At 39.3% G+C, this 43839-nt stretch carries 48 protein-coding genes, 1 tRNA gene and 1 pseudogene; 17 read left to right on the top strand and 33 right to left on the bottom strand.

Features of this window, described 5'->3' with window-relative positions; translation table 11 throughout:
• Positions 1-458: 458 nt before the first annotated feature.
• A pseudogene (locus BMW38_RS17925) lies at positions 459-1029 on the bottom strand (TetR/AcrR family transcriptional regulator).
• Positions 1030-1117: 88 nt separating this feature from the next.
• Here BMW38_RS17925 and BMW38_RS17920 point away from each other — a divergent pair.
• The gene (locus BMW38_RS17920) at positions 1118-2332 is read left to right on the top strand and encodes an oxygenase MpaB family protein (RefSeq protein WP_092710605.1); all 1215 of its coding nucleotides are present in this window, start codon (positions 1118-1120) and stop codon (positions 2330-2332) included.
• Between the two features lie 67 nt (positions 2333-2399).
• Here the strand turns inward: BMW38_RS17920 and BMW38_RS17915 are convergent, their stop codons facing one another.
• The 4 genes from BMW38_RS17915 to def all read right to left on the bottom strand — a co-directional run bounded on the left by BMW38_RS17915 (position 2400) and on the right by def (position 5848).
• On the bottom strand, positions 2400-2606 hold the full coding sequence (locus BMW38_RS17915) for a hypothetical protein (protein ID WP_092710602.1): 207 nt from the start codon (positions 2604-2606) through the stop codon (positions 2400-2402).
• Between the two features lie 54 nt (positions 2607-2660).
• Complete coding sequence (locus BMW38_RS17910; protein ID WP_092710599.1) at positions 2661-4775, bottom strand: TonB-dependent copper receptor; 2115 nt, start codon at positions 4773-4775, stop codon at positions 2661-2663.
• A 73-nt stretch (positions 4776-4848) separates the two neighbouring features.
• Entirely contained in the window at positions 4849-5274 is a 426-nt protein-coding gene (locus BMW38_RS17905) for a DUF2946 family protein (RefSeq protein WP_092710596.1), read from the bottom strand.
• Positions 5275-5317: 43 nt separating this feature from the next.
• Positions 5318-5848, bottom strand: coding sequence for a peptide deformylase (def, locus tag BMW38_RS17900; protein WP_004640571.1), 531 nt, complete (start codon positions 5846-5848; stop codon positions 5318-5320).
• Between the two features lie 122 nt (positions 5849-5970).
• On the opposite strand from def, the gene BMW38_RS17895 reads away from it, so the two are divergent.
• Genes BMW38_RS17895 through BMW38_RS17885 form a run of 3 tightly spaced genes read left to right on the top strand, consistent with a single transcriptional unit; the run spans position 5971 to position 8897 of the window.
• The gene (locus BMW38_RS17895) at positions 5971-7125 is read left to right on the top strand and encodes a LysM peptidoglycan-binding domain-containing protein (RefSeq protein WP_045126185.1); all 1155 of its coding nucleotides are present in this window, start codon (positions 5971-5973) and stop codon (positions 7123-7125) included.
• Between the two features lie 20 nt (positions 7126-7145).
• Positions 7146-8276, top strand: coding sequence for a DNA-processing protein DprA (gene dprA, locus BMW38_RS17890; protein WP_092710592.1), 1131 nt, complete (start codon positions 7146-7148; stop codon positions 8274-8276).
• A gap of 51 nt (positions 8277-8327) precedes the next feature.
• Positions 8328-8897 (top strand): L-threonylcarbamoyladenylate synthase, encoded by a 570-nt coding sequence (locus tag BMW38_RS17885; protein ID WP_003655507.1) that lies wholly within the window; start codon positions 8328-8330, stop codon positions 8895-8897.
• Positions 8898-9285: 388 nt separating this feature from the next.
• Here the strand turns inward: BMW38_RS17885 and BMW38_RS17880 are convergent, their stop codons facing one another.
• Together BMW38_RS17880 and BMW38_RS17875 are read right to left on the bottom strand one after the other, a co-directional pair.
• A complete protein-coding gene (locus tag BMW38_RS17880) occupies positions 9286-10206 on the bottom strand; it encodes a DMT family transporter (RefSeq protein ID WP_092710589.1) in 921 nt (306 codons plus the stop codon).
• Positions 10207-10311: 105 nt separating this feature from the next.
• Complete coding sequence (locus BMW38_RS17875; RefSeq protein ID WP_092710586.1) at positions 10312-10965, bottom strand: TetR/AcrR family transcriptional regulator; 654 nt, start codon at positions 10963-10965, stop codon at positions 10312-10314.
• A 135-nt stretch (positions 10966-11100) separates the two neighbouring features.
• Between BMW38_RS17875 and BMW38_RS17870 the strand changes: the two genes are divergently transcribed.
• The 4 genes from BMW38_RS17870 (at position 11101) to BMW38_RS17855 (ending at position 14506) form a co-directional block, all read left to right on the top strand.
• The gene (locus BMW38_RS17870; protein WP_005037438.1) at positions 11101-12315 is read left to right on the top strand and encodes an MFS transporter; all 1215 of its coding nucleotides are present in this window, start codon (positions 11101-11103) and stop codon (positions 12313-12315) included.
• Positions 12316-12335: 20 nt separating this feature from the next.
• Positions 12336-13100: an AraC family transcriptional regulator gene (locus BMW38_RS17865; protein ID WP_092710583.1), complete on the top strand. Its 765-nt coding sequence runs from the start codon at positions 12336-12338 to the stop codon at positions 13098-13100.
• A gap of 121 nt (positions 13101-13221) precedes the next feature.
• Positions 13222-13767 (top strand): glutathione peroxidase, encoded by a 546-nt coding sequence (locus BMW38_RS17860; RefSeq protein WP_017391516.1) that lies wholly within the window; start codon positions 13222-13224, stop codon positions 13765-13767.
• Between the two features lie 142 nt (positions 13768-13909).
• Positions 13910-14506, top strand: coding sequence for a hypothetical protein (locus BMW38_RS17855; RefSeq protein ID WP_092710608.1), 597 nt, complete (start codon positions 13910-13912; stop codon positions 14504-14506).
• A 61-nt stretch (positions 14507-14567) separates the two neighbouring features.
• On the opposite strand, the gene BMW38_RS17850 is transcribed toward BMW38_RS17855, so the two are convergent.
• The 10 genes from BMW38_RS17850 to BMW38_RS17805 all read right to left on the bottom strand — a co-directional run bounded on the left by BMW38_RS17850 (position 14568) and on the right by BMW38_RS17805 (position 22744).
• Positions 14568-14987 carry a F0F1 ATP synthase subunit epsilon gene (locus BMW38_RS17850; protein WP_003655525.1) on the bottom strand — a complete coding sequence of 140 codons (420 nt, stop codon included), beginning with the start codon at positions 14985-14987 and terminating at the stop codon, positions 14568-14570.
• A gap of 17 nt (positions 14988-15004) precedes the next feature.
• Positions 15005-16399, bottom strand: a complete 1395-nt coding sequence (atpD, locus tag BMW38_RS17845) for a F0F1 ATP synthase subunit beta (RefSeq protein ID WP_003655528.1) — start codon at positions 16397-16399, stop codon at positions 15005-15007.
• Between the two features lie 30 nt (positions 16400-16429).
• Entirely contained in the window at positions 16430-17299 is an 870-nt protein-coding gene (atpG, locus tag BMW38_RS17840) for a F0F1 ATP synthase subunit gamma (protein ID WP_003655530.1), read from the bottom strand.
• A gap of 77 nt (positions 17300-17376) precedes the next feature.
• Positions 17377-18921 carry a F0F1 ATP synthase subunit alpha gene (atpA, locus tag BMW38_RS17835; RefSeq protein WP_005037448.1) on the bottom strand — a complete coding sequence of 515 codons (1545 nt, stop codon included), beginning with the start codon at positions 18919-18921 and terminating at the stop codon, positions 17377-17379.
• 46 nt (positions 18922-18967) lie between these two features.
• Positions 18968-19504, bottom strand: coding sequence for a F0F1 ATP synthase subunit delta (locus tag BMW38_RS17830; RefSeq protein ID WP_003655534.1), 537 nt, complete (start codon positions 19502-19504; stop codon positions 18968-18970).
• 12 nt (positions 19505-19516) lie between these two features.
• Positions 19517-19987: a F0F1 ATP synthase subunit B gene (locus BMW38_RS17825; RefSeq protein ID WP_003655537.1), complete on the bottom strand. Its 471-nt coding sequence runs from the start codon at positions 19985-19987 to the stop codon at positions 19517-19519.
• 38 nt (positions 19988-20025) lie between these two features.
• Positions 20026-20271, bottom strand: coding sequence for a F0F1 ATP synthase subunit C (gene atpE, locus BMW38_RS17820; protein ID WP_000424060.1), 246 nt, complete (start codon positions 20269-20271; stop codon positions 20026-20028).
• A gap of 84 nt (positions 20272-20355) precedes the next feature.
• Positions 20356-21231: a F0F1 ATP synthase subunit A gene (gene atpB, locus BMW38_RS17815; protein WP_005037450.1), complete on the bottom strand. Its 876-nt coding sequence runs from the start codon at positions 21229-21231 to the stop codon at positions 20356-20358.
• 104 nt (positions 21232-21335) lie between these two features.
• Complete coding sequence (locus BMW38_RS17810; protein ID WP_003655545.1) at positions 21336-21734, bottom strand: ATP synthase subunit I; 399 nt, start codon at positions 21732-21734, stop codon at positions 21336-21338.
• 170 nt (positions 21735-21904) lie between these two features.
• Positions 21905-22744, bottom strand: coding sequence for a metal ABC transporter solute-binding protein, Zn/Mn family (locus tag BMW38_RS17805; RefSeq protein WP_005037453.1), 840 nt, complete (start codon positions 22742-22744; stop codon positions 21905-21907).
• A gap of 127 nt (positions 22745-22871) precedes the next feature.
• On the opposite strand from BMW38_RS17805, the gene BMW38_RS17800 reads away from it, so the two are divergent.
• The 3 genes from BMW38_RS17800 to znuB are packed head-to-tail and all read left to right on the top strand — an operon-like array spanning position 22872 to position 24943.
• Positions 22872-23369: a transcriptional repressor gene (locus BMW38_RS17800; protein ID WP_003655556.1), complete on the top strand. Its 498-nt coding sequence runs from the start codon at positions 22872-22874 to the stop codon at positions 23367-23369.
• Positions 23342-24130: a zinc ABC transporter ATP-binding protein ZnuC gene (gene znuC / locus BMW38_RS17795; protein ID WP_092710580.1), complete on the top strand. Its 789-nt coding sequence runs from the start codon at positions 23342-23344 to the stop codon at positions 24128-24130. Before BMW38_RS17800 ends, znuC begins: the two co-directional genes overlap by 28 nt.
• A gap of 3 nt (positions 24131-24133) precedes the next feature.
• The gene (znuB, locus tag BMW38_RS17790; RefSeq protein ID WP_092710577.1) at positions 24134-24943 is read left to right on the top strand and encodes a zinc ABC transporter permease subunit ZnuB; all 810 of its coding nucleotides are present in this window, start codon (positions 24134-24136) and stop codon (positions 24941-24943) included.
• Between the two features lies 1 nt (position 24944).
• Here znuB and BMW38_RS17785 read toward each other — a convergent pair whose 3' ends face one another.
• Positions 24945-25571, bottom strand: a complete 627-nt coding sequence (locus BMW38_RS17785; RefSeq protein WP_092710573.1) for a LysE family transporter — start codon at positions 25569-25571, stop codon at positions 24945-24947.
• Between the two features lie 160 nt (positions 25572-25731).
• Between BMW38_RS17785 and BMW38_RS17780 the strand changes: the two genes are divergently transcribed.
• Positions 25732-26652, top strand: coding sequence for a Dyp-type peroxidase (locus tag BMW38_RS17780; RefSeq protein ID WP_092710570.1), 921 nt, complete (start codon positions 25732-25734; stop codon positions 26650-26652).
• A 44-nt stretch (positions 26653-26696) separates the two neighbouring features.
• Here BMW38_RS17780 and BMW38_RS17775 read toward each other — a convergent pair whose 3' ends face one another.
• Positions 26697-28394, bottom strand: a complete 1698-nt coding sequence (locus BMW38_RS17775; protein WP_004640531.1) for an NAD-dependent malic enzyme — start codon at positions 28392-28394, stop codon at positions 26697-26699.
• Positions 28395-28889: 495 nt separating this feature from the next.
• On the opposite strand from BMW38_RS17775, the gene argS reads away from it, so the two are divergent.
• Both argS and BMW38_RS17765 read left to right on the top strand, forming a co-directional pair.
• Complete coding sequence (gene argS / locus BMW38_RS17770) at positions 28890-30680, top strand: arginine--tRNA ligase (RefSeq protein ID WP_092710567.1); 1791 nt, start codon at positions 28890-28892, stop codon at positions 30678-30680.
• A 156-nt stretch (positions 30681-30836) separates the two neighbouring features.
• Positions 30837-31451, top strand: a complete 615-nt coding sequence (locus BMW38_RS17765; RefSeq protein ID WP_003655571.1) for an SPOR domain-containing protein — start codon at positions 30837-30839, stop codon at positions 31449-31451.
• A 39-nt stretch (positions 31452-31490) separates the two neighbouring features.
• On the opposite strand, the gene BMW38_RS17760 is transcribed toward BMW38_RS17765, so the two are convergent.
• The 8 genes from BMW38_RS17760 to guaA all read right to left on the bottom strand — a co-directional run bounded on the left by BMW38_RS17760 (position 31491) and on the right by guaA (position 37730).
• Positions 31491-32159, bottom strand: coding sequence for a glutathione S-transferase (locus tag BMW38_RS17760; RefSeq protein WP_092710564.1), 669 nt, complete (start codon positions 32157-32159; stop codon positions 31491-31493).
• 113 nt (positions 32160-32272) lie between these two features.
• A complete protein-coding gene (locus tag BMW38_RS17755) occupies positions 32273-32680 on the bottom strand; it encodes an OsmC family protein (RefSeq protein WP_003655574.1) in 408 nt (135 codons plus the stop codon).
• Positions 32677-33624: a pirin family protein gene (locus BMW38_RS17750; RefSeq protein WP_092710562.1), complete on the bottom strand. Its 948-nt coding sequence runs from the start codon at positions 33622-33624 to the stop codon at positions 32677-32679. The genes BMW38_RS17755 and BMW38_RS17750 overlap by 4 nt, the downstream gene beginning before the upstream one ends.
• Positions 33625-33782: 158 nt before the next feature.
• Entirely contained in the window at positions 33783-34088 is a 306-nt protein-coding gene (locus BMW38_RS17745) for a DUF3861 domain-containing protein (RefSeq protein ID WP_092710559.1), read from the bottom strand.
• A 22-nt stretch (positions 34089-34110) separates the two neighbouring features.
• Positions 34111-34500 (bottom strand): Fur family transcriptional regulator, encoded by a 390-nt coding sequence (locus BMW38_RS17740; RefSeq protein WP_092710556.1) that lies wholly within the window; start codon positions 34498-34500, stop codon positions 34111-34113.
• 13 nt (positions 34501-34513) lie between these two features.
• Complete coding sequence (locus BMW38_RS17735; RefSeq protein ID WP_092710552.1) at positions 34514-35041, bottom strand: PadR family transcriptional regulator; 528 nt, start codon at positions 35039-35041, stop codon at positions 34514-34516.
• A 280-nt stretch (positions 35042-35321) separates the two neighbouring features.
• The gene (locus BMW38_RS17730) at positions 35322-35831 is read right to left on the bottom strand and encodes a DinB family protein (RefSeq protein WP_092710549.1); all 510 of its coding nucleotides are present in this window, start codon (positions 35829-35831) and stop codon (positions 35322-35324) included.
• Positions 35832-36161: 330 nt separating this feature from the next.
• The gene (guaA, locus tag BMW38_RS17725; protein ID WP_004640513.1) at positions 36162-37730 is read right to left on the bottom strand and encodes a glutamine-hydrolyzing GMP synthase; all 1569 of its coding nucleotides are present in this window, start codon (positions 37728-37730) and stop codon (positions 36162-36164) included.
• A gap of 385 nt (positions 37731-38115) precedes the next feature.
• Between guaA and BMW38_RS17720 the strand changes: the two genes are divergently transcribed.
• On the top strand, positions 38116-39333 hold the full coding sequence (locus BMW38_RS17720) for a DUF445 domain-containing protein (protein ID WP_170834095.1): 1218 nt from the start codon (positions 38116-38118) through the stop codon (positions 39331-39333).
• Between the two features lie 66 nt (positions 39334-39399).
• On the opposite strand, the gene BMW38_RS17715 is transcribed toward BMW38_RS17720, so the two are convergent.
• Complete coding sequence (locus BMW38_RS17715) at positions 39400-39837, bottom strand: DoxX family protein (RefSeq protein WP_003655588.1); 438 nt, start codon at positions 39835-39837, stop codon at positions 39400-39402.
• Between the two features lie 194 nt (positions 39838-40031).
• On the opposite strand from BMW38_RS17715, the gene BMW38_RS17710 reads away from it, so the two are divergent.
• Positions 40032-40673, top strand: a complete 642-nt coding sequence (locus tag BMW38_RS17710; protein WP_004640509.1) for a DedA family protein — start codon at positions 40032-40034, stop codon at positions 40671-40673.
• 7 nt (positions 40674-40680) lie between these two features.
• On the opposite strand, the gene BMW38_RS17705 is transcribed toward BMW38_RS17710, so the two are convergent.
• The 5 genes from BMW38_RS17705 to BMW38_RS17685 form a co-directional block, all read right to left on the bottom strand.
• A complete protein-coding gene (locus tag BMW38_RS17705; protein WP_005037489.1) occupies positions 40681-41271 on the bottom strand; it encodes a LysE family translocator in 591 nt (196 codons plus the stop codon).
• Between the two features lie 214 nt (positions 41272-41485).
• Positions 41486-41872 carry a hypothetical protein gene (locus tag BMW38_RS17700; RefSeq protein ID WP_092710546.1) on the bottom strand — a complete coding sequence of 129 codons (387 nt, stop codon included), beginning with the start codon at positions 41870-41872 and terminating at the stop codon, positions 41486-41488.
• A 10-nt stretch (positions 41873-41882) separates the two neighbouring features.
• Positions 41883-42725, bottom strand: a complete 843-nt coding sequence (locus BMW38_RS17695; protein WP_003655596.1) for a ParA family protein — start codon at positions 42723-42725, stop codon at positions 41883-41885.
• 76 nt (positions 42726-42801) lie between these two features.
• Positions 42802-43194 (bottom strand): SirB2 family protein, encoded by a 393-nt coding sequence (locus tag BMW38_RS17690; RefSeq protein ID WP_092710543.1) that lies wholly within the window; start codon positions 43192-43194, stop codon positions 42802-42804.
• An 11-nt stretch (positions 43195-43205) separates the two neighbouring features.
• Positions 43206-43514 (bottom strand): BolA family protein, encoded by a 309-nt coding sequence (locus BMW38_RS17685; protein ID WP_004640501.1) that lies wholly within the window; start codon positions 43512-43514, stop codon positions 43206-43208.
• A gap of 230 nt (positions 43515-43744) precedes the next feature.
• Between BMW38_RS17685 and BMW38_RS17680 the strand changes: the two genes are divergently transcribed.
• Positions 43745-43820 (top strand) — tRNA-Gly (locus tag BMW38_RS17680).
• The last annotated feature ends 19 nt before the right edge of the window (positions 43821-43839 follow it).

Below are 43839 nucleotides of genomic sequence, written 5' to 3'. Positions count from 1 at the left end.
AAATTTCGCTCAAATAAACTTCGAGTAATTTAAACCAATCAATCAATGATAATATTTCGATTAATCAATCAGTAAAAATCCACACAAGTTGTTCTTCATAATCTCTTAATGATCTTCTTACTGGTTCGTCACCAGCAAGCTAGGTCGGCTATATTACTCTTAATCTCTTAAAAGTCAACAGGTAATTTCGATATTTTTAAAACTTATTCTCAAAACCAACTTCTCATCAAATTCACTGCCTAAAGCAACTCACCCAATTCCAAGTAACTGTTTTTCAACAAGTTTCTATCTGCATCACCGCCGATGGATGTGCATTATAGAGGATTAAATTACATTGGCAAGCGAAAATTAAAAACTTATGACTTGAGCGTTCATTTTTAAAACAACAACCATATTAACTAATTGTTTTATATCAACAATTATTTTAATTATTTATTTTTGACTTAAATAAGCCAGTATCATGCTCGATAATTCTTGTTTAAGTTGTTGTTCTGATATAAGAAAATTGTTCTGACTAACATATCTCATCATTGTAAAAAGCGTACTATTGATAATTACAAAGGATTTATGCTTCACCTGTTCGAAGTCCCATTGATGGGGATTTCTACTAAATGTATATAGTCCAACTTCAAAAAAATGTTTTTCTAAAATCTGAGCAGCTTGCGAATGACTATAGTCATGCCAATGCTTCAGCACCTCTATAAAAAAACCATGATCGGCTTTTAATGCAGCAAATCCTAGTTCTATTGCTAAGGGGATAAGGATATCCAAAGGAATATTTCCTTGCTGCATAACTAATTCTTTGAGTTGTTGCCCCAATAGTTCGCTTTTACGGCGCAACAGTTCTTCTATGATTTGATCTTTATTCTCAAAGTATTGGTAAATTGAACCCACACTTACTCCAGATCTCTCTGCAATTTTAGGAGTTGTGGTATGGAGCAATCCATATTGGGCAATACAGTGCTGTGTCGCCTCTAAAATATGGTCAACAATAATTTTTGAACGCTGTTGCTGTGGGGCTTTTCTCATTGGTTTTTTATTCGTTAAATGTGAATTGAATGCGAATAATTATTCATATTAGCCTATTTATTATTCAGTTCAATAAGTAAGTGACAATATGCAAACAAGTAGCCCGACTCGACTTGCCTCTTTTAATGACATGCAAGACATTAATTTCTTTACTCAGTTTTTAAATGTCTGTTGCGAAAAACCAGCACAGCCAAACTATGCAGAATATGTGTGTTTACAACATGCTCTTTATGAAGGGGACGTTGAAATGGATAAAGTAATTGATTGGGTTATGCAAAATCCCAAAGATCACCGCATGATTTTTGAGAAGATATTATTTCAAGGCCGCGATGACTTATCTAAATCCATACCTACTGAGTTAGAAAGTTTCTTTAATTACATTGAACAAAAGCCTGAATGGCTAGATCAACATCAAATTGATGAGGCTATTAAATTTACTCATCGTTTAGGAATAAATAATGGTTTTATTCTTAGAGATTTATCTTTAATGGCGGGATATTTATATCCGGGGTTTAATCAACCTTTAATTTTAACTGGCGCATTGAAGAAACAAGCAGGAACACGTTTAGCAGAGACTACCAAATGGTGGGTTGATATTACTGAACCTCAGGGCCTCACTCGTTTGAATTCAGGCTTTACCTCAACCATTTATGTTCGCTTTATTCATGCACTCGTTCGCCGGCAATTGAAAAAGTCTGATCGTTGGAATAGCGAAGTTTGGGGAATTCCTCTTAATCAGTTTGATTTAGCAATGACCAATTTAGCGTTTAGCAGTGTGGTTTTACTCGGTATTAGAGCTTTAGGAATATGGCCGACAAAACAAGAAGCTAAGAATTTTTTACATTTTTGGCGTTATGTTGGCTGGTTGATGGGTATTGATGAAAAATGGCTTATTCAATCTGAAACTCAAGGCTGGCGCTTACTTTACTGGATGCAGTTTGCTCACCCTCGCTCTGATCACAGCAGTGTTGAATTAGGATTGAGCTTATCTAAAGAACCTTTTGAGAGAAAATATCAGCATTTACGTTCTTTGCAGCAGAAGCTTGCTTATCGACAACATTTAGAACTTACCCAATTTTTTATTGGTAAGAAAAGAATGAAACTACTCGGATTGCCTCAACAATCTGCTTCTTGGTTTGCTTATTATCTAATTTTGCGTAATTCATTACTTTATAGTGGTGCAAAGCTTTCACCAAGAATTAAAAACTTCTTATCTAAATCAGGGCGTAATATACAAAAACTTGGTCTAAGTCTTTATCAGAATCAAGGTAAAGCAAAAACCTTAGCGAGTATGCATCAATAATTTTCCAAGCCTAAAAATAAAAAATGGAAGCCCGTTAACCAGACTTCCATTTTTAAATATTAAAGGCTTATTGAGATGATGAACTGTGCATTTCAGCGTGATTCATTTGCTCGTGTGACTCCACCATCTGCTTATTTTTTTGACTTGGCATGTAGTCAGGCTCATTGTTAATCGCCAAGTAAAAAATAATCATAAATAATAAACTCAAAATAGAAGCCACAATAAGTAACTTCCATCCCCACCAAGACTGTTCAGGCGATAATTTATTTGTCATTTGATTTCTCTCGTTAAATTAATATTTTCAGTTCATTTAATTCGCTACAGCTTATTAAAACTTCATGCTCATACGAACCCAGTAGTTTCTTCCGATATTATTGAACTGCTCTTCACTCGCAAATCCAAAGCCTGCACTACCCGCTTTATTTAAGTGTTCGGTATAAGTCTTGTCTAGTACGTTATCGATGCCGACAGAGACATCAATATCCTTACGAAGGTTGTAACTTCCGTTTAAAGAAAGAGTTGAAAAACCTTTACTTGGTTTTAGGTCATATCCCACGATGTTACCTTGATGTAGACTCACGCGGTTTTGCTCAGCAACAGCTCGCCACAACAGACCTAAATTATATTTGTCAGCCACATAGCGAATATTTAGTCGACCTTCTAAAGGTGAAATTTGAGGTAAAGGTTTGTCATCTGTGGTGTTTTTACCCCATGCATACATAGCACTTAAATCAGCCTGAATATGATCGGTAAATTGATAACCAATGCCAGCTTCTGCACCTGCAATGGTTGCATCGACATTTTTGGCTCCAGCGGTAATATCATGGCTCATATCATGCCCACCCATTCCCGTGCTTGGGTGGTGGTGGTAACTCATTAAAATGTAGTCATCTACTAAGCCTGCATAGGCAGAAGCCCATGTATTTAAAGCACCATGTTGTTGCTGAAAGCCCAGATCCAACTGTAGTGTTTTCTCAGGATTCACACCGTTAAAGGTATTCGTTGAGCCAGCATTACCATGTTTAGGCGAAAAAAGTTCCCAATAATCAGGCATACGTTCTACATAGCCTAAACCGATATAGCTCTTTAAGTCATGCTCAGGATGTTGATTTTCCCAGCGGACAAATGCACTTGGTAAAGTCTTTTCAAGTTTAGTATTAAAGCCTTTTGCTTGAGAATCTGCACGTTCATCTTCAACTGTTACTCGATCTAAACGCGCACCTGTAACCAGTTTGTTGAGATCGTTCCATTGATAACCAAGTTCACCAAAAGCACCATATGATTGAAAACGCATATCTTGACGATATGGGATATTCATAGAAGGCATCGTTGGTGATGACATGCTGCCGCCATGTTTATTGAATTGAGAATCTACTCCTGTGATCAGGCTCCATTGATTCCATTCAGATGTCATGGCTAAGCGCGAGTTTAGTGTACGGCGCGTCACTTGCATTGCCATTGGATTCGGCATCAGCATGGTCATACCACCATGATTCATTTCAACTAATGGTGGAGTACGTAAGCTAAAGTTATCCATAATATGGTCGTTATAGCTGTAGTTCACCTGCCCTTCTATTTTCTTGATGACATTAGTGATGTTTTTCTTTTCAAAACGTAGACCTAAGCTTTCACGCGCAAATTGTGAACCATCCATTGAACGTCCAGCATAGAGAGATTCGCCATCAGATTTTCCACCAGTGAGTTCGATCCAAGTGTCTTCATTTGGCGTGAAACCGAGTGCTACATCAGCATTCCACTTTTTCCATGCTGAGGGCACAGTATTTCCATCACCATCTTGATAACTATTGGACTCTGAACGATTAGCATTTAAACGAATATATTTCTTTTCATCACCAATTGCCGCTTCAACATTATGGTCAATACGCCCATATGAACCTAACAATACACTCGCTTGCCCACGATAAGGTTTCTCTGTAGTGAGCTTTTCAGGCTGACGTTCAAAAAGAACAGTCGCTGCTGAACCCGTATTGGCATATTGAACTGTTTGCGGACCTTTAATGACAGAAATACGGTCATAACTTTCTGGTGAAATATAAGAAGTTGGTGCATCCATACGATTTGGACATGCACCTAAGTTTTCGGTTCCATCCGTCAAAATTTTGATGCGTGAGCCAAACATACCTCGGAATGTCACATCACCATTTGTTCCACCGCTTTGTATTGAGTTAAAACCCATAATACTTTGCAGGTAATCTGCACCATCTGTAGCAGGTACTGGCTGAATCGGTTGCTTTGGATCTGCATGAACAATAAGACCGTTTGCATCATTGCCTTGCTGTGCTGTAACAACGATAGGTGCCAATGAATGAAGTGTTTTGGTATCAATATCATTTTTTTGGGAATCAGCAAAAACTAGACCCGAATGAGAAACAGCAAGCATCGCAACCCATAAAGGTTGTAATAAGAATTTAGAATGTGACATTTTTTATACGCTCTAAAACATAAATAAAGTGATATTGAAGTCAATCAAGACCCCAACAAAAAATTGCTTTTATTTATGCAAATAGAGGTGGTGCACGCCCTTGCGGGAGTAGGAAAAGTCGCTGTAGTGCAAAATAAACATGTTTGAATGCTTGTTGATAAGCGACTAAGCGAACTTGTATGCGAACTAAAACTTCTTTTACGCCAAATTCAGGCGGTAAAACCAGATTGGCATAGACGGTACAATATTGACATTGATGGTTTGCATCATGATGGTCATGTTGACTAGCAGTTTGAGCCTGCTCAATATGATGTTCATGATGTGAATGCATGGTATGTGACATGGCTTCCGTCTGTGCTTTGGGTTTCAGCAAAGCACGGGTAATAGTTTCACAGACCGGAGCAATTTGATATTGCTTCGGTAATAGCGGCTGTAGAAATACCGCGACCTGTAAAAATACTGCTGCACATGCAAGCAGTAAACCACTACGAAAAACCAAAAATCACATCCACACTATATTAATGTTTTAAGAATAGAAATTTTTAACGTTTTACTGCAACTTTTTCACGCTCACGTTGACGAACAACTTTTTCGACTTTTTCTCGCGCACGCTGACGTTTAAGTGGCGACAAATAATCCACAAATAATTTGCCATTTAAGTGATCCATTTCATGTTGGATACAAACAGCGAGAAGTCCATCAGCTTCTACCTCAAATGCTTGACCTTCAAGGTTAATTGCCTCAATTTTCACACGTGACGGGCGCTCAACTTTGTCGTATATTTGTGGCACCGATAGGCAGCCTTCTTCGTACTGCTGCTTATCTTCTGTCAGCGGAGTGATTTTGGGGTTAATAAAAACCAAGGGTTCATCTTTAGCTTCAGATAAATCTATAACGATTAACTGAATATGACGATCTACCTGTGAAGCTGCTAAACCAATACCTGGTGCGGCATACATGGTTTCAAGCATATCTGCTGCAAGTTGACGAATTTCATCAGTAACTTCTTCAACAGGCTTAGCAATGGTACGAAGACGGGGATCAGGAAAACTTAAAATAGGTAATAAGGCCATACTGACGTCCTCACTTATGCCATTGATTGAAAAACCAAATGAAGGAAATACTTCATCGAAAAATTGTGTGTAAGCCGCTCATTATAACGCATCTGCACACATAATTTTTAGGAATTATCATAATGAAAAAGGTTTTTAACGGCATGGGTGAATTTCATGCTTTGGGGATAAAAAAGCATTTACTTGCTTTCGCACTTTTTACAGGGGTTGCAATGGGTACAGTAGCAGAGGTTCATGCTGCTAGTCCGAACCATAATCCACCCTCTCTAAAAAGTAATGCACCACATGTCTACGTTGTAAAACGAGGAGATACGCTGTGGGATATTTCTGGTCATTTCCTAAGTAAACCCTGGCGCTGGCCAGAAATCTGGGCAAGTAATCAGCACGTCAAAAATCCACACTGGATTTACCCGGGTGACCGCTTATTGTTATGCAGTTTAGCTGGTCGACCATTGATAGGTAAAGATGAGGGAGATGGTTGTGTCGGCATTATTCGTCGCTACACAGGCCAAACAGCAAACTTACAACCTCAAGTTCGTGTGGAGTCGCTCAACGATAATGTGCCTGTTATTCCACTTGAACATATCAAACAGTGGTTAGAACACAGCACAATTTTGCCAGCCGATGCAATTGAACATACGCCTTATATTGTTGGCACTGCCGATCAACGTGTACTTGCTGCAAAGGGCCAAACGATTTATGCACGCGGACAAGGTTTAATTGATGGTCAACGTTATGCTGTCTACCGTGAAGGTGAACCGTACTATTTCATGGATAGTAAGGGTAAAAAACACAGTCTAGGTATTGAACTACAACAGGTTGCGTCAGGTATTGCGATCTCTTCTGAGAAAGACATAACAACACTTGAGCTAACTGATAGCTACAATTCCGAAGTGCGTCGTGGTGATCGGGTCATGCCAGAAGAAGATGCGACTTTGCCCACTCTATTTTACCCAGTGGATGCTAAACAAGTGACGGATGGTGGCAAGATCATTCGTGTGATGGGTTCAATTGGTAGAGCAGCCAAAAATAGTGTCGTGACTTTAGACCGCGGTACGGCTCAAGGCGTTCAGGTGGGTCAAGTCTTTGATATTACCCAACAAGGTGAAACCATTCGAGACCCTAAAACCAAAGAACCAATACAGTTACCTGGACAGCAAATTGGTAGCCTTATGGTATTTAGAACTTTTGATCAGCTCAGCTATGCCTATGTATTAGAAAGTGACTTACCTATTAAAGTAGGTTCAAACATTCAGCCACCTCGTCTTGATGATTAACGCTGGATATACACTTTACAATGCTTACTCAACTTTCTTCACACCATTACCACACCCTTAAAGTGTGGTATTTGGTGCAGCACTCTTTAGTTAGCTTTAAAAAAATTGTCGACTATTTCGGTAGCTGTGAAACGGCTGTCCAACCTGCTGGGTTAGCCCAATGGTCTAATCTCGGTTTACATGCCAATCATTTAAAACGCGTAGATGAATTTCAAACTGCTCAAGGTCAGGCTCATTTTGAAAAACTGGTTCAGCAGATCCAGCAATATACGGACTTTATTTTAACGCCAGATGACTCTGGCTATCCTACGCAATTGCTACCTTACATAGACCATCCACCTATCATTTTTGGAAAAGGCCAAGCTCAAGCTTTGTTGCAACCACAAATTGCGATTGTAGGTAGTCGAAAACCAAGCCCACATGGCCGTCAGGTTGCTTATGATTTTGCCTATTACTTAAGTGAAAAAGGATTCTATGTGAGTAGTGGCTTGGCATATGGCATTGACGAAGCTGCTCACCAAGGTGCTTCAGTACATCAACGAACTATTGCCGTAACCGGAACAGGTCTAGACAGCACCTACCCTGCTCAGAATAAAAAACTTGCAGAACAGATCTTGGCTCAAAACGGCGCCATCATTACTGAGTTTTTACCCGGTACGCCACCATTACAGCAGCATTTTCCACGTAGGAACCGGATTGTTAGTGGTTTGAGTTTAGGAGTACTCGTCGTAGAAGCGACTTTAAAAAGTGGTTCACTGATTACTGCCAACAAGGCTGCTGAGCAAGGTAAAACGGTGTTTGCTATACCTGGTCATATTTATAGTGAGTTTCATCAGGGCTGCCATCAGCTTATCCGTGAAGGCGCAATCTTAGTCGATCATCCTGAACAGATTATTGAGGACCTTGCTCTTCCAACCCAATGGCAGAGTCAGCAACAAAGCCAAAATGAAGCAACTGAAACGGGCGCGCCAGAAATTCCTGAACATTTAATCAAACTGTATCAATCTTTAGACTGGATTGGTCAAGATATTGATCAGCTTGTTGTGCACCATTCACAACCCGTTGCAGAACTCACCTCTTCACTCATGGAACTAGAACTACTTGGTTTATGTATGCAACAATCAGGGCTGTATTTACGTTGTCGCTCTTAGTACTGGAGCGCACAATAGCAATTCTGTCTGATTGAAAGGAAGAGTATTACCATGATTACCACCTCAGTTACCGAAGCAGCCGAAAGTTTACATCAAGGTCAAGTCTTGGCGTATCCAACTGAGGCAGTTTGGGGGCTAGGTTGCGACCCTTTTAACGAACAAGCTTTTCAAAAGATTCTTGAGTTAAAGCAAAGGCCTATTGAAAAGGGAGTCATTTTATTAGCAGGCCATATTAGCCAAGTTGAGCACCTGTTAACCTCTTTACCTGAAGCGACTCAACAAGAAATTATTGATTGTTGGACGAATCACCAACCCTCAGAAAGAGCCACAACTTGGCTCTTGCCTGCTGGTGAACATATTCCTTCATGGATTAAAGGTGAACATCCACTTGTCGCTGTTCGAGTCACCACACATCCTTTGTGTGTAGCATTATGCAATGCTTTTCATGGTTTTATTGTCTCGACTAGCGCTAATCCAAGCGGGCAAGAACCTGCTCATTCATTACAGGATGCCTGCCAATACTTTGGTTCACAATTGAACTATCTCAATGGTGATTTAGGCCAAAGTCAGCAGCCAAGTAGAATTATTAATGCTCTCACAGGCGAGATTATCCGCGCCTAATTTCAGACAAAAAAAAGCTCAGTTATATAGGGATAACTGAGCATAAAAAAGGATGGGTATATACCGCATCCAGAGGGTTTGGATATCTCTGCAACGAAAGAGAATCTGCAAAAAGAGCGTCTTTCGTAGTGGTCGCTATTATGTGGCAAGAGACTAAATGAGAGAAATATATAATTTCTCTAAAAAAAGCATGAAAAGTGTAGGGAATTTACGGATTTTTACTTAAAAATTAAAATTATATTAATATTTTTATTGGCTTTTTTAATATTTATATTTCAACCTATTTTTATAAACTATTTATAAATCATATAGAAAAGCTTTAACTAATAAAAAAATGGCATATTTTCATTAATTTTTTTCAAAATATGCCATAGTTTTTTTAGTCGTCTTAGTTTTGCTCTTGTATCAGCTCACTCTTTTTGGAACTGACCTTCTTTTGAGCCATAATAATACCAATTAAAATTATTACGCCCCCTAGTGTGTGATAAATGGTCCACTGCTCAGATAACCAGACACTCGCAATAATTGCTGTAAACACAGGAACAAGGTTCATAAAGATACTTGTTCTATTAGGTCCTAATTGCTGAACAGCCAACATCCAAACTAAAGGTGCAATGAGTGAAGCAAATACTCCTGCATAAATAGCACTCGGAGCATTTTGTGCATTTAAAGCATCCAGTCCGAACCAAAAAATTAAAGGAAGGTGAAATATTACAGAAAAACCAATCTGGACATATAAGCTCGTCATGATTGGTAGAGGCAACTGCCATTTTTTAAGAAACACCCCATAAAATGCATAAAAGAACACAGCGATAATCATTAAAGCATCACCAAGATGTCCACCAGAACTTAATAGGTGGCCAATATTTCCTTGGGACATGACATAGAGCAAACCTGCAAAAGACAAAATACTGCCAAAAACTGCAAAGCGATTAGGCACATCTTTTAAAATGGCAAGAGAAACAAAAATAGTAAAGATGGGAATAAACGCATTCACAATTCCCATATTAGTTGCACTGGTATAATGTGCAGCCGTATAAGCAAGCCCTTGATAAAGCACCATTCCAAATGCACTTAATACTGCTAATTTAGGCAAATATTGTTTTAATAAGTGTCGTTGTTTCCAAACTGGTAACAACATAAATGGGGTTAAAATAATAAAGGCGATTAACCATCGGTAAAAGCTGATACTGACAGGAGAGATATAATCAGAAACATAGCGGGTAACTACAATATTTAAAGACCAAATCAGTACTGCCAAAATGGGAAATATAAATGCCCATTTATGATATTTCATGACCTGACTCATAGTAATACGCCATCGGTAAAAGAGAGTTTATTTTGAAGAATGTCTTAATAAATTGAAATATCGTATTTCCGACATTGATATTGAACTTAGGACATCATCCTTTTTTTAGAATAATGTCCAAGTCTTCATGGCATGTTCCACAACTTTGTGTAATTGCTCGGTACTAGCGCCGTCTCTTGCCTGAATCGTTAACCCTTGAATGACAGTTGCATAAAAGTCTGTCATTTCCTGTAACGGTGCATTCGAAGACAAATCACCCTGCTCTACACCTTGTTGGAGACGTTTGAATAATTTTTCTTTGGTCTTTATTCTTTTATCGAGAAGATTCTGCTGCACATTCTGAGTAGCGTCAGAACAATTCATAGCAGCAACGACGAGCATACAACCAGCAGGCTTATTTGGCTGGACGAGTCTTTTAACGTTATCGTATAGATAAAGTTCAAAAGCGATTTTTGCTGTTTTTGCTTCTAAAAAGATGGTTTCAATAGGGCATGCTTCATGAGCCAAGTAGTAATCAATACTTTGATAGAAGAGCCCCGCCTTATCTCCAAACGCACTGTATAAGCTTGGTGCTGTAATTTCCAAAGCCTGCGTTAAATCACTGATCGACGTTGCTTCATAACCATGCTCCCAAAACAGTAACATTGCCTTTTGCAAAACCTGCTGTTCATCAAAGCATTTAGGACGTCCACGCTTTTTTTTCAGCGTGTCTTCAACAGCGATCAAATTCGTTTCATGCGTATTTGTCATAAAGATCACATCTATTTTTATAACAATCGTTATTAAATTAATTGACGTTCGATTTTTTATCAACTATTTTATTTTCATAATGATCGTTAGTTAATTAATAAATTGCCTTTCTTCACTCCAAATTTAGCCAAGTAAGGATTTCCTATGGACCAATCTTCTATCTCTAAAGCGCGACCCACAACCTCCCCACAAGGAAGTTGGTTTGCCATTTTGGCCGTTGCCATTGCAGCATTTGCATTAGTAACAAGTGAATTTTTACCTGTTGGTGTTTTAAATAGTGTTGCAACAGATTTAAATATTTCTGTAGGTACAGCCGGTCTTATTATTACTGTACCGGGCATTATGGCCGCGATTGCTGCCCCCTTATTACCAGTTTCAGTGAAACAACTTGATCGACGCTATGTTCTCATTTTACTGACAGCAATTATGGTTATTGCCAATACCATTACTGCTTTTGCTGAAAACTTTCATATTTTACTACTCAGTCGCTTAATTTTAGGCATCTCAATTGGCGGGTTCTGGGCCACGGCAATCGCTTTAAGTGGAAAATTAGCTCCCGCTCATCTCCCTATTGCTAAAGCAACTGCTGTTGTAATGGCCGGTGTAACTTTTGCGACAGTTTTGGGTGTTCCTATTGGAACATGGTTAAGTGAATTTTATGGCTGGCGCAGCGCTTTTGGAATTACAGCAGGAATTGGCTTAATTGTTTTAATCTTACAATTAATCTTTTTACCTAAACTTGTTCCAGACTCGCCAATCCATATGAGGGACTTACCAGCATTATTACGCACGCCTAAAGCACGTAGCGGCATGCTTATTGTCTTGCTTATCGGCCTTGCTCATTTTTGTGCATATAGCTATTTAGCGCCTTTCTTTAAGAATATTGCAGGTTTTAATGGTACAACGATTAGTTCATTATTATTGCTCTATGGAATTGCAGGTATTTTCGGAAATGCATTTGCGGGATATAGTGGTAATTTGAATGTCCGTTATACGCTTGCCTTTGTTAGTGCTTGCTTTGCAATTGTATTTTTTGGATTCCCACTTTTTGCCATTCATGAATTTGGTGCTATTGTCTTAACTGCTTTATGGGGCTTCGCATTTGGTGCTTTCCCTACCTCGGCCAATATCTGGATGTTTGTACATGCGCCACATGCAGTTGAAAAAGGTATGCCTCTTTTTGTAGGTATGTTTCAGGTCATGATTGCCACAGGTTCATTATTAGGCGGTTATGTGGTTGATCATTTCAATGAAAATACCTTAATTTATGGTGTATTAAGCTTTGTGGCTTTAGCACTCGTAAGTACTTTTACCTTAGCAAAAGGCTTAAACAATCCTAAAGCGACCTGTGAAAATTAAAATATAGTCTGAGTACAAAAATGAACAATGAGGACCAACACTTTTCTTTATTGAACAGTATAGAAGTTCATGAATTTCTATATCAAAAAGAAGATATTGTTCGTCCTCATGCCTCGCTCTGGGGAGATTTTAATTTCAGCTTAAATGGCATTTTAGAAATGCAGGTGGAAGAACAACTATATCTATCTCCCCCTAGCTATGGACTTTGGATTCCACCTCAAACGGTTCATCAATCGACTGATATTGATCACGAAATTCACTATATCTGTATTCGTCTACATCCCCGCCTATGCTCTGTTTTAGGAGATGTCTGTCAGTGTTTTAGTATCCAGCCCTTTTTTCGGACCTTAGTCCTCCAAATTCTGGAACAACAGAAGCAGAATAAAAAACCTGAATATTTAGAACATCTTTTACAAGTCTTATTCGACCAATTACAACAAGCCCCAGCCTATTCGCATTATTTGCCTCAAACGCGACACCCAGTTTTATTGCCTATTTTAGAAAAGCTTTCCGACCCATTACTTTTTGATCACTCTTTACAACAGTTACTTCAAAATTTTTCGGTAAGTGACCGTCACCTGCTACGTTTGAGTCAACAAGAGCTACAACTCTCTTTATCCGAATGGAGAAATCGAGCCAAAATTGTTTATGCAATTCATCAAATACGACAAGGTACTCCAATTAAACGCTTAGCATATGATTTAGGTTATCAACATAGCTCAAGTTTTATTGAGTTTTTTAAACGTTATACTGGACAAACACCTATTCAAATTAGAAATAACTAGAATTCAGTTTATCTTTTAAAATCTTTTTCTTTTTTGAACACGAATATTATTGCACTACCCCTCAATAGCAGTTAAAACAAATGCGTTACTTGATATCAACTACAATCTTTAGGAAATACTCATGACACAATCTGTATATCACATTCCAGTAAAAGCTATTTCAGGCGAAACGGTTGACCTTGAACAATATAAAGGCAAGGTTTTACTTATTGTAAATACTGCTTCTAAATGTGGTTTAACTCCACAATACGAAGGCTTAGAAAAGCTTTATCAAGCAAAAAAAGATCAAGGCCTTGAAATTTTAGGTTTTCCAGCAAACAACTTTAAAGAGCAAGAACCAGGTTCAGATGAAGAAATTCAACAATTCTGTTCATTAAATTATGATGTTCACTTCCCTTTATTTTCTAAAGTATCTGTTGTCGGTGAAGATAAGCACCCACTCTATGAAACTTTGACAGCAGCTCAACCAGAACGTACTGGTGAAGGACCTTTCCGTGAGCGTTTAGAAGGCTTAGGTATTCCAACTAATCCAGCTCCAGAAGTTTTATGGAACTTCGAGAAATTTTTAATTAGTAAAAATGGCGAAGTAGTGGCTCGTTTTGCTCCAAACCTAACTGCGGATGATGAACAAATCGTTAAAGCAGTTGAAGCAGAGTTAGCAAAATAACGTTAAAAAAACGTAAAAAAGAGCGTTTTCTACGCTCTTTTTTATTATCTGGTCAAAATGTTGTTTGTTTGCAAAAATACAATCTTTCTCCATATTTTATGCCTATAGTACCTATTTGCTTTATTTGATGTTGTTTGTAGTTATGAAAAAAGTTTTACAGGGTGCATTTCTTCCTTTTGTAATTTTTGCCTCAGGCATGCTTTTACTCGGGTGTGATCAGGCACAAGACCATGCTACTGAACAAGAAAATACTGAAATAACTGAAAAGACGTCCGATCAAACTATTGAACGACAAGAATCAGATATTGCTCCAAGCAAAACTGAACTTAAAAGCGGCAATATTTTTTATATGGTTCGAGATGCTGCTAATTTACAGCTTAAAGCTGGAGATTATGTTGAACAACTTAAAGACACTCAACTTGACGTTGAACAAGCTATTCAAGATAAAAATCAAAATGAATTAAAAACAACTGTTTCAACTTTAAAACAGCAATTACAAGGTTTAAATCAAGCTCTTCTCACCTTAGATATCAAAAGCCAGGAAATTGAGAATATTCGCCAAAGTTTACTACATGCCAATCAACAAGCTCTAAGCATGCCTTTACTAAACGGGAAATTAGATCAAATCAATTTTGACCAGATTGAAAAACAGCTGAATACCATTCAAATGGATATGGTTAAACTCGCAGCTATGATTATGGCTGGAGATGAAAAACCTGATCCAAAAACTGATTCTTAAGTTATATCCAAATAACAAAAAAGCCACCTTACGGTGGCTTTTTTGATGAACACTGCACAAATTATAATGCGCGGTTCTTCATCTTACGGATAGTTTCAAGCTGACCTGAAATCTCTGATAGAGATGCCAATGCAGCAGCTGAGTCCAAATCACTCTTTTGGTTCGCAAGCAATTGTTCAGCATTTTTACGTGCTTCTAAAATTGCAGCTTCATCCAAGTTGTCTGCACGGATTGCAGTATCTGCAAGAACCGTTACAACATGAGGTTGAACTTCTAAAACACCGCCAGATACATAGACGATTTCTTCTGTACCATTTTCCAACTGAACACGAATCGGGCCCGGTTGAAGCAAAGTCACAAGTGGTGCGTGTCCTGGCAAAATACCAAGTTCACCACCTGCGCCTTTCGCGATTAACATCGTTACTGCGCCAGAGTAAATAGACTCTTTAACACTTACGACATCACATTGCATAGTCGCCATGAGATGATCTCCTTAAATTAGAGTTTCTCAGCTTTAGCAATCACTTCGTCAATACCACCAACCATATAGAACGCTTGTTCTGGGATGTGATCGTATTCACCAGCTAATAGACCTTTAAAGCCACGAATCGTTTCTTTAAGCGATACTAATTTACCAGGAGCACCAGTAAACACTTCAGCTACGTGGAATGGTTGAGAGAAGAAACGTTGGATTTTACGCGCACGGTAAACAACCAATTTATCTTCTTCAGCTAACTCATCCATACCCAAGATTGCGATGATGTCTTTAAGCTCTTTATAACGTTGCAAAATGTTCTGTACAGAACGTGCAATTTCATAATGCTCTTGACCAACAACTAATGGGTCTAACTGACGTGAAGTTGAGTCAAGTGGATCGATCGCTGGATAGATACCAGAAGATGCGATGTCACGGCTCAATACTACTGTTGCATCTAAGTGAGCAAATGTAGTTGCAGGCGATGGATCTGTTAAGTCATCGGCAGGTACATATACTGCTTGGATCGATGTGATCGAACCAGATTTAGTAGACGTAATACGCTCTTGAAGAACACCCATTTCTTCTGCAAGTGTAGGCTGGTAACCTACCGCAGATGGCATACGACCTAACAATGCTGATACTTCAGTACCTGCAAGAGTATAACGGTAGATGTTGTCGACGAATAATAATACGTCACGACCTTTACCATTTTCGTCTTTTTGATCACGGAAGTATTCAGCCATAGTCAAACCAGTTAACGCTACGCGTAAACGGTTACCTGGTGGCTCATTCATCTGACCGTAGACCATTGCTACTTTGTCAAGAACGTTAGAATCTTTCATCTCGTGATAGAAGTCGTTACCTTCACGAGTACGCTCACCAACACCAGCAAACACAGATAAACCTGAGTGAGCTTTCGCGATGTTGTTGATCAACTCCATCATGTTAACGGTTTTACCAACACCAGCACCACCGAATAAACCAACTTTACCACCTTTTGCAAACGGGCAAAGTAAGTCAATTACTTTAATACCAGTTTCTAAAAGGTCAGTAGAAGCAGCTTGTTCAGCATAAGAAGGCGCTTGACGGTGAATTGGCAAACGTTCTTCAGTTGCAACTGGACCAGCTTCATCAATTGGGCGGCCCAAAACGTCCATGATACGACCAAGCGTAGCTGGACCTACTGGAACAGAAATCGGTGCATTTGTGCTAGTTACATTAAGGCCACGTTTAAGACCTTCTGTAGAACCCATTGCGATGGTACGAACAACACCATCGCCAAGCTGTTGCTGAACTTCTAATGTAGTTTCAGTACCGTCAACTTGGAGAGCGTCATAGATCTTAGGAACGCTATTGCGCTCAAACTCGACGTCGATAACCGCGCCGATGATCTGAATGATACGACCGCTACTCATTGCTGTCTCCTCAATTCAAACTTAATAATGTTAAACGGCAGCGGCACCGCCAACGATCTCAGAAATTTCCTGAGTAATCGCGGCTTGACGCAGCTTGTTGTAAATGAGTTGTAGGTCTTTAATCAGTTGTCCTGCGTTGTCTGTCGCTGCTTTCATCGCGACCATACGAGCTGACTGCTCACATGCAACGTTTTCAATCACACCTTGATAAACCATAGACTCGATATAGCGAACCAACAAACCATTTAACAATTGTTCTGCTTCTGGTTCGTAGATATAGTCCCAACCATAAGTACGGTTGAGATCATCGCCTTCTTCTGCTGGTGCTAAAGGAACAAGTTGTTCTACTTTAGGCTGCTGAGTCATTGCATTAATGAAGCCATTTGATACGAGGTAGATACGATCTAATTCGCCCTTATCAAATGCATCAAGCATAACTTGGACTGAGCCAGTTAACTGTTCCAAACTCGGCGCATCGCCAAGTTGGGTAGTTGCACCAAGCACTTTACCGCCGTAATTCTTAAAAAACGAAACCGCTTTTTGACCAATTAAAGCAAATTCAACTTCAATTGACTGCTGTTGTTGTGCTTTGACATGCTGCACAACTTTCTTGAACAAGTTAATGTTCAAGCCACCGGCCAAACCACGATCTGAAGACACTACGATATAGCCAACGCGCTTAACAGGGCGGTCAACCATATAACGGTGTTTGTATTCAGGGTTTGCTTGAACCAAGTGAGCAATTACACGGCGCATATTATCGGCATACGGACGGCCCTGAGCCATGCGCTCTTGCGCACGACGCATTTTAGAAGCAGCTACCATTTGCATCGCGCGAGTAATCTTTTGCGTGCTCTTGATACTAGCTACTTTGGCGCGAATTTCTTTTAAATTTGCCATACGCTTAACCTAGTATTCGAAAGCCCTTTCGAGCTTCCGAAGGTTGATCCGTGAACCAAACTTAACTAAAACTAAACTTAGTAAGTTTGAGTCGCTTTAAAGCTTTCAATACCTGCTTTGATTGCTGCTTCGATGTCTTTGTTGTAATCACCAGTTTCATCGATTTGTTTCATTAACGGAGCATATTCTGAGCGGAAGTAAGAAATTAACGCAGCATCAAAGTCTACGATTTTCTTCACTTCTACGTCAGCCATATAGCCTTCGTTAGATGCATAAACAGAAACAGCTTGGTCAGCAATTGAGTAAGGAGCATATTGCTTTTGCTTCATTAACTCAGTTACACGTTGACCATGTTCAAGTTGCTTACGAGTTGCTTCGTCAAGGTCAGAAGCGAACTGAGCAAACGCAGCCAATTCACGGTATTGTGCTAAAGCAGTACGGATACCACCAGACAATTTTTTGATGATCTTAGTTTGAGCAGAACCACCAACACGAGATACAGAGATACCCGCGTTCACAGCAGGACGAATACCTGCGTTGAATAATGATGTTTCTAAGAAGATCTGACCGTCAGTAATCGAAATTACGTTCGTTGGTACGAATGCAGATACGTCACCTGCTTGAGTTTCAATAATTGGCAATGCAGTTAAAGAACCAGTTTTACCAGTTACTGCGCCATTAGTGAATTTCTCAACGTAGTCAGCAGATACACGAGAAGCACGTTCAAGAAGACGTGAGTGAAGATAGAATACGTCACCTGGATACGCTTCACGACCTGGTGGACGACGTAAAAGCAATGAAATTTGACGGTAAGCAACAGCTTGCTTAGACAAATCATCATAAATAATAAGAGCGTCTTCACCGCGGTCACGGAAGTATTCACCCATTGTACAGCCAGAGTACGGAGCTAAGTACTGCATTGCAGCAGGATCAGCAGCCGCAGCAGCGACAACAGTTGTATACGCCATAGCGCCAGTTTCTTCTAGCTTACGTACAACGTTTGCAATTGTTGATTGTTTTTGACCAATCGCAACGTATACGCATTTAATGCCAGAATTTTTCTGAGCGATAATCGCATCGATCGCCATCGCTGTTTTACCAGTTTGACGGTCACCAATAATCAACTCACGCTGACCACGACCCACAGGAATCATGGTATCAACTGATTTATAACCAGTTTGAACAGGTTCGTCTACAGACTGACGCCAAATTACGCCTGGTGCTACTTTTTCAACAGCATCAGTTAATTTTGCATCAATTGGGCCTTTACCATCAATTGGGTTACCCAAAGCGTCGACAACACGGCCAAGAAGTTCCGGACCAACTGGAACTTCAAGTACACGACCTGTACAACGAGCTTTTTGACCTTCTTGAAGGCTTAAGTAGTTACCTAAGACAACGGCACCCACTGAATCCTGTTCTAGGTTCAGTGCCATACCAAATAAGCCGCCGTCAAATTCGATCATTTCACCGTACATTGCATCAGCAAGACCGTGAATGCGCACGATACCGTCGGATACCATAACAATGGTACCTTCGTTTTTAGCGGTCGCGCTGGTGTCCAGATCGCTGATACGCTGTTTAATGAGCGCACTGATCTCGGATGGATTCAGTTGTTGCATTGCGCTATTCCTCAATCTTTTAATAGTTCAGTCTTCATCATTTGCATTATGCAAGAAGACGAGTACGCATTTTTTCAAGCTTGTTAAGCGCAGAATCATCTATCACTTGATCGCCTGCACGAATCACAACACCTGCAATAAGCTCAGGTTTAACTTCAACTGAAACAGTTACTGTACTGTTAAAACGCTTTTCTAAAGCAGATTTCAACAATTGCTCTTGCTCAGCAGTTAATGGGAAAGCCGATTCAATCACGACATCCACATTGTTGTTATTCTGTGATTTAAGCTGTTCATATTCTGCTTCAATTTCAGGTAACAACATTAAACGATCGTTATCTGCAAGAAGTGTCAAAAAGTTAGACACTGCTTGAGACTGATCTTCACCTAAAACTTTAGCAAAAAGCTTCACTTGCTCCACAGGAGTAAGTTCAGGGCGATTTAAATAAGCGGAAAATGCTTCGTCTTGCACCGCAGCACTGAGCACTTGTAACGCATTCGACCAATTGTCTGTTGCACCTTGCTCAGAAGCATAAGCAAATGCTGCTTTGGCATACGGACGTGCCAACGTCAAGAGTTCAGCCATGATTCGCCTCTCTTAAAGTTTAGCAGCCAGCTGAGACAGCATGGCATTATGAGCTTCTGCGTCAACTTGCTGGTTCAGGATTTTTTCTGCGCCAGTTACTGCCAAAGCAGCTACTTGTTGACGTAATTCTTCGCGAGCAGAATTGATTTCTTGATCAACAGCTTCTTTAGCCTGTTGACGAATACGCTCACCTTCAGCCGCAGCTTGAGTACGAGATTCTTCGATCAATTGTGCTGCACGACGGTTCGCTTGTTCGATCAATTGAGCCGCTTGTGCTTTAGCTGCATCAAGCTCTTGCTTTACTTGCGATTGTGCATCGGCAAGCTCAGCTTTCGCTTTTTCTGCTGCATTTAAGCCATCAGCAATTTTACGCTGACGCTCACTAATCGCATTGATTAGTGGTGGCCAAACAAACTTCATGCAGAATGCAACAAAGAATGCAAACGCAATCGCTTGACCAATCAATGTGAGGTTGATATTCATTGCAATTCCTCAAATAGTGGATTTAGGAATTAAGATGATTAACCTACAAATGGATTAGCGAAGATGAAGAACAAGCCAATACCAACACCGATCATAGGCACAGCATCAAGAAGACCCGCGATTAAGAACATACGAGTTTGAAGTTGTGGAGCCAATTCTGGTTGACGAGCAACAGCTTCTAGAAAGCGACCACCCAAAAGACCAAAACCAATCGCAGTACCTAAAGCACCGAAAGCGATCAAGATAGCAGATGCAATTGCAACTAGACCTAAAGTGAGTTCCATGAAAAATTCCTCAGAGGTTAGGTTATTACCAAATTAAATTAAAAAAATTCAGCCCAACCATCGTTTGATAGTTAGGCAATACCATTAATGTTTTTCGCTTGCCATGCTCAAGTAAACGATGGTAAGCATCATAAAGATGAATGCCTGCAACGTGATTACAAGAATGTGGAAGATCGCCCAAGGCACAGATAACGCCCATTGAATCCAGAACGGCAATAAAGCAATTAGGATAAAGATCAGCTCACCTGCATACATGTTACCGAATAGTCGGAGAGCTAATGAAATCGGACGAGCAAGGAATGTTACCAATTCCAAAATCAAGTTCACTGGAATAAGCAACGCTTTTGCAACTGGATTACTTGGGTTAAATGGGTTAAGTGCCAACTCGCCAACGAAACCACTAACACCCTTTTCGCGGATGCTGTAGAACAAGATAAGTACAAATACAGATAAAGACATACCTAAAGTAATGTTTGGATCTGTAGATGGAACGATCTTGAAGTAAACGTGGTGAGGGTTCATACCAAATACGTTTGCACCCACAAATGCTGCAACTTGAGGAATCCAGTCAACTGGGAACAAGTCCATTAAGTTCATGAGGAAAATCCACACGAAAATAGTTAATGCAAGCGGAGCGATTAAACGTGATTTGCCATGAAAGGTGTCACGGACACTTGAGTCAACAAACTCAATGATCATTTCAATTGCAGACTGGAATTTAGTTGGAACACCTGCATTTGCAGCTTTCGCAACCATCCAGAATAACAGACAGAAAATAACACCAAGGCCAATTGACCAACCCATTGAATCCAAGTGAATTGCAGTGAACCCCATCGAATGAGCTTCTTCAGCAGTCTCAGCCAATTTCCATGTACCGTCTGGCATTTTGCCATAGGTCATATTGGTCAAGTGATGCTTGATATACTCTGTCGAAGTGAGGGCATGTTCTTCAGCAGCCATAAATCACACCTGGTCAATGTCAATTACTAAAAAGAAGGGTTACGAACATCGGCGTACTGTCGATATCTCGCCACCCTCCAAAAAATCTTCAATTCTTCTTGTTTCTATACCCGTTTTTCTAGACGTGACACCCAAAATGGAGCGACCCACGACATTGCCTGAACGAGAATAAAACCAAACAGCAATGCTAACGGTGATAAAGGTTTAACATTGCTCAAAATCAAAATAAATCCAACGATCATGATTGCAAATTTGCCTAACATGCCCCTATACATGTTAGACAGCACTTGTTTTGATGCTCTCGCACCTGCTGTTCTGAAGGATTGCCATGAGAAATAACTCATAGCAAGCCAGCAAACCAGTGCACCAAGTGCCGCACTTAATGCTGCTGTCATGTCTTTTATGCTCCACGCCACGAGGGCGGAAACAGGGATCATACATGCTTGTAAGAAGACCAAAGCTTTTGCTAATCGTCGGTCAATCAAGCGACTAGTTCGGCTCATTATTTATCCACTCACAGCATAAATGCTTGACAAGTTTAGCTGATGATCGCTTTTAATCGCAGGCATTATAGAGTTACACCCCTGAACATGCAATCTTTTCCCGACTTTAGTCGGGGTTTTTCATGACCGGTGGTGCTGACGCTACAGTCAGCCTTTGTTTATTTTTTATCTTACTTTTGCGTACTTAATACACATTTATCTGTTTTTATAGCCAGTTTCTTCCATGCAGTGACGAAATCATCCTCGTTATTCATGCTCTCGTCTACTGGTTGAAAAGTAATGTTACCTAATTTTTGATACTGACTTTTAGTGGTAAAACTTTCTGCGAGCAAACACATCTGATTTTTCGGTCGATTATCATTAAGATACTTAATTTGAGCTGCAGTTGGTGCAACATGCGGATCATCCGTCAAAGCGCCTGCGAACTTTAAATTTAAAGAGCGCTCTAAATATTGATAGGCATCATGATATGACCAATAGGGCTTACCATTACTTGTACTATCGTAAACTTGTGCAGCCTGAAACATCTTACGGGCAAACATATTGGCATTATTCCAATATTTAGCCTTATTTTCAGGATGCTGCTGAGAACGTAAAGCAGCAATAAAGAAACCGATTCGAACTGCGTTGTTTGGTTCTAACCACACATGGGTGTCTACTGTATTAGGTAAAGCCACGCCGCGTGTACTACGCAAGGGTAAAACAGAAACTATGCCACTATCTAATAAGGCAATCGCTTTCTTATTATTACCTAACAATTTATTTAGAGGTGCTTCATGAGCCTTACCCAACCAAATCACTAAAGATGCATCATTAATTGCTTTACGGTGAGCCGGAGTCAACTGTACGTCATGGCCTGTCTGACCTTTAAGCAAAAGCTGAGGTTCTTCAACACCCTGAGTGATTTCTTTTGCAATCAGATAAATCGGGTGTGTAGAAACCACCAAACCCTGACTCCACCCTAACGTACTCAAAAGCGAGAACATACTGAAAACAAAAAAACGGAACATGCTAGACCATCAATTTAAATTAGCTCGAAGCATGTTATAATATAACAAAGTTACAAAAATACCTAAGATTAATCGAATGAAGCATCGCTTCATGCTAATATTCCGTTAAAAATTCGAGGTTATTTCTATGAGTTCCTGCTCGCATGAACATCATGATTCTTTGCATGGTGTGCATGATCACCATAATGTCGCAAACCGTTTAGCTGAAGCAGAAAATTTATGTTCTGCGACTGGCGCACGACTTACGCCTTTGCGCAAAGAAGTTTTGGAACTCATTTTAAATGCTTCGGGCCCAATGGGTGCATATGATTTACTCGCACGTATAAAAAGTCAAACTGATCGCCCCGCTGCTCCTCCAACTGTATATAGAACTTTAGATTTTTTATTAGAAAAAGGTTTGATCCATCGCCTAACTTCTATTAATGCCTATATTCCCTGTTGCCACCCTCGTGAAGGTCATCAAGCAGCATTCTTGATTTGTACCGAATGCCACATGGTTAAAGAAGCCTCTTCTCAAGGTTTAACTCATCAGCTTGACCAACTTGCAGCGTCAGATGAGTTCGTGGCTCAACATAGCATTATTGAAATCTCGGGGAAATGCCAACAGTGCCGCACAACTCCTTAAATCCCGTATTAATTCAGCTTGAGCAGGTTTCTGTTCATCGCGATGATCGGGATATTTTAAAAAAAGTTGATTTTGCTCTACATCAAAATGAAATTGTGTCTTTGATTGGTCCCAATGGTGCAGGTAAATCAACACTTATTAAAGTTCTACTCGGTATTCTCCAGCCGAGTGGTGGCCGTGTTATCCATCATAAAAAGCTTAAAATGGCTTATGTGCCACAAAAGTTCAATCCTTCACACAGCCTACCTTTGCGTGTTCAGGATTTACTTGATTTAGAGAAATGCAACCCTGCCCTGCGTCAGGAAATTATTCAAGACACAGGCATTTCCAAGTTACAACAATCAAAAGTACAACAACTTTCTGGTGGAGAGCGCCAACGGGTACTACTAGCGCGTGCCTTACTTCGCCAGCCAGATATTTTAGTTCTTGATGAACCGATGCAAGGCTTAGATATTCAGTCTGAGGCTGAACTTTATGAGTATGTCCGCAGTTTGCCGGAAAGATATGGCTGTGCAATTTTAATTGTTTCCCATGACTTACAATGGGTGATGGAAGGAACGCACCGTGTAGTGTGTTTAAATAAACATATTTGCTGTAGTGGATTACCCGAGAACATTCAACAACATCCTGAATATCAGGCTATATTTGGAACTCAACGGGTTTTCTATCAACATCATCATGATCACTGTGCTCACGGTGATGCTGCACACCCCTGCCCTCATAATGACCGCCCCCACATCCACCCAGAACCGGAAGTTTAAGCCATGATGGAATGGTTACAATTATTGTTACCCGCATGGATTATGGGAACCTTGCTGGTGTTTTTGACCGCACCTCTTGGTTGTCTAATGCTTTGGAGACGGATGTCTTTTTTTGCTGACACCATGGCACATGGCACCCTACTTGGGGTCGCTATCGCAGGTGCTTTAAGTCTTCCTCTTTGGCTTGGTGTTGCAGGCACTGCGGTTTTACTGGTCGCAATTTTATGGGCGCTACATGACAATCGCTTACCCAATGATGCTCTCTTAGCTTTATGCTCAGCGACATTACTGTGTAGTGGTTTATTGTTTATTCAACATGTACCAAGTTTAAGACCAGAGCTGTTAAGTTATTTATTTGGTGATTTGCTGAGTATTGACTGGCCTGACTTACCGGTTTTCACTTTAGTTATTGCGATATCACTCGTAATTCTTTACCGCTTTTGGCAGCCGCAAATACAGTTTGCAATTGATCCAGACATTGCAGTCAGTGAAGGGGTAAATGCGAACTGGCAACGTCTTATTTTTATGCTTTTATTGGCTTTATTTACTGTCTTAGCTTTGCGTGCTGTAGGTTCTTTACTTATGGGTGCATTACTCGTAATACCTGCTTTAAGCGCTCGCTTACTGGCAAACTCACCAAAGCAAATGGTTATTTGGGCTTTTGTATTAGCCCAAGTTGGGGTTAGTGTTGGATTATGGTCAAGTGCAGCACTGAATATCTCTACAGGCTTGAGTATTGTTTTATGCATGGCGTTAACTTTCGCCATTATTTTTATAACTCAAAAGCTAAAAAATCAAACGCAGGCGGCCTAAATTAGGACGCCTGATGAACTGTACTTAATAATAAAGCCGCACAACTAAACATAACAGCAAAACCCCGATTCAAATATTTTTGCTGTTTAGGGGAACGAAGTAATCTTAAAACCTTTGATGCTAACCCTGTGTATCCAGCCATGACAACCAAATCAATACTAATCATAGTCACAGTCATAATCAGATACTGTATCCATTGAGGCTTACTCAAATCTAAAAACTGCGGTAAAACAGCTAATAGAAATACAATCGCTTTGGGATTACTAATATTGACCACAAAGCCATTTAGCAATAGCGCAAATACAGATTTATCTCTTTTTTCTTGTTGAATCTCTATATCTTTTACAGGTGCTGTCCATTGCAAATAAGCAAGGTATAACAAATAAATCACACCAAACCATTTCACAAACTGAAAAGCCAAAGGTGTCGTTGCAAATAGAACCCCAACACCCGCTGCCACCACCATAATTTGAAGTAGCAAAGCAATTTGTAAACCGATTGCATTCCAATAACCATGTCTAAAGCCATAGTTTAAGCCACTCGACATTGAAGCAATTGCTCCCGCACCTGGTGAGATACTAATTACCCAACAGGCCAACATATAAGCAAACCAAACTTGCAAAGACATAATAGAAATAGAGAGTATAAAAGTGGAATTATACTGTTTTATAAAACTATCTTGATGAGAATTCAAACAATAAAATCAAGAAATAGACTACTAACAGCTCTGCGCATCAGGCACAATAATTAAAACTCATATCAAATTATAATCGAGGAGATTCCTTCCAATGAGTGCTCAATCTGTCATTTTGCCGTTGCCATCAGACCATGCACGCTTTATTGTTCTTCGCTTAAAAGACTTAACTATTGATGAATTAAAAAACCAACTTAGTGCTTTATTTGAAGCACGTGACCGCCTTATTACCCAACATTCAGATGCTCAAATTAAAACAGCAGTTGCTTTTGGTCCTGAATTATGGGAACAGCTATATTCGCAAACTCCTGTAGGTTTTAAGCAGCTTGAGCCTGAACAAGGCGCATTCAATATGCCCGTTGTGCCAGCTGATGTTCTCATTCATATCGCCAGCATGCGCTCTGATATTTGTTTTGCCTTGAGCCAAGCATTTTTTGAAGGTATTCAAGATAAAGTTGAGGTTCTTGATGAGCGTGTATGCTTCCGTTATTTCGATGGCCGAGATATGACTGGCTTCATAGACGGAACCGAAAATCCTCAATTTCCAGACGACCGAGCTGAGACAGCGCTCTTACCAGAAAGCGCTGGGGTATTTGCAGATGGCAGTTTCATTTTCGCGCAGCGCTATGCCCATGATTTAGAAAAGTGGAAAAAATTGAAAGTTGATGCGCAAGAAAATGTTATGGGCCGCACAAAACTTGAATCTATTGAATTAGATGATGACGTTAAACCAGAAAACGCCCATGTTGCCCGTACTGTTGTTGAAGATGATGAAGGCGAAGAAATGGAAATTTTACGTCATAGTCTACCTTATGGAGATGGTAGAGGTGATCAAGGTTTATTTTTCATTGCCTATACTAAAGATCTCACCATTATTGACGCCATGTTAAAGCGCATGTTCGGTACAAGTGGAGATGGTATCCACGACCGCTTATTGCACTTTGTGACCCCACTTGATGGTGCTTATTATTTTGCACCTAGTGAAGAGTTGCTAGAAGAAATTCTAGAAGACTAAAATAAAAAAGAGGAGCTTAAGCTCCTCTTTTTACATTCTCACTCTTAGAAAGGAATACGCTTATATTTGCGGTATTCAGGTTTCCAGAACGACTGATCAATTTTCTGTTTCAACAAATCATCACTAATTGTTACAGCGACACCATCAGCCATAGCAGCTTTTGCAACTTCGAACGCAATAACTTTAGAAACTTGTTGAATCTCACCCAATGGCGGTAATAAATCAGCTTGTGGATCTTTAAGCAATGGAGAGCAATTTGCTAAAGCACTACTTGATGCCATTAACATATTTTCTGTAACACGCTTAGCACCAGATGCCACCACACCTAAACCAATGCCCGGGAAAATGTACGAGTTATTACACTGCGAAATATTGTAAAGTTTGCCGTGATGATTCACAGGAGCAAACGGACTACCTGTTGCAATTAATGCTTTACCTTCAGTCCACTCCACAATATCAGCAGGTACAGCTTCAACACGTGAAGTCGGATTAGATAATGGCATTACAATTGGTCGTTCACAATTTGCCGCCAAAGTCCTAATGATTTCTTCTGTGAACAAGCCAGGCTGTCCAGAAACACCAATTAACACTGTAGGCTTAGCATTTTTAACAACATCGAGGAGTGAAATGACTTCTTCGATATTGCCCCACTGATCAACCACCTCAGCTTTTTGTGCTAACTTACGCTGAAAGTCGAGCAAGTTTGGTTGATTCTCAGTGATCAAACCAAAACGGTCTACCATATAAACGCGAGCACGCGCTTCTGCATCGGTTAAACCTTCTGCAATCATTTGTGCAACAATTTGTTCTGCAATACCACAACCTGCCGAACCCGCACCTAAAAACGCAATTTTTTGATCTTTTAATTGCTTGCCTGCGGCACGACTTGCAGCAATCAAGCTACCTACAGATACCGCTGCTGTTCCTTGAATATCATCATTAAAACAGCAAATTTTATCACGATATTTTTCTAAAAGTGGCATCGCATTTTTTTGTGCGAAATCTTCAAACTGAATTAATGCTTTTGGCCAACGACGCTTCACAGCTTCAATCACCATATCTACAAATGCGTAATATTCATCGCCACTAATACGCGGCTGACGCCACCCCATATAGATCGGATCATTTAACAATTGTGGATTATTCGTACCAACATCAATTGTAATTGGCAATGTATAGGCTGGGCTAATACCACCACAAGCTGTGTAAAGCGAAAGTTTCCCAATCGGGATTCCCATTCCACCAATACCTTGGTCACCAAGACCTAAAATACGTTCACCATCCGTAATCACGATAACTTTTACATTGTTTTTATTTACGTTTTGCAAAATATCATCAATCACATCACGATCTGGATATGAAATGAAGATACCACGGTGACGACGATAGATATCAGAGAAACGCTGACATGCCTCACCCACGGTTGGGGTATAAATAATCGGCATCATTTCTTCGAGATGATTTTCGATTAAATGATAGAACAAGGTTTCGTTGGTATCTTGGATATTACGCAAATAGATATGTCGATTAATATCATCAGTGAAAGCGCAATATTGCTGATAAGAGCGCTGGCTTTGCTCTTCAATAGTTTCAATAATATGGGGGAGTAAACCGTGTAAGTTAAAGTTACTTCTTTCTTCTTCAGTGAAAGCCGAACCTTTATTTAAAAGTGGTAACTCTAAAAGTGTAAAACCTGCATATGGGATATAAAGGGGATGTTTACTTGGGTGTCCTGATATCATTGCCTATCTCATTTTCCAGCTTAGAGTAGAGAAAAACACGTTTTGTATGGTCTCTAAAACTCTTTGTGCGTATAAGCTTAAGCCTAATTCGTTCAAAATAGATATTTTAAACTGTGATGTTAAAATTGAAGACTATTTAGTTAAAACATGTTTAAAAATAATTAATAAATATCAAAGCTTTAATAATTTTATATTTTTAAAAATTCTTTTATTTATCTAATTTCAAAAGCTTTTAATATATATTTTTACTTACATAGCCATTTTTATAAGAAATAATGGTGAGATTAAAAGCTAATCTACTTTTTAAAACTTCTTAGAAGGCTTGTATTTGTTTGTTTTTAGAATAGTGAAGTGATTCACCTTGCAACATTCATTTAAAAAATAATCCTCAGTAAATTGCACAAAAAGAATTACTGGAATATCAAATCCACTCCCCTAACTCATAGGAAATTTGCTATATTTGACGTTTTTCTGCGACATCTATTTTCGATTGATATGAATACGGCAATACAAGCAGCTCTCGACCATGCAGTGCAAACTCTTCAACAAGAAGGGGTGCTTCCTTCCGACTGGAATAACACAAGCAACTTAACACGCACCAAAGACCGAAGCCATGGCGACTTTGCTTCTAATATTGCCATGATCGGCTCGAAAGCTGCTGGTATGAAACCACGTGATTTAGCTGAGAAAGTTCTAGCTGCATTACCAGAAGTTGCGGATATCAGCAAAGCTGAAATCGCAGGTCCTGGTTTTATTAACTTCTTTTTAAATGCAGACCAACGCTTTGCTATTCTTGACCAGATTCAAGCACAAAAAGAATTTTTTGGTCGTAGTCAGGCAAATGCAGCGAAAAAGATCCAAGTCGAATTCGTTTCTGCAAACCCAACGTCTAGTCTACATGTAGGTCATGGCCGTGGTGCTGCATATGGTATGACTGTTGCCAAATTACTTGAAGCAACGGGTGCTAAAGTTGACCGCGAATACTATGTGAATGATGCTGGCCGTCAAATGGATATTTTGGCGACATCTACTTATTTACGTTATTTAGAATTACTAGGTCAAAACCTTGTATTCCCTAAAAACGCTTATCAAGGCGATTACGTTAAAGAAATAGCACAGACTATTATTGTTAAAGATGGCGACGCATACCTTCGTGAAGTAGCTGATGTCTATAAAGATGTGCCAGAAGACGTGCAATATGCAGAAGAACTAGATAGCGACGGCAATAAAGTCGTTTTATCTGGCGACAAAGAAAAACATATTGATGGTCTTATTGCCAACTCTCAACAATTACTAGGTGAAGGCTACCGCGTATTCCACCAAGCTGCTCTTCATGCCATTTTAGATGACATTAAAGATGACCTTGCTGACTTTGGTGTAACGTTCAACCAATGGTTTAGTGAAGCATCTCTTAGCGCCAAAATTGACGAAGCTTTAGAAACACTTGATCAACGTGGCTTCCTTTATGAAAAAGATGGCAACATCTGGTTTAAATCGACCGAATTTGGCGATGAAAAAGACCGTGTTGTTAAACGTCGTAATGGTCAAACCACCTACTTTGCATCAGACATTGCTTACCACTTAAATAAATTACAACGTGGGTATACTGACCTGATTGATATTTGGGGCTCTGATCACCACGGCTATATTTCTCGCGTAAAAGCGGCAATCGATGCAATGGGTTACGACTCTAAAAAATTGACTGTGCTTTTGGTTCAGTTTGTAAGTTTATGGCGTGGCGGAGAGATGGTTCAAATGTCATCTCGTTCAGGTCAGTTCGTGACTTTACGTGACTTACGTAAAGAAGTGGGCAACGACGCGGCTCGTTTCTACTACGTGATGCGTAAGAGTGAACAACACATTGACTTCGACCTTGACCTTGCTGTGTCACAAAGTAAAGACAATGCTGTGTACTATATTCAATATGCACATGCACGTATTTGCCGTATGTTAGAAAAAGCGTTAAGCACAGGCTTACAATTCGATGTAAATGCCGCACGTACACATGCTACTCGCCTATCTCTTGATGCTGAAACTGAGATTCTTGCTAAACTGGCAGCTTATCCAGATGCAGTGTTGCGTGCTGCAAATGCATATGAACCACATCAGGTGGGTAACTACTTAAAAGAATTAGCTGCCTTGTTCCACGCTTGGTACAATGAACATAAAGTATTAGGCGATGATGCTGAGCTTACACAAGCACGTTTATTGCTTTCAATCAATGTACAACAAGTGTTGCATAATGGTTTAGAATTACTTGGTGTATCTGCACCAGACTCTATGTAAAAATTATATTGCATGGCAGTAACATAAAGGTCATGCAACATATAGTAAGCAGTGGTTTGTAGAGTTAAAATAGCTTATACAAGCCACTGTTTTTAGCATCGTAATACGAGAATCAAACTCGAATTAAAACAATCAAAATACAGAGGAATAATCCACGTGTTTGGCAAAACGCAACGCGGTGTATCTGAAAGACCTAACAAGCCTAAAAAGCCCCTAATTCCCAAATGGTTAGGGACACTTGTCGCTATTTTGGCGGTCTTATGTATCGCTGTAATGCTTATGCTTTGGAAACCTTGGCAACCTGTTCCCGCAAAAAATCAGATTACTTCTGAACATTATCAAGAAGAAGATACCAATAAAGACTATCGTTTCTATGATCTATTACCCCAACAGCAAGTAACTCCTATTCCGGAACAAGCGATTCCTGAAAGCAAAAATCAAGGCACAGCCATGATTGTTGAGGCACCAAGTGCAACTCAACCAGCTGCTTCAGAAAGTGCAGGAATTGATACGAATCCATCAGCCACCGCTCCTCAGCAACCTACTTATATTTTACAGGTTCGCAGCTATAATGACCCAGATCAAGCTGATGCTCGCCGTGCAGAAATCATTTTAAATGGCTTATCTGCAGATGTAGTTAAGAGTACTGAAAATGGGCAAATATGGTACCGTGTTATTTCAGGACCTTATGACACCCAAGATGCTGCATTGGCTGCTCAACAGACTTTACAACACAGCGGCATTGACTCCATCGTGATCAAACGAAAGTAAAGTGAAAATAAAAAGGAACAAATAATTGTTCCTTTTCTTTTAAATATCAGCACAATTGCTTTCATTAGAACCAATTCCCTTTTTTTTCGCTTTTTGAAACGCTACCCTGCGCCGAATACGATGTAAAAAAGCCTGAATATTAGGGTATTTCCCTTGTAAGCGTGATTGCAAAGCTTCTAAAGGAAAACTCATTTGAATATCAGCAAATGAAAAATCACCTGCGAAATATTCATGCTCTGCCAAATAGTTTTCTAAAAAACTAATATGATCTTTCATACGTGGGCGGACAAAATTTGCCTTCACCCCTTCCGTGATTTTTTTTGCTACTGGTTGAATTAACCACGGCACATGCTTATTTACACTATTCATGACCAAAGTCATGACTAAGAGTGGCATGAGTGAGCCTTCTGCATAGTGCATCCAATAAATATACTGCTGTAAATTTTGAGCTTGCGTAGGTTTAAATTGTTGATTCTGATCATAACGTTGCTGTAGATATTCCAAGATCACAGCAGATTCTGCGATGACTTGCTCATCATCTGTCAGAATTGGAGCTTTACCTAAAGGATGAATACATTTCAATGTTTCTGGAGCTGAATAGTTAGGTAGGCGCTGATAATAATGAATATCATAATCTAAGCCTAATTCTTCTAAAGCCCATAAAATTCGAAACGATCGCGAACATTCCAGGTGGTGTAAACTAATCATGTTATCGCCTGCTTTTATTTTTCTTTTTTACATAAAAAACAGCATGTGAACATGCTGTTTTATTCCATTTGTGGGATGGATATAAAATCATCCACCTCCACAAAATAGCATTTTTACACTGTAACAAGCACAGTATGAATGTCTAAACTACGTAACAAAGTTTTAGTGACCGGAGTTTTACTGCATACCACTAAGATTTTTTGTTGGAGCTCTTCATCTGGTAAGTCTTTAAAAACAATACGACGTTCAATATGCTCTTCATGCTCTCTATTGGTATGAAAATCAATTTCAACCGAGAACTCACCAAAATCATAACCTTTGTGCTTTGCATACATTCTTAAAGTAATGAGTGTACAGGCTGCCAAACTTCCAGTAAGCAAATCATAAGGCGCTGGGCCTTGATCTTGACCTTCTAGCTTTTCAGGCTCATCACAAAAATACTGATGGCGACCACTGGTAATTTCACCCTTCCATTGCTCAGCAAGGGGCTTTGCTTTACTACTTGCGATTACTGCTGTCATTTTGATGCTCTCATTTGATCTGGAAGAACAGGAGCTTCTAAGCGTGCGCCAACATAATCTGGAATTTCACCAAAACGCGCATCGTGATTAACCCATTGCTCACGAGCTTCTTTTAAATCATCCATTGTACGCGCAACAAAATTCCACCAGAGCAAAATTGGCGTTTCAAACGGTTCACCACCAATTAAAAGAACACGATTGCCTTTTTTTACTTCAATCTCAATTTCACTTAGTCCAGTATCCAAAACAACCATGTTGTCAGCAGTTAACTCATGGCCATTCACATGGGCAATACCTTCTAATGCCATAAAACCATATTCATAATTAGGATTTAATGGAATACGGGTTTTGGTATCTTCGGCAGCAATTAAGTCGACGCCAACTAAAGGCGTATGTACCACTACTGGAGAAGTAGTTGCCAGATATTCGCCTACAAGAACAGTAAATTCTAGACCGTCCTTTTCAACAACAGGCAACTCAGGGTAATGTTCAAATTTCGGATCCATACTGCGCTTATGGTCAGGCAAAGCAATCCAGAGCTGAGCAGCGTGCATTTGAGTTTCAGTATCAGGTGCAACTTCTGTATGTGAAATGCCGTGACCTGCCGTCATTAAGTTCACTTGCTTAGGACGAATAAGTTGTTTTGAACCTAAACTATCGGTATGCATCATGGTCCCTTCAATCATCCAAGTGAAGGTTTGCAAACCAATATGAGGATGAGGGCCAACATCTAAACCATCACCCGCAGGAAAAGACACTGGGCCTGCATGATCTAGAAAACACCACGCACCAATCATTCGCTTTTGTCTGCTAGGCAAAGCCCGCTTAATCACTGTCCCCTGTCCAATTTCAGCAGAGCGAATTGGAAATTCCTGAATAAACTGATTGGCAAATTTTTCACAATCCTTTGAATCAGAAATATCGTAATCATTATTATTGCTCATGATATTACTCTCTTTTACCTATGCTTTTGCAATGAGTTGTTGTACTAATCTTAACAATACACTCATTATTCAATATAGTCTTTTAGTAATACACAGGGTGTTATGAATGAGACAATCCATTTTTAATTATAGAAAAATCAAGGCTGCATGAAACATGTTTAAGATGATTGATCTTTAACGATCTGTTTTAGGTTTTTCATGAATTGACCAAATTGTGGGAAAAACTCTTGAAATAGAGGGTGGTCTCGATTTTCCAACATAACTTCACTAAAAAGTTTTAGCCCAACACCAAAAGATTTTGTAGTTTGATCATCAAAAAAACCTGCTTTTTTTAAGCGCTCCACAATTTCAAAGATATCGTCATGATTACCCGCATAAAACTCAAGACGCTCGGTATATGTAGAGGCCTCTCCTTTTGCATTCTTTAAGTGTTGCACAGTGACATGATATTGATGTTGTTTCATATATAAATTCTCTATTAAAAATTTAATGACTATGGATGATTTCGACCTGTTTAAGATCGATTTGAAATTGTGTAAATACTGACTGTAAAGATGCTAAAAATTGTTCTTGTTTAGCAGCTGTTAGATCTGTACAACGAATTTGCAATAATTGATTATTCTCGACTGTTGGTAAGTTAAATTTAGCTTCATCTCGTTGTGGCTGACGATTTGAAATTAAACCCGCTCCCGCTAAGTCGTTCACTACCCGATAAACTGTGGCTAAACTTAATTTCTGTTTTTGGGCATATAACTTCTGGTAAATCTGTTTGACAGTTAGATCTTCTGCTTGCTGTTGAATTAAAGACAAAACAGCAAGTCTTGGATGAGTGACTTTTAGGCCCGTTTCTTTGATTTTATGCTGTAGCTCTAACATTTCTATTTCCAACTTATAATCGCCCAATCGAAACCGCAGCTTGATCAATTTTTTCAGCAATTTGATAAATCTGCTCTTGCTGCAAACTCGCCGAGTTCAACTTCAAACGTAAGGCTGTTTTTAGGTTTTCCATCGCACGGTGAATTTCAATTAATTCATCATTACTGTGAATTTCACGTCTAAGTCGTAATTTTTCTAATAGCTCAGTCAGCTTGTCTTGTTGTTCGGCTAAGTAAGCTTTACCAAATTCTGTGATTTGATATTGCTTACGTTCTACGTCTAACAAAGTAATGAAATTCATTTCTTCCAGACTAGTTAAAGTTGGGTAAATGGTACCTGCACTTGGTGTATAGCCATCGCCCACCAAATCACTTATTTCTTTAATAATTTCATAGCCATGCTTTGGACTTTGCTGAATGAGATAAAGTACTAAAAGTTTCATTCTGCCCGCTTCAAAAAGTCTCCCCCGTCGCCCTGAACGGTGATGACCACCATGATGTTCGTGGTGTTCAGCATGATGATGTTCTGATTGTTGTTTCATCAGTAAAGATTCCCTAATATGCTTAATTTATATTTATTAAGATATATCTTAATATATCTTTTATCAACTATAAGTAATAAGTTCAGATCTATTGTTTTGATATATATTAAAATTTAAGTAATAAAAAAGAGTGCTTAAGCACTCTTTCTACTGGCAATACGTCACAAATATATTTATCAAACAACTAAATTATTTCGAATGCCGCCTTTGTGTTTTTCAAAGTCCTAATAAATATCTACCTTTTATTAATAGATAAATTTTAAATTTAGATAAACATAAATTAAATGTGATGATTTTCTTCGATTAGCATATATACCAAATCAAGTTCAGGACAATCATATCCCATTGAGGTCAGAGCTGCTGTGACTTGCCCTCTGTGATGAGTTCCATGATTAAAAACATGTAATAGTGTTTCAGCATATGGCAGGCTCATCTCTTTACCAGTAGATGTTTTGTACTGCAGATCGTATTTAAATTTTTCAATATCAACACATTTTAAAAAATTTATCCAATTACCAACCTTATCCTCTAACTGAAATATCAACTTGTCTTTATCATTCTCTATGATGGTATTTAGCTTTAATATCGGTGAAGGTTTAGCTAAAAAACGAGGAAACCAAAGATAGTGTTCGCCAACAAGTAAATGATTTAAAGTTCCGGCGATACTTTTGAAATAAAGTCCACAATCAGCATTGAAGTCGTCATTAGAAACATTCCTCAAAACCTGATTTAATTTTTGAGTAGACCAAACGTTGTATCGAGCTAATAATTCAAACGTTTTTAAATCCATTTATAAAGAACCGGTTATTAATTTGTCTAAAATTAACATAACACGGCTTATAAGAAATGAAGTTAACGTCTTTAGCAAAAAATCAAATATTTAAAACTTTCACTTCATTGTAAAACAGCAAAAAGCCGACTTTTCCAAGTCGGCTTTTTATTAATCCATTCTAGAAATACCACACTGCCGTAGGCATCTTGCACTTCACTTAAAACAATGTTTTAAGTTCGTTCATGGCATAAATTTAGCTAAAAGCTACTGCTTTTAGAAAACCCTCTGCCGCGAGCATAGCTCTTGGCGTAAAATCGGCAAAATGCATTGCATTTTGAAACTCCGATTTTACTCCCATTCAATCGTGGCTGGTGGTTTAGATGACACGTCGTATACAACACGTGATACATCTTTAATTTCATTCATAATACGCGTTGAGATTTTATCAACCAATTCGTATGGTAAATGTGCAAAACGAGCTGTCATAAAGTCAACTGTTTCAACTGCGCGAAGTGCAATAACCCATGCATAACGACGACCATCACCTACTACACCAACTGACTTAACAGGTTGGAACACAGCAAATGCTTGAGCTGTTTTGTCATACCAACCGCTGTCGCGAAGCTCTTGCATAAAGATGTCATCAGCAAGACGAAGAATATCTGCATATTCCTTTTTCACTTCACCCAAAATACGAACACCTAAGCCTGGGCCTGGGAATGGGTGACGGTAAATCATGCTGTGTGGCAAGCCAAGTGTTGTACCTAATTTACGTACTTCATCTTTAAACAAGTCACGTAAAGGCTCAACCAATTCAAATTCTAAATCGTCTGGTAAACCACCCACATTGTGGTGAGATTTAATAACGTGTGCTTTACCTTGTTTGCTTGCAGCAGATTCGATCACGTCTGGATAAATCGTACCTTGTGCCAAGAATTTCACGCCATCAAGTTTACGTGCTTCTTCAGCAAAAACTTCAATAAACTCACGACCAATGATTTTACGTTTTTTCTCTGGATCAACTTCACCAGCTAATGCAGTTAAGAAACGCTCTTCAGCATCTGCACGAATTACACGGATACCCATGTTTTCAGCAAACATTTGCATTACTTGATCGCCTTCGTTTAAACGAAGTAAACCGTTATCAACAAATACACATGTTAACTGGTCGCCAATTGCTTTGTGTAAAAGCGCAGCAACTACAGATGAGTCAACACCACCAGAAAGACCTAAAAGAACTTTTTCATCACCAATTTGCTTACGCAACTGTTCTACACGTAAATCAATGATGTGTTCAGGTGTCCAAAGGCCACCACATCCACAAATTTTATGAACAAAATTTGCAAGTAATTCTTCACCTTTTGCTGTGTGCGTTACTTCTGGGTGGAATTGCACACCATAGAAACGGCGTGTTTCGTCACTTACAGCAGCAACTGGACAACTTGGCGTGCTTGCAGTAATGCTAAAACCTTCTGGAATCTGGCTCACTTTGTCGCCATGACTCATCCAGACATGAAGTTGGTCTTCACGGTCTTGTAGGTTGCCAATCAGTTGGTCGCGTTTAACGATATCAACTTCGGCATAACCAAATTCATGTACAGTACCCGGCTCAACTTTACCGCCTAACTGTTCAGACATGGTTTGCAAACCATAGCAAATACCCAATACTGGAACACCCAACTCAAACACCACTTGCGGTGCACGTGGGCTACCTTCTTCATGCACACTCTCAGGTCCACCTGACAAAATAATGCCATTTGGCTTAAAAGCGCGAATGTCTTCTTCAGACATATCAAAAGCATACATTTCAGAGTAAACACCGGCTTCACGTACACGACGTGCAATGAGCTGGCTATATTGAGAGCCGAAATCCAGAATCAGGATACGATCTTCAGTAATTTGAGTATTGGTAGTCATGACAAACCACTAAATGGCAAAAGAATTAAGCGCGCCATTTTAACATTTTTCACGCTTCGGCGCACCGCAAATCATCATATATCTTATTTTTTTCATTTCTGAATCATTTCTATAGCTAGATTCTCTGACATAAATCAATATTTACTTATATTTATCAATAATCTGAGTTAATCTTAAAAACTTCATACGTATTGATAAATTCATCACATTCTATGCAGCATCACCATGAATTTGATGTTAAGATGACCCGATAAAACAGGCATTACCATGGAAAGGTAAATACCATAAGCGATATTTGTCTGTGTTTAAACAATTATCCATTTTTATGGCTTGTTGCCCCCTATCAAAATCAATAGAAATCCAAGGAACAACAATGCTTCAAACTATGATTGCAGATTTCCAGCAACATTTTTGGTTGTATATCTCTATTCCTTTTATGAGTGGTTTAATTGGCTACATCACCAAAGTGATTGCCATTCAGATGATGTTTTCGCCACTTGAATTTAAAGGCATTAAACCATTTCTAGGTTGGCAAGGCATCGTGCCACGCAAAGCCGAGAAAATGGCAACAATCGCTGTTGAACTGATGACAGCCAAGCTCATTAAACCTGAAGAAATTTTTGCTCGCCTAGATCCAAAACGTATTGCTAAAGAAATAGAAAAACCATTGCTGGCCGCAGCTGAAGATATTACCCGTGACGTTGCGCAAGAATATCAGCCTGGGTTATGGGAAGGCATGCCAGAGTTTGCGCGCCAAAGACTGATTCGTCGTGTGCAATCAAAAGCACCCGAGATTGTTGAACATATCATGGGTGAAGTACAACGTGATGTGAACCGATATTTTGATATTAAACATCTGGTTATTAGCAACTTGCTTAAAGACAAACGCCTACTCAACAACATTTTTAAACGAGTAGGAAAACAAGAATTTAAATTTTTCAGTAATGTCGGATTTTTCTTCGGTTTTGGTATTGGTGTGATCCAAATGTTTTGCTGGATCGTCACGCAAGGAAAATACCCGTGGATGCTTCCAATGTTTGGCGGCTTTGTGGGTTTTTTCAGTGACTGGATTGCACTGCAAATGATGTTTAGACCTCTTTATCCTAAAAAAATATTTGGTTATACATGGCAAGGTTTATTTATCAAACGTCAAAATGAAGTTGCAGCCGACTATGCTGCGCTCATTTCTAAACAGCTTCTGACTTCACGTCATATGATGGAAGAATTATTTTCTGGTACACATTCTGATCGTGTTATTGATCTGGTTAACCGTCATGTAAAACAAGAAATTGATATGCAAGCTGGTGTTATTCGCCCATTGGTTGTATATGCAATTGGCGGAGAAAAATATCAGAATATGAAATCGCAAGTTGCTGAACGCATTATGCAACGGCTTCCAGAGACGATGAAATATGTAGAGTCTTATGCAGAAGATGCCATGAATATTCGTAGTACTTTAATTGAACGCATGCAGAAATTAACGCCTTCTGAATTTGAAGGCATGTTACGCCCTGCGTTCAAAGAAGATGAATGGGCACTCATTGCAGTTGGTGCAGTACTTGGTTTTGTTGTTGGGGAATTACAAATCCAGTTCATGCTCTAATTTTTAAATCATAGAAATAAAAAAACCGGATGAATTGATCATCCGGTTTTTATTTTGTCTTGAATATTATTTTTCAATTGCATGATCCAGACTAATACGACCAGCACCATGAAGCATCAAGAAGAATAAGCCACCCGCCATTGCAAGGTTTTTCATAAAGTGAATGCCATTATTGTATTGCGCCGCTGCATCAGCACCGCCTTGGTGGAATAAAAAAGCAGTAAGAATACTAAAGATCCCCAGCCCAAAAGCCGCAAAACGTGCTTGAAAACCAAATAACAAGGCTAAACCACCACCGAACTCAACCAAGATAACTAAAGGAAGAATTCCAGCTGGAACCCCCATTGCTTCCATATATCCAGCAGTTGCTGCATAACCGGTAATTTTCCCCCAACCAGCAACAAGGAAGATATAGGCAATAAGAAGACGCGCAACGAGGCTAATGAAACTGTCTGCGCCTGATTGCGTTACGATATTTTTGACCACTACATTTGGATTAAACATATTGCCACCTTTATTTAAATGCTTATTTATTGATGAGCTCATTCTAGGTTTGGGACATTGATAATTAAATACTCAAAATTCATATATATCGTTGCATAAACGAGATGATCAATTTGTATTTTTTTGATGTTTTATACTGACTTTCTATAGGCTCACTGCTAGGATTTGAGCACGGTTTACCACTTACTCTTATCATGGAACTTCTTGATTTTATTCTACACGTTGATCAACATCTCGCCGAATTTATTATAAATTATGGGACGTGGATTTATGGCATTCTATTTTTAATTATTTTTGTTGAAACCGGTTTAGTGGTTATGCCGTTCTTGCCGGGAGATAGTTTGCTATTCGCGGCAGGTGCTTTAGCAGCATCTACAGGTGCGATGGATCCATGGGTACTGGGCACTCTACTCTTCATTGCCGCTGTTTTAGGTGACACGGTCAACTACCATATTGGACGTTTTATCGGTCCACGTGTGTTTGAAATGAACTCTCGATTCATTAATAAACAGCACTTAGTTAAAACTCAAGAATTCTTTGCTCGTCATGGCGGCAAAACCATTATCTTTGCTCGTTTCATACCATTTGCCCGTACCTTTGCACCTTTTGTTGCTGGGGCTGGTAGCATGAACTATAAGTTTTTCCTAACTTATAACATTATTGGCGCATTCTGTTGGGTCGCTTCTTTTGTAACTTTAGGCTACTTATTTGGAAATATGCCAATCGTTAAAGATAATTTTACCCATCTTATTTTTGGCATCATTATTATTAGCGTTTTACCAGGCATCATCGCATTTATACGTGAAAAACTAAAAAATCGAAAAACCAACGTTTGAGATTAATTTAGAAAAACCGGAATACTACTGGAAGCATACATAAAATAAGTAACATGGCCGATCCTTTATATAAATGATCGGCTTTTATTTTTTTGATTGGACCCGTTAACAATGCGCGTCCAAAAATCATCCAGAAACTTGCAGCCGGAATTAGGATTAATGTAAAAATCCCAAACACTATGAGAAAATTTTCAGGCGAATTCCATGCTTCAGCAGGAAAGATCCCCGCTGCAAACAACAAAGCTTTAGGGTTTTTTAAGGTAGATAAGAATAATTGACGAGGCCGAATATTACGGTGGCTTTGACTGAACTGTTGTAAGTGAGTGTTTTTCCATAAGTGAAAAGCAAGCCAGAATACATAGAATACACTCGTAATATGCAAAATGAGCAACAATGCTGGCCAGATTGGAGCAGCTAAATGAATAAATACAGCCCAAAAGCTAATCCCGTAGGCATAGCCTAACCATTCCATTGGAATAAGCCAGAATGCTTTAGATAAACCTTGAGAATGAGCAGCGGTTGCAAGTAAAGCATTTGTCGGACCCGGAATAAGCAACACAGCCAACATTGCCAATACAAAAAACCAACTCTCAATCATAAAATTTCCACAACATCCAAGATGGGGCCACCTTAAACGAAATAGGCAAAATATAGCAAGTTGATGAGGGCTTTTGATTATAGAAAATATAGAATTTATTAAGTTTAAAAATTTGAAATGTATTGATTTATATTCATTTTATTATGAAACATTTTGCTAAACTTTATTCATCACAATATGCCTTAATTAGCATATTGTGATGCGAAATTGGCTATTAATTGGCCTTTTTTCGAACAATAATCGGACAGTTTTTGAATTGAGCAGCCTGAACTATTGCTTCTTGCTGACCTAAAACACGTGAAAGTTCAGTATTTTTCGTTGAAGAAGATTGTCCCATATTTACAGAGATGGATGGACCGAATCCCCAACCGCCTCGTCCCCAGCCACCGCCGAGTCCAAGTCCAACCCCCATACCGGTACTTTTCGGAGTTTGGACACCATTATCGATATATTGTTGAATACGGTTATATTCACTTTGTAGCTGTTGGCAGCCCAAAGATTGATATTGTGTCGGAGACACGTAAGTCGGTTTTACCGTCGTCGCACAAGCGCCTAGTAATAAAGTGGCTGCCACCAAAGGCGCAATATATAAGCCTTTCATCATTTTTCTCTTATCGTTTTGGCTCAATTTCACCAAACAATGTCTCATAAGCTTGAGTCAATTTATGTTCTGGTGCCAAATGAGCCAAAGGTAAATTTTTCTGATGCGATTCTTTCATTAAAACCGAAGGCGGTAACATGCTATTTAATACAGGCAACCCTTCATCTTTCAACTGCTGAACCACTTCCCGAGGTAATTTTGCTTGAGCTTGAAATTGGTTGACGACAATTCCTTCAATTTCCAAGCGATCATTATGATCATCTTGCGTTTCGAGAACATTTTCAATCAATGTTTGTAACGCGCGCTTTGAAAAGACATCACAATCGAAGGGAATTAAGACTTTATCTGCTGCTATCAGTGCTGACAAAGTAAAAAAGTTAAATGCAGGTGGTGTATCTATATAGATACGATCATATCGTCCAATTAAGTTTTGAATTGAATCACGTAATTTATAAATTTTATGTTTACTTTCAAGTGCATGCTCAAGGGCACCAAGTGTTGGGCTGGCAGGAAGCACGTCTAATTTTGCAAAAGGAGTTGAGTGTACAAAGCTATCAATATCTTTATTTCGCGGGGCTTTTAAAATCGAACCTAACGCATTACCGATTAAACCCTTTTGTTGATTGTTTCCCAACACATCATCAAAGAAATTTTCGATATTTGGTTCTATAATTGATTTTTCAGCAGAATAAGTTGCGTCATCCCCTAAAAGGTACTGACTAGAGTTGGCTTGAGGATCAAGATCAATAACCAATGTCCTTAAGCCATGCTTGGCACTAATTGCGGCCAAATTTACAGTAATACTTGATTTCCCTACACCGCCTTTTTGGTTAAACACCACACGAGTTAACATGTTTCCCTCTGCATATTTTTTTACTGTACGCAGTTTAACCTAGAGCTTAAGCAAAAAGGCAAAGAATGTAGAACAATTAAGTAAAAACAGGCTTCACAATCACTAAAATAATAATAGCAATAAATGCGATAGCGCTAATCATTAAACCCGCCCTACGTTGCGCTAATAAAAGAGTGTCATCTTTTTTAAAGGCTTTCATAAGGGAAGATAATAAGACTAAAAATAGAATAATTTTAGCGTAAAACCACGGCTGTACCTGAAAGTCTTTCATGACCAATAAAATTGCGCCAGTAATGAAAACTACGGTAAATGATAGATGTTGTAAGGCAACTAATATTTTACGTCCCGCCGGATTTGGTTGTTCGCCTTGCACGCCTACAAACAGAGTTGAAGCGCGTAATACAAAAACCATAAGGGCGCCAGCCACCGCGGTCATGTGAATAATTTTAGTGAGTAAATGTGCATCCATGAAATTAGCCCTTAACTTTTAGGTGCATGAGCACATTCTGGGCTAGCGGGTGCCTGACCTTGCCACTCACTTGGTAAATAAGCATGAATTGCTAAAGCATGAATTTGCCCTGGATTCATTAAGTCTGAAGCTAAGGCATAAACTTTTTGATGACGTTGGACCAAACGTAATCCATTAAATTCATCGCTCACTACAATCACTTTAAAATGTGATTCTTTACCCGGGAAATAACCACCATGTCCGGCAGACTCATTGATAACTTCCAAATGGCTGGGTGCAAGGGTTTGTAACCGTTCAATCAATTGTTGTTCAAGGCTCATAGCTTTTCCTTTTACGATTATTCGTATATTTGAACCTAGTATACCCTGTCTGCACACAAACAAAAGTTGCTCTTGTACGCTTTGGCTTCAAACAAAATGTCTATTTATTCGGCAACTTAACGAGGAAAATACATCTAATTACCCATTTCTGTTTTTATTTTATGCAATCAGCATATTTATTTGCATAAAGTTGTTGACCCATGTTTCGCTTAATGTATTATAAGCGGCACGCGGGAATAGCTCAGTTGGTAGAGCATAACCTTGCCAAGGTTGGGGTCGCGAGTTCGAGTCTCGTTTCCCGCTCCAAATTGGTTTTTTTTGAGAA

Origin of the sequence: Acinetobacter sp. yr461 (assembly GCF_900110445.1) — a bacterium.
In the GTDB taxonomy this organism is placed as follows: domain Bacteria; phylum Pseudomonadota; class Gammaproteobacteria; order Pseudomonadales; family Moraxellaceae; genus Acinetobacter; species Acinetobacter calcoaceticus.
This window is presented reverse-complemented; position numbering and strand designations above follow the sequence as displayed.

Excerpts from the sequence above, each read along its gene's own strand:
- BMW38_RS17805 (WP_005037453.1), bottom strand. The coding sequence starts at position 22,744 with ATGTTCCGTTTTTTTGTTTTCAGTATGTTCTCGCTTTTGAGTACGTTA.
- BMW38_RS17800 (WP_003655556.1), top strand. The coding sequence starts at position 22,872 with ATGAGTTCCTGCTCGCATGAACATCATGATTCTTTGCATGGTGTGCAT.
- dprA (WP_092710592.1), top strand. The coding sequence starts at position 7,146 with ATGCTTACTCAACTTTCTTCACACCATTACCACACCCTTAAAGTGTGG.
- BMW38_RS17685 (WP_004640501.1), bottom strand. The coding sequence starts at position 43,514 with ATGAGCCTTGAACAACAATTGATTGAACGGTTACAAACCCTTGCACCC.
- atpD (WP_003655528.1), bottom strand. The coding sequence starts at position 16,399 with ATGAGTAGCGGTCGTATCATTCAGATCATCGGCGCGGTTATCGACGTC.
- BMW38_RS17785 (WP_092710573.1), bottom strand. The coding sequence starts at position 25,571 with ATGTCTTTGCAAGTTTGGTTTGCTTATATGTTGGCCTGTTGGGTAATT.
- BMW38_RS17895 (WP_045126185.1), top strand. The coding sequence starts at position 5,971 with ATGAAAAAGGTTTTTAACGGCATGGGTGAATTTCATGCTTTGGGGATA.
- BMW38_RS17830 (WP_003655534.1), bottom strand. The coding sequence starts at position 19,504 with ATGGCTGAACTCTTGACGTTGGCACGTCCGTATGCCAAAGCAGCATTT.
- argS (WP_092710567.1), top strand. The coding sequence starts at position 28,890 with ATGAATACGGCAATACAAGCAGCTCTCGACCATGCAGTGCAAACTCTT.
- BMW38_RS17730 (WP_092710549.1), bottom strand. The coding sequence starts at position 35,831 with ATGGATTTAAAAACGTTTGAATTATTAGCTCGATACAACGTTTGGTCT.
- BMW38_RS17715 (WP_003655588.1), bottom strand. The coding sequence starts at position 39,837 with ATGTTTAATCCAAATGTAGTGGTCAAAAATATCGTAACGCAATCAGGC.
- guaA (WP_004640513.1), bottom strand. The coding sequence starts at position 37,730 with ATGACTACCAATACTCAAATTACTGAAGATCGTATCCTGATTCTGGAT.
- BMW38_RS17850 (WP_003655525.1), bottom strand. The coding sequence starts at position 14,987 with ATGGCGACTATGCAATGTGATGTCGTAAGTGTTAAAGAGTCTATTTAC.
- BMW38_RS17760 (WP_092710564.1), bottom strand. The coding sequence starts at position 32,159 with ATGATTAGTTTACACCACCTGGAATGTTCGCGATCGTTTCGAATTTTA.
- BMW38_RS17915 (WP_092710602.1), bottom strand. The coding sequence starts at position 2,606 with ATGACAAATAAATTATCGCCTGAACAGTCTTGGTGGGGATGGAAGTTA.
- BMW38_RS17910 (WP_092710599.1), bottom strand. The coding sequence starts at position 4,775 with ATGTCACATTCTAAATTCTTATTACAACCTTTATGGGTTGCGATGCTT.
- BMW38_RS17695 (WP_003655596.1), bottom strand. The coding sequence starts at position 42,725 with ATGTTAACTCGTGTGGTGTTTAACCAAAAAGGCGGTGTAGGGAAATCA.
- BMW38_RS17880 (WP_092710589.1), bottom strand. The coding sequence starts at position 10,206 with ATGAGTCAGGTCATGAAATATCATAAATGGGCATTTATATTTCCCATT.
- BMW38_RS17855 (WP_092710608.1), top strand. The coding sequence starts at position 13,910 with ATGAAAAAAGTTTTACAGGGTGCATTTCTTCCTTTTGTAATTTTTGCC.
- atpE (WP_000424060.1), bottom strand. The coding sequence starts at position 20,271 with ATGGAACTCACTTTAGGTCTAGTTGCAATTGCATCTGCTATCTTGATC.
- BMW38_RS17870 (WP_005037438.1), top strand. The coding sequence starts at position 11,101 with ATGGACCAATCTTCTATCTCTAAAGCGCGACCCACAACCTCCCCACAA.
- BMW38_RS17710 (WP_004640509.1), top strand. The coding sequence starts at position 40,032 with ATGGAACTTCTTGATTTTATTCTACACGTTGATCAACATCTCGCCGAA.
- znuB (WP_092710577.1), top strand. The coding sequence starts at position 24,134 with ATGATGGAATGGTTACAATTATTGTTACCCGCATGGATTATGGGAACC.
- def (WP_004640571.1), bottom strand. The coding sequence starts at position 5,848 with ATGGCCTTATTACCTATTTTAAGTTTTCCTGATCCCCGTCTTCGTACC.
- BMW38_RS17810 (WP_003655545.1), bottom strand. The coding sequence starts at position 21,734 with ATGAGCCGAACTAGTCGCTTGATTGACCGACGATTAGCAAAAGCTTTG.
- BMW38_RS17735 (WP_092710552.1), bottom strand. The coding sequence starts at position 35,041 with ATGAAACAACAATCAGAACATCATCATGCTGAACACCACGAACATCAT.
- BMW38_RS17780 (WP_092710570.1), top strand. The coding sequence starts at position 25,732 with ATGAGTGCTCAATCTGTCATTTTGCCGTTGCCATCAGACCATGCACGC.
- atpB (WP_005037450.1), bottom strand. The coding sequence starts at position 21,231 with ATGGCTGCTGAAGAACATGCCCTCACTTCGACAGAGTATATCAAGCAT.
- BMW38_RS17775 (WP_004640531.1), bottom strand. The coding sequence starts at position 28,394 with ATGATATCAGGACACCCAAGTAAACATCCCCTTTATATCCCATATGCA.
- BMW38_RS17745 (WP_092710559.1), bottom strand. The coding sequence starts at position 34,088 with ATGAAACAACATCAATATCATGTCACTGTGCAACACTTAAAGAATGCA.
- BMW38_RS17750 (WP_092710562.1), bottom strand. The coding sequence starts at position 33,624 with ATGAGCAATAATAATGATTACGATATTTCTGATTCAAAGGATTGTGAA.
- BMW38_RS17700 (WP_092710546.1), bottom strand. The coding sequence starts at position 41,872 with ATGAAAGGCTTATATATTGCGCCTTTGGTGGCAGCCACTTTATTACTA.
- BMW38_RS17885 (WP_003655507.1), top strand. The coding sequence starts at position 8,328 with ATGATTACCACCTCAGTTACCGAAGCAGCCGAAAGTTTACATCAAGGT.
- atpG (WP_003655530.1), bottom strand. The coding sequence starts at position 17,299 with ATGGCAAATTTAAAAGAAATTCGCGCCAAAGTAGCTAGTATCAAGAGC.
- BMW38_RS17920 (WP_092710605.1), top strand. The coding sequence starts at position 1,118 with ATGCAAACAAGTAGCCCGACTCGACTTGCCTCTTTTAATGACATGCAA.
- BMW38_RS17705 (WP_005037489.1), bottom strand. The coding sequence starts at position 41,271 with ATGATTGAGAGTTGGTTTTTTGTATTGGCAATGTTGGCTGTGTTGCTT.
- znuC (WP_092710580.1), top strand. The coding sequence starts at position 23,342 with ATGCCAACAGTGCCGCACAACTCCTTAAATCCCGTATTAATTCAGCTT.
- BMW38_RS17825 (WP_003655537.1), bottom strand. The coding sequence starts at position 19,987 with ATGAATATCAACCTCACATTGATTGGTCAAGCGATTGCGTTTGCATTC.
- BMW38_RS17740 (WP_092710556.1), bottom strand. The coding sequence starts at position 34,500 with ATGTTAGAGCTACAGCATAAAATCAAAGAAACGGGCCTAAAAGTCACT.
- BMW38_RS17755 (WP_003655574.1), bottom strand. The coding sequence starts at position 32,680 with ATGACAGCAGTAATCGCAAGTAGTAAAGCAAAGCCCCTTGCTGAGCAA.
- BMW38_RS17865 (WP_092710583.1), top strand. The coding sequence starts at position 12,336 with ATGAACAATGAGGACCAACACTTTTCTTTATTGAACAGTATAGAAGTT.
- atpA (WP_005037448.1), bottom strand. The coding sequence starts at position 18,921 with ATGCAACAACTGAATCCATCCGAGATCAGTGCGCTCATTAAACAGCGT.
- BMW38_RS17720 (WP_170834095.1), top strand. The coding sequence starts at position 38,116 with ATGATTGCAGATTTCCAGCAACATTTTTGGTTGTATATCTCTATTCCT.
- BMW38_RS17690 (WP_092710543.1), bottom strand. The coding sequence starts at position 43,194 with ATGGATGCACATTTACTCACTAAAATTATTCACATGACCGCGGTGGCT.
- BMW38_RS17860 (WP_017391516.1), top strand. The coding sequence starts at position 13,222 with ATGACACAATCTGTATATCACATTCCAGTAAAAGCTATTTCAGGCGAA.